General features: G+C 62.0%; 54 protein-coding genes. 36 read left to right on the forward strand and 18 right to left on the reverse strand.

Going from position 1 to position 47,660, the window contains the following annotated elements:
* Positions 1 to 546: 546 nt before the first annotated feature.
* The 9 genes from gyrA to ASH01S_RS17885 form a co-directional block, all read right to left on the reverse strand.
* A complete protein-coding gene (gene gyrA, locus ASH01S_RS07685) occupies positions 547 to 2,997 on the reverse strand; it encodes a DNA gyrase subunit A (protein ID WP_067926073.1) in 2,451 nt (816 codons plus the stop codon).
* Between the two features lie 30 nt (positions 2,998 to 3,027).
* Positions 3,028 to 4,929 carry a DNA topoisomerase (ATP-hydrolyzing) subunit B gene (gyrB, locus tag ASH01S_RS07690; RefSeq protein ID WP_067926076.1) on the reverse strand — a complete coding sequence of 634 codons (1,902 nt, stop codon included), beginning with the start codon at positions 4,927 to 4,929 and terminating at the stop codon, positions 3,028 to 3,030.
* A complete protein-coding gene (remB, locus tag ASH01S_RS07695) occupies positions 4,910 to 5,164 on the reverse strand; it encodes an extracellular matrix regulator RemB (RefSeq protein ID WP_067926079.1) in 255 nt (84 codons plus the stop codon). The genes gyrB and remB overlap by 20 nt, the downstream gene beginning before the upstream one ends.
* Positions 5,165 to 5,175: 11 nt before the next feature.
* On the reverse strand, positions 5,176 to 6,324 hold the full coding sequence (recF, locus tag ASH01S_RS07700) for a DNA replication/repair protein RecF (protein ID WP_245628978.1): 1,149 nt from the start codon (positions 6,322 to 6,324) through the stop codon (positions 5,176 to 5,178).
* Positions 6,296 to 6,523, reverse strand: coding sequence for a S4 domain-containing protein YaaA (gene yaaA / locus ASH01S_RS07705; protein ID WP_067926086.1), 228 nt, complete (start codon positions 6,521 to 6,523; stop codon positions 6,296 to 6,298). Before yaaA ends, recF begins: the two co-directional genes overlap by 29 nt.
* A gap of 5 nt (positions 6,524 to 6,528) precedes the next feature.
* On the reverse strand, positions 6,529 to 7,650 hold the full coding sequence (dnaN, locus tag ASH01S_RS07710; RefSeq protein ID WP_067926089.1) for a DNA polymerase III subunit beta: 1,122 nt from the start codon (positions 7,648 to 7,650) through the stop codon (positions 6,529 to 6,531).
* A gap of 272 nt (positions 7,651 to 7,922) precedes the next feature.
* Positions 7,923 to 9,302, reverse strand: a complete 1,380-nt coding sequence (dnaA, locus tag ASH01S_RS07715; RefSeq protein WP_067926092.1) for a chromosomal replication initiator protein DnaA — start codon at positions 9,300 to 9,302, stop codon at positions 7,923 to 7,925.
* Positions 9,303 to 9,751: 449 nt separating this feature from the next.
* On the reverse strand, positions 9,752 to 10,429 hold the full coding sequence (locus ASH01S_RS07720; protein WP_067926095.1) for an LrgB family protein: 678 nt from the start codon (positions 10,427 to 10,429) through the stop codon (positions 9,752 to 9,754).
* A complete protein-coding gene (locus ASH01S_RS17885) occupies positions 10,426 to 10,881 on the reverse strand; it encodes a CidA/LrgA family protein (RefSeq protein WP_245628979.1) in 456 nt (151 codons plus the stop codon). The genes ASH01S_RS07720 and ASH01S_RS17885 overlap by 4 nt, the downstream gene beginning before the upstream one ends.
* Before the next feature lie 51 nt (positions 10,882 to 10,932).
* On the opposite strand from ASH01S_RS17885, the gene ASH01S_RS07730 reads away from it, so the two are divergent.
* From ASH01S_RS07730 to ASH01S_RS07785, 13 genes are all read left to right on the forward strand, one after another.
* Positions 10,933 to 11,619, forward strand: coding sequence for a LysR substrate-binding domain-containing protein (locus ASH01S_RS07730; RefSeq protein ID WP_169794203.1), 687 nt, complete (start codon positions 10,933 to 10,935; stop codon positions 11,617 to 11,619).
* A 63-nt stretch (positions 11,620 to 11,682) separates the two neighbouring features.
* Entirely contained in the window at positions 11,683 to 11,817 is a 135-nt protein-coding gene (gene rpmH / locus ASH01S_RS07735; protein WP_026962695.1) for a 50S ribosomal protein L34, read from the forward strand.
* A 95-nt stretch (positions 11,818 to 11,912) separates the two neighbouring features.
* Complete coding sequence (rnpA, locus tag ASH01S_RS07740; protein WP_067926101.1) at positions 11,913 to 12,251, forward strand: ribonuclease P protein component; 339 nt, start codon at positions 11,913 to 11,915, stop codon at positions 12,249 to 12,251.
* Positions 12,252 to 12,282: 31 nt separating this feature from the next.
* Entirely contained in the window at positions 12,283 to 12,501 is a 219-nt protein-coding gene (gene yidD, locus ASH01S_RS17890; protein WP_083516927.1) for a membrane protein insertion efficiency factor YidD, read from the forward strand.
* Positions 12,502 to 12,513: 12 nt separating this feature from the next.
* Positions 12,514 to 13,443, forward strand: coding sequence for a YidC/Oxa1 family membrane protein insertase (locus tag ASH01S_RS07745; RefSeq protein ID WP_067926104.1), 930 nt, complete (start codon positions 12,514 to 12,516; stop codon positions 13,441 to 13,443).
* Between the two features lie 34 nt (positions 13,444 to 13,477).
* On the forward strand, positions 13,478 to 14,206 hold the full coding sequence (locus ASH01S_RS07750) for a Jag family protein (protein WP_067926107.1): 729 nt from the start codon (positions 13,478 to 13,480) through the stop codon (positions 14,204 to 14,206).
* Positions 14,207 to 14,326: 120 nt separating this feature from the next.
* Positions 14,327 to 15,700, forward strand: coding sequence for a tRNA uridine-5-carboxymethylaminomethyl(34) synthesis GTPase MnmE (gene mnmE / locus ASH01S_RS07755; RefSeq protein WP_067926110.1), 1,374 nt, complete (start codon positions 14,327 to 14,329; stop codon positions 15,698 to 15,700).
* A 23-nt stretch (positions 15,701 to 15,723) separates the two neighbouring features.
* The gene (mnmG, locus tag ASH01S_RS07760) at positions 15,724 to 17,613 is read left to right on the forward strand and encodes a tRNA uridine-5-carboxymethylaminomethyl(34) synthesis enzyme MnmG (protein ID WP_067926112.1); all 1,890 of its coding nucleotides are present in this window, start codon (positions 15,724 to 15,726) and stop codon (positions 17,611 to 17,613) included.
* Positions 17,606 to 18,316: a 16S rRNA (guanine(527)-N(7))-methyltransferase RsmG gene (rsmG, locus tag ASH01S_RS07765; RefSeq protein WP_067926115.1), complete on the forward strand. Its 711-nt coding sequence runs from the start codon at positions 17,606 to 17,608 to the stop codon at positions 18,314 to 18,316. The genes mnmG and rsmG overlap by 8 nt, the downstream gene beginning before the upstream one ends.
* 171 nt (positions 18,317 to 18,487) lie before the next feature.
* The gene (gene noc / locus ASH01S_RS07770; protein ID WP_067926118.1) at positions 18,488 to 19,345 is read left to right on the forward strand and encodes a nucleoid occlusion protein; all 858 of its coding nucleotides are present in this window, start codon (positions 18,488 to 18,490) and stop codon (positions 19,343 to 19,345) included.
* Between the two features lie 252 nt (positions 19,346 to 19,597).
* Positions 19,598 to 20,365, forward strand: a complete 768-nt coding sequence (locus ASH01S_RS07775; RefSeq protein WP_067926120.1) for a ParA family protein — start codon at positions 19,598 to 19,600, stop codon at positions 20,363 to 20,365.
* Positions 20,358 to 21,215 carry a ParB/RepB/Spo0J family partition protein gene (locus ASH01S_RS07780; RefSeq protein ID WP_067926123.1) on the forward strand — a complete coding sequence of 286 codons (858 nt, stop codon included), beginning with the start codon at positions 20,358 to 20,360 and terminating at the stop codon, positions 21,213 to 21,215. The genes ASH01S_RS07775 and ASH01S_RS07780 overlap by 8 nt, the downstream gene beginning before the upstream one ends.
* 153 nt (positions 21,216 to 21,368) lie before the next feature.
* Positions 21,369 to 21,869, forward strand: a complete 501-nt coding sequence (locus ASH01S_RS07785) for a DUF4446 family protein (RefSeq protein ID WP_067926126.1) — start codon at positions 21,369 to 21,371, stop codon at positions 21,867 to 21,869.
* Between the two features lie 42 nt (positions 21,870 to 21,911).
* On the opposite strand, the gene yyaC is transcribed toward ASH01S_RS07785, so the two are convergent.
* A complete protein-coding gene (gene yyaC, locus ASH01S_RS07790) occupies positions 21,912 to 22,547 on the reverse strand; it encodes a spore protease YyaC (protein ID WP_067926129.1) in 636 nt (211 codons plus the stop codon).
* A gap of 145 nt (positions 22,548 to 22,692) precedes the next feature.
* On the opposite strand from yyaC, the gene ASH01S_RS07795 reads away from it, so the two are divergent.
* The 12 genes from ASH01S_RS07795 to ASH01S_RS07850 all read left to right on the forward strand — a co-directional run bounded on the left by ASH01S_RS07795 (position 22,693) and on the right by ASH01S_RS07850 (position 31,028).
* Positions 22,693 to 23,283, forward strand: a complete 591-nt coding sequence (locus ASH01S_RS07795; protein WP_067926131.1) for a hypothetical protein — start codon at positions 22,693 to 22,695, stop codon at positions 23,281 to 23,283.
* An 86-nt stretch (positions 23,284 to 23,369) separates the two neighbouring features.
* Positions 23,370 to 24,278: a mechanosensitive ion channel family protein gene (locus ASH01S_RS07800; RefSeq protein WP_067926134.1), complete on the forward strand. Its 909-nt coding sequence runs from the start codon at positions 23,370 to 23,372 to the stop codon at positions 24,276 to 24,278.
* Positions 24,275 to 24,478, forward strand: a complete 204-nt coding sequence (locus ASH01S_RS07805) for a DUF951 domain-containing protein (protein WP_067926136.1) — start codon at positions 24,275 to 24,277, stop codon at positions 24,476 to 24,478. The genes ASH01S_RS07800 and ASH01S_RS07805 overlap by 4 nt, the downstream gene beginning before the upstream one ends.
* A 439-nt stretch (positions 24,479 to 24,917) precedes the next feature.
* Entirely contained in the window at positions 24,918 to 26,018 is a 1,101-nt protein-coding gene (gene ychF, locus ASH01S_RS07810) for a redox-regulated ATPase YchF (protein WP_067926138.1), read from the forward strand.
* A gap of 167 nt (positions 26,019 to 26,185) precedes the next feature.
* Positions 26,186 to 26,473, forward strand: a complete 288-nt coding sequence (gene rpsF, locus ASH01S_RS07815; RefSeq protein WP_067926141.1) for a 30S ribosomal protein S6 — start codon at positions 26,186 to 26,188, stop codon at positions 26,471 to 26,473.
* Positions 26,474 to 26,493: 20 nt separating this feature from the next.
* Positions 26,494 to 26,961: a single-stranded DNA-binding protein gene (ssb, locus tag ASH01S_RS07820; protein WP_083516930.1), complete on the forward strand. Its 468-nt coding sequence runs from the start codon at positions 26,494 to 26,496 to the stop codon at positions 26,959 to 26,961.
* Between the two features lie 61 nt (positions 26,962 to 27,022).
* The gene (gene rpsR, locus ASH01S_RS07825) at positions 27,023 to 27,253 is read left to right on the forward strand and encodes a 30S ribosomal protein S18 (RefSeq protein ID WP_067926144.1); all 231 of its coding nucleotides are present in this window, start codon (positions 27,023 to 27,025) and stop codon (positions 27,251 to 27,253) included.
* Positions 27,254 to 27,444: 191 nt separating this feature from the next.
* Positions 27,445 to 27,741 carry a MazG-like family protein gene (locus ASH01S_RS18840; protein ID WP_245628982.1) on the forward strand — a complete coding sequence of 99 codons (297 nt, stop codon included), beginning with the start codon at positions 27,445 to 27,447 and terminating at the stop codon, positions 27,739 to 27,741.
* A 4-nt stretch (positions 27,742 to 27,745) separates the two neighbouring features.
* Positions 27,746 to 28,651 (forward strand): DUF2232 domain-containing protein, encoded by a 906-nt coding sequence (locus ASH01S_RS07835; protein WP_067926148.1) that lies wholly within the window; start codon positions 27,746 to 27,748, stop codon positions 28,649 to 28,651.
* A gap of 68 nt (positions 28,652 to 28,719) precedes the next feature.
* Positions 28,720 to 29,166, forward strand: a complete 447-nt coding sequence (gene rplI / locus ASH01S_RS07840; RefSeq protein ID WP_067926151.1) for a 50S ribosomal protein L9 — start codon at positions 28,720 to 28,722, stop codon at positions 29,164 to 29,166.
* A gap of 24 nt (positions 29,167 to 29,190) precedes the next feature.
* Complete coding sequence (dnaB, locus tag ASH01S_RS07845; protein ID WP_067926154.1) at positions 29,191 to 30,576, forward strand: replicative DNA helicase; 1,386 nt, start codon at positions 29,191 to 29,193, stop codon at positions 30,574 to 30,576.
* 17 nt (positions 30,577 to 30,593) lie between these two features.
* Complete coding sequence (locus ASH01S_RS07850; RefSeq protein ID WP_157067050.1) at positions 30,594 to 31,028, forward strand: hypothetical protein; 435 nt, start codon at positions 30,594 to 30,596, stop codon at positions 31,026 to 31,028.
* Between the two features lie 16 nt (positions 31,029 to 31,044).
* Here ASH01S_RS07850 and ASH01S_RS07855 read toward each other — a convergent pair whose 3' ends face one another.
* The gene (locus tag ASH01S_RS07855) at positions 31,045 to 31,416 is read right to left on the reverse strand and encodes a hypothetical protein (RefSeq protein ID WP_067926160.1); all 372 of its coding nucleotides are present in this window, start codon (positions 31,414 to 31,416) and stop codon (positions 31,045 to 31,047) included.
* A 104-nt stretch (positions 31,417 to 31,520) separates the two neighbouring features.
* Between ASH01S_RS07855 and ASH01S_RS07860 the strand changes: the two genes are divergently transcribed.
* From ASH01S_RS07860 to ASH01S_RS07900, 9 genes are all read left to right on the forward strand, one after another.
* A complete protein-coding gene (locus ASH01S_RS07860) occupies positions 31,521 to 32,201 on the forward strand; it encodes a response regulator (RefSeq protein WP_067926162.1) in 681 nt (226 codons plus the stop codon).
* A 4-nt stretch (positions 32,202 to 32,205) separates the two neighbouring features.
* Positions 32,206 to 33,966 carry an ATP-binding protein gene (locus ASH01S_RS07865; RefSeq protein WP_067926165.1) on the forward strand — a complete coding sequence of 587 codons (1,761 nt, stop codon included), beginning with the start codon at positions 32,206 to 32,208 and terminating at the stop codon, positions 33,964 to 33,966.
* Positions 33,963 to 35,255, forward strand: coding sequence for a two-component system activity regulator YycH (locus ASH01S_RS07870; protein WP_067926168.1), 1,293 nt, complete (start codon positions 33,963 to 33,965; stop codon positions 35,253 to 35,255). Before ASH01S_RS07865 ends, ASH01S_RS07870 begins: the two co-directional genes overlap by 4 nt.
* Complete coding sequence (gene yycI / locus ASH01S_RS07875; protein ID WP_067926171.1) at positions 35,252 to 36,076, forward strand: two-component system regulatory protein YycI; 825 nt, start codon at positions 35,252 to 35,254, stop codon at positions 36,074 to 36,076. The genes ASH01S_RS07870 and yycI overlap by 4 nt, the downstream gene beginning before the upstream one ends.
* 36 nt (positions 36,077 to 36,112) lie before the next feature.
* Positions 36,113 to 36,991 (forward strand): MBL fold metallo-hydrolase, encoded by an 879-nt coding sequence (locus tag ASH01S_RS07880; protein WP_083516933.1) that lies wholly within the window; start codon positions 36,113 to 36,115, stop codon positions 36,989 to 36,991.
* Positions 36,992 to 37,052: 61 nt separating this feature from the next.
* Positions 37,053 to 38,357, forward strand: coding sequence for a S1C family serine protease (locus ASH01S_RS07885; RefSeq protein WP_245628980.1), 1,305 nt, complete (start codon positions 37,053 to 37,055; stop codon positions 38,355 to 38,357).
* Between the two features lie 15 nt (positions 38,358 to 38,372).
* Entirely contained in the window at positions 38,373 to 38,852 is a 480-nt protein-coding gene (rlmH, locus tag ASH01S_RS07890) for a 23S rRNA (pseudouridine(1915)-N(3))-methyltransferase RlmH (protein WP_067926174.1), read from the forward strand.
* Between the two features lie 399 nt (positions 38,853 to 39,251).
* A complete protein-coding gene (locus ASH01S_RS07895; protein ID WP_067926177.1) occupies positions 39,252 to 40,460 on the forward strand; it encodes a ParM/StbA family protein in 1,209 nt (402 codons plus the stop codon).
* Positions 40,457 to 41,044, forward strand: coding sequence for a hypothetical protein (locus ASH01S_RS07900; RefSeq protein ID WP_067926180.1), 588 nt, complete (start codon positions 40,457 to 40,459; stop codon positions 41,042 to 41,044). Before ASH01S_RS07895 ends, ASH01S_RS07900 begins: the two co-directional genes overlap by 4 nt.
* Positions 41,045 to 41,087: 43 nt before the next feature.
* Here the strand turns inward: ASH01S_RS07900 and ASH01S_RS07905 are convergent, their stop codons facing one another.
* The 4 genes from ASH01S_RS07905 to ASH01S_RS07920 all read right to left on the reverse strand — a co-directional run bounded on the left by ASH01S_RS07905 (position 41,088) and on the right by ASH01S_RS07920 (position 43,590).
* Entirely contained in the window at positions 41,088 to 41,945 is an 858-nt protein-coding gene (locus ASH01S_RS07905) for a hemerythrin domain-containing protein (protein WP_067926183.1), read from the reverse strand.
* A gap of 74 nt (positions 41,946 to 42,019) precedes the next feature.
* Positions 42,020 to 42,439, reverse strand: coding sequence for a universal stress protein (locus ASH01S_RS07910; RefSeq protein ID WP_067926186.1), 420 nt, complete (start codon positions 42,437 to 42,439; stop codon positions 42,020 to 42,022).
* Between the two features lie 86 nt (positions 42,440 to 42,525).
* Positions 42,526 to 42,951 (reverse strand): universal stress protein, encoded by a 426-nt coding sequence (locus ASH01S_RS07915; RefSeq protein WP_067926189.1) that lies wholly within the window; start codon positions 42,949 to 42,951, stop codon positions 42,526 to 42,528.
* An 81-nt stretch (positions 42,952 to 43,032) separates the two neighbouring features.
* Positions 43,033 to 43,590 (reverse strand): DoxX family membrane protein, encoded by a 558-nt coding sequence (locus ASH01S_RS07920; RefSeq protein ID WP_067926191.1) that lies wholly within the window; start codon positions 43,588 to 43,590, stop codon positions 43,033 to 43,035.
* A 357-nt stretch (positions 43,591 to 43,947) separates the two neighbouring features.
* On the opposite strand from ASH01S_RS07920, the gene ASH01S_RS07930 reads away from it, so the two are divergent.
* Entirely contained in the window at positions 43,948 to 44,244 is a 297-nt protein-coding gene (locus tag ASH01S_RS07930) for a HesB/YadR/YfhF family protein (RefSeq protein ID WP_157067051.1), read from the forward strand.
* Between the two features lie 30 nt (positions 44,245 to 44,274).
* Here ASH01S_RS07930 and ASH01S_RS07935 read toward each other — a convergent pair whose 3' ends face one another.
* On the reverse strand, positions 44,275 to 45,054 hold the full coding sequence (locus ASH01S_RS07935) for a response regulator (RefSeq protein ID WP_245628981.1): 780 nt from the start codon (positions 45,052 to 45,054) through the stop codon (positions 44,275 to 44,277).
* Positions 45,055 to 45,238: 184 nt separating this feature from the next.
* Here ASH01S_RS07935 and ASH01S_RS07940 point away from each other — a divergent pair, with 184 nt between their 5' ends.
* Positions 45,239 to 46,318, forward strand: a complete 1,080-nt coding sequence (locus ASH01S_RS07940; protein WP_067926200.1) for a two-component system sensor histidine kinase NtrB — start codon at positions 45,239 to 45,241, stop codon at positions 46,316 to 46,318.
* On the opposite strand, the gene ASH01S_RS07945 is transcribed toward ASH01S_RS07940, so the two are convergent.
* Together ASH01S_RS07945 and ASH01S_RS07950 are read right to left on the reverse strand one after the other, a co-directional pair.
* Positions 46,306 to 46,896: a GNAT family N-acetyltransferase gene (locus ASH01S_RS07945; protein WP_067926202.1), complete on the reverse strand. Its 591-nt coding sequence runs from the start codon at positions 46,894 to 46,896 to the stop codon at positions 46,306 to 46,308. The genes ASH01S_RS07940 and ASH01S_RS07945 overlap by 13 nt on opposite strands.
* Before the next feature lie 3 nt (positions 46,897 to 46,899).
* On the reverse strand, positions 46,900 to 47,660 hold a 761-nt coding region (locus ASH01S_RS07950; protein WP_281178206.1), incomplete at its 5' end, for an acetyl-CoA hydrolase/transferase C-terminal domain-containing protein.

Genomic DNA, 47,660 nt, shown 5'->3' on the forward strand with positions numbered 1-47,660 from the left:
TATATGTGCGTCATATGTGCGTCACCTCGATATTGATTTGCACTATCGGGCGCAGTCACACGGAATTTTTCAATTCGGAAAATATACGAATGGGCACGTGGAAACGTGAATTGGGGATATGTCTCCTTGAGCCCATTGGACGAAGCACAAAGCCCTTTGTTCGCTGTGCATAAGACAGGAAAAGTGGACATGGATATGTCTGCTGGGTAAAGTGCATGTTGGTCGCCAATGAAACCTCTTCATTTTAATCGACGCCCACGATTGAAGCTCAACTGCGGGAGAGAGCCCGCCGACAAACGGCAATATTGCCGATAGGGGTCCCAGCTTGCTCACTACAAGAACGACGCGCAGGAGAATATCTCCCGCGCGCCGACGTGACAGGTTGTGCGCAATCGAGCCAGCACACAGGATCAATCCCGCCGCAGCACCGCGTTGAACACCAAGAATGCGAGGCCGACCAGCACGAAAAAGCCGATGAACATGGCTCCTTGCTCGACGGCAAGGCGTTCCCATCCCGTCATGCTTGCTTCGCCCCTTTCCTGCGGCCTAATCCTCATCAGAACCAGCGGCGACTCGTGCGACCGTGGCGACCTCTTCACCCTCGGGCACATTGATGAGTTTCACACCCTGGGTGAGGCGTCCCAGGGTCGAGATGTCCGCCACATGGATGCGAATGGTGACCCCCGCGTTGGTGATGATCATCAGGTCGTCTTCATCCTGCACCATCTTCAGACCGATGACCACTCCATTCTTTTCGGTGCAGTTCACGGTGCGTATGCCCTTGCCGCCGCGCGTCTGCACGCGATAGTCGGACACGGGCGTCTTCTTCCCGTAGCCGCGCGTGGTCACGACCAACACATCCGCGTTTTCGTCCACCACATCCATGCCGACCACTTCGTCGCCATCGGCCAGCTGGATGCCCTTCACGCCTGTGGCGCTGCGTCCCATCGGACGCACGTCCGTCTCTGTGAAGCGGATGGACATACCCTTTTGCGTCGCCAGGATGATGTCCCGCTGCCCGTCTGTCAACCGAACGCCAATCACCTTGTCGTCGTCGCGCAGGTGAATGGCAATCAATCCGGACTTGCGGATGTTCTCGAACTCTCTCAGGCTTGTCTTCTTTACGATGCCCTGTTGGGTGGCAAAAAACAAGGACTTGCCGTCGGCCTCTTCCGTGTCGAGGCTGGGCATAGGAATGACCGTCGAAATCTGCTCCCCCGATTCCAGCTGCAGCAGGTTGATGATGGGAATGCCTTTCGCCTGCCGGCTGAACTCCGGAATCTCATAGGCCTTGAGACTGTACACCCGCCCCTTGTCGGTGAGAAACAGCAGCGAATCGTGGGAGGAGGTAATGAACATGTGTTCGACAAAGTCCTCTTCCCGCGTCCCCATCATCGTCATGCCTCGGCCGCCGCGGCGCTGCGTGTGATAGGTGGCGACCGGCAGGCGCTTCACGTAGCCCGCGTGCGTCAGCGTCACCGCCACGTCCTGAACGGGAATCAAATCTTCTTCGTTGATCTCCCCTTCGGCGGCCACGATGCGGGTCCTGCGCTCATCCCCGTACTTGTCGCGGATTTCCAGCAGCTCCTGGCGGATGACGCCCAGCAGCTTCTGCTCGTCCGCAAGAATGCCCTGTAGTTCCTCGATCAACGCCAGCAACTCCTGATACTCGTTCTCAATCTTTTCCCGCTCCAAACCGGTCAGCCGCTGCAGCCGCATGTCGAGGATGGCCTGCGCCTGCTCCTGGCTGAGTCCAAAGCGACTCATCAGGCCATCTCGCGCCTCTTCGGTGGTGCGGGAGCCGCGGATGAGAGCAATCACCTCATCCAGGTGATCGAGCGCCACTCGCAGGCCTTCCAGGATGTGCGCCCGCGCTTGGGCCTTGTGCAGATCAAACTCAATGCGCCGGCGGACCACGTCGCGCTGGTGATCAATGTATAGGCGAATCATGTCGGCCAAGCCGAGCACCTTCGGCTGACCGTCCACCAACGCCAGATTGATGATGCCGAAGTTGGTCTGCAGACCGGTGTGCTTGAACAGGTTGTTGAGCACCACCTGCGGCCGCACATCCCGGCGCAACTCAATCACAATGCGCATCCCGGTTCGATCCGATTCGTCACGCAAATCGGTGATGCCATCGACCTTCTTATCCCTGGCCAGCTCCGCAATCTTTTCAATCAACCGAGCCTTGTTCTGCTGATACGGGATCTCGTTGACCACAATGCGGGTTTTCCCGCCCGACATCTCCTCAAACTGCGTCGACGCGCGCACCGTGATGGATCCACGGCCCGTCAGGTACGCCTGGCGGATGCCGTCCCGCCCGAGGATGATGCCTCCCGTCGGAAAGTCAGGTCCCTTCACAGCCCGCATCAATTCCTCCAGCGTGACATCCGGCTTGTCAATCATCATCACAACGCCGTCAATCACTTCGCGCAGGTTGTGCGGCGGGATGTTGGTCGCCATGCCCACGGCAATCCCGGACGATCCGTTCACCAACAGGTTGGGAAACCGAGATGGCAGGACCAGCGGTTCTTGGTCACTCTCGTCGTAGTTTGGTCCAAAGTCGACCGTTTCCTTGTTGATATCGCGCAAAAGCTCCATCGCGATAGGCGACATGCGCGCTTCGGTGTAACGCATCGCCGCCGCCGCATCGCCGTCCACCGATCCGAAATTGCCATGCCCATCGACCAACGGATAGCGGGTCGAAAAATCCTGCGCCAGCCGCACCAGCGCGTCGTAGACGGCGACATCGCCGTGCGGATGGTACTTGGCCAGCACATCGCCGACCACGCGCGCCGACTTTTTGTGCGGCTTGTCCGGCGTCATGCCCACCTCGTACATCGCGTACAAGATGCGCCTGTGAACCGGCTTCAATCCGTCGCGCACATCCGGGATGGCCCGGCTGACAATCACGCTCATCGCATAATCGATGTACGAACTGCGGATTTCCTGGCTGATGTCAACCGGTAGGACCTTGCTCGCAAACTCCTCCGCCAAACTGTGTCACTCCTCGCCGCTTGTCCTGCCTTAGATGTCCAGGTTACGCACGTACTTGGCGTGTTCCTCGATGAACTCCCGCCGCGGTTCCACCTTGTCGCCCATCAAGGTGCTGAAAAGGACATCGGCTTCCATGGCGTCTTCCATCGTCACCTGGAGGAGCGTGCGAAATCCAGGATCCATCGTCGTCTCCCACAACTGTTCCGCGTCCATCTCGCCGAGACCTTTATAACGCTGAACAGCAATTCCGGTACGACCGATCTCCTGCAGCGTCGACTCCAATTCCCTGTCCGTGTACGCGTAGCGGATCGTCTTGCCCTTTTGAATCTTGTACAGAGGCGGCTGGGCGATGTAGACATACCCCGCGTCTATCAATTCGCGCATAAAGCGGTAAAACAGGGTCAGCAGCAGCACCCGGATGTGGCTGCCGTCCACATCCGCATCCGTCATGATGACAATTTTATGATAACGCGCCTTGGCAATGTCAAACTCGTCTCCGATGCCCGTGCCAATCGCGGTGATGATGGATCGAATTTCGGCGTTGGACAGGATTTTGTCCAGCCGCGCCTTTTCCACGTTGATGATCTTCCCCCGCAGCGGCAGGATGGCCTGAAAGTTTCGGTCCCGCCCTTGTTTCGCCGATCCGCCCGCTGAATCGCCCTCGACGATGTACAGCTCGCAGACGGAAGCGTCCTTGGATGAGCAATCGGCCAACTTGCCCGGCAAAGAGCTGACCTCGAGGGCGCTTTTCCGCCGCGTGACCTCGCGCGCCTTGCGGGCCGCCTCGCGCGCTCTGGCGGCCGTGATCGACTTGTCGACGATCTTGCGCGCAACCGACGGGTTTTGCTCCAAAAACGCGTAGAACTTGTCGGCGAACAGGCCGTCGACAATGCCGCGCACCTCGCTGTTGCCCAGCTTGGTCTTCGTCTGACCTTCGAACTGGGGATCAGGAACCTTGACGCTGACAATTGCCGTCAGCCCTTCCCGGACATCGTCTCCGGTCAGGTTGCTCTCGTTGTTCTTCAGCAGATTCATCTTGCGTGCGTAGTCGTTGATCACGCGGGTGAGCGCCGCCTTGAAGCCCGCCTCGTGGCTTCCGCCCTCGTGCGTGTGAATGTTGTTGGCAAACGAATACAGGACCGCCGCGTACCCGTCGTTGTACTGAAGCGCAATCTCCACCGACACGTCCTGGCGGACCCCTTTGACAAACACCGGGTCGTCGTGCAGCACGTCCTTGGACTTGTTGAGAAACCGGACAAACTCCGCGACTCCGCCCGAGTAGCAATATGTACGGGACTTGCCTTCACGCTCGTCGTTGTACACAATCTCCAAGCCGGCGTTGAGAAACGCCAACTCGCGCAAGCGCCCTTGGAGAATGTCCGACTGAAACTCTGTGGTCTCCGTGAAAATCTGCGGATCGGGCCGAAAAGACACAATCGTCCCCGTGTGATCCGTTGTGCCAACCACCTTCAAATCGTACAAAGGCACGCCTCGTTCATACTCCTGCACGTGAACCTTGCCATCTCGGTGCACCTCGACGCGCAGCCACTCCGACAGGGCGTTGACCACCGACGCGCCCACGCCGTGCAGACCGCCGCTCACTTTGTAGCCGCCGCCGCCGAACTTGCCGCCGGCGTGCAGCACGGTCAGGGCCGTCTCTACCGCTGGGCGGCCAGTTTGGGGGTGGATACCCACAGGAAACCCGGCACCGTTGTCTTCGACTGTAATCCCATTATCGGCGTGCACCGTCACGACGATACGCGTGCACCGACCCGCCAACGCTTCGTCCACGGAATTATCTACGATTTCCCAGACCAAATGGTGTAAACCCCGAGAACTGGTGGATCCGATATACATTCCGGGACGTTTGCGGACCGCCTCCAGTCCTTCCAGGACTTGAATTTGCGATTCGTCATACGTCTGTTCCGGCAAACGAGTCCCCTCCGTCCAACTGTCCTGCCCGCTTTTTTAAGGTCAAGGAGGATATCGGTGAAACATACACGGCATCTGCGGTGACGATGCAGGATTTCACTTCGCCGACCGCCTCATCCTCAGCCGCGGCGAGCGAGACCGGCAGACTCTCCACGAGGTTGGAGGTCTGTGCGTTGAAGATGCCAACCACGTCGCGCAGGCGCACCATGGTGTCGCTCCCTATGTGCAGGAACATGAAAAAAGCACCTACCCCTCCATCTGTATTATACCAGAACGAACATGAAACAAACGCGAACGTCCGGTGAGTTTATTGGCCAGTTGGTAGAGACCGGTGCTCGTGACCAAGGTTTGCACCTTGTCGCTCATGGAGAGCAGAAGATGCCGCTGCCGGTTGTCGTCAAGCTCCGAGAGCACGTCATCAAGCAACAACACCGGATACTCACCCACTTCCCGCCGAATCAGCTCAATCTCGGCCAAACGCAGCGACAGGGCGATGGTCCGCTGCTGGCCTTGGCTGGCGTGGACCTGCACCGGGCGGTCGTCCAGCAGCAGTACCAAGTCGTCCCGATGCGGGCCGACGCTCGTGTAACCGAGTTGGGCGTCACCGCGCACCCGGGCTGCCAACTGCTCGTGAAAGGCGCTGGCGATAGCGCCAGCATCCAGTGACTCTGCATGTTCGCCGCCGGGGTGCACATGTCCCTGCAGCGCCGGCTGATAGCGAATCTCCAACTGCTCTCGGCCGGCGGAGATGCTGGCGTAAATTTCCCGCGCAATGTCGCGCAGGAGGCTGACGAAGCGGTGGCGGCGGAGCACCACTTCCGTGCCGTGCTCGACGAGCGGATCGTCGAAAGCAAGGATGGAATCGATATCCAAATCCGACCGCTTGAGCAGGTGATTCCGCTGCTGCAGGGTACGGTGGTACAGGCTGAGGTGATGCAGGTAACGGGCGTGAGTCTGCCCCAGCTCCATGTCGATGAAGCGGCGGCGAACGGCCGGACCACCCTTGACCAGCTGCAGGTCTTCCGGTGCAAACAGGACGACCTGGAAGCGCCCGACAAAATCGCTCATTCGCGATTGCAACACGCCGTTGACCTGCGCCTTCTTGCCGTAGCGGCCAAACTCCAGACGCAGCTTCAAGGGCCTCTGCTGGTGGGCAATGACGGCGGCCAATTCGGTGCGCTCCGCGCCGTGGCGGATGAGGTCCGCGTCGCGGCTGGTACGGTGCGATTTACCGACGGCGAGAAGGTAGATGGCCTCGAGAACGTTGGTCTTGCCCTGCCCGTTTTCGCCCACCAGCACATTGATGCCCGCAGCAAACTCCAGTTGCTGCTGGGTGTAGTTGCGAAAGTCGGAGAGAGTCAGTTGCTCAATCACCATGATGTGCCGATTCCTCAATCACGTACACCTGGCCGGCCACCTGCACCCGGTCGCCGGGACGCAGTTTGCGGCCCCGCCGCTGCTCGCGCTCCCCGTTGACGAGCACCGGGACTTCCTGCAGGAAAACCTTCGCCTGGCCGCCGGTGGCGATGGCCTGGACGCGCTTGAGCAGTTGGCTCAGGGTGATGTAGTCCGTTTCGAGGCGGACGCGGGACATTTCTCTCACCTCGTCAGCATGGGCGAAATCAGCTGCAGACCATCATTCTGCCCCTGCCTGCGAATCACAAACGGCTGTTGGGCACCGTTGAACTGCACCTGTACCTCCGGGGTCTCGCAGACCCGGAGGGCGTCAAGGACATAGCGGGCGTTGAAAGCGATGGTGAGGTCCTCCCCCTGTTTGGCCACAATCGGGAGGCTCTCTGAGACGTTGCCGACCTCGGGCGAACTGGATGCGATGGTCAAGGCGTCGTCGCTGACGCTGAGGCGCACCATGTGGTTTTCGCGAACCGGCGCAATCAGGGCGGCACGATCCACCGCGTTCATCAAGAGCTCCGCATCGACGACCACCTGCGTGCGGTGATCGCTGGGAATAATGCGGCTGGTGTCAGGATACGCACCATCGATAAGCCGTGTGTAAAACAGAGTGGTGGCCTGCGCGAACAGGCAATGGCTACTCGTGAACTGGATGGTGACGGGCAGTTGCTCGTCGGGCAAGATTTTCAGCAACTCAAGCAAGGACTTGCCCGGAAGGACGGCATCCCATTCCGTCGCCTGGGCTGTCGCGTGCTTCACGCTGCGCGTGGCCAGGCGCAAGCCGTCGGTGGCGGTGAAGGTGAGGGTGTCGGCAACAGACTGGACGTGGATGCCCGTCAGCGTCGGCCTTACCTCCGTGTTGGCCGTGGCAAAGACGGTGGATTTGATGAGAGTGGCCAACAGATCGCTTGCAACCGTCAAAGAGGCAGCCCCCAGGAAGGCCGGCAGGCGAGGAAATTCGGCCGCGTCAATGCCATGCAGGTGAAACTCGACCTGATCCGAGCGAATGGCTGTCAAATAGTTGTGAGTGGTCTCGATGGTCACCGGACGTGCCGGTAATTTGCGAACCGCATCGAGAAAGTAGCGGGCCGGCAGCACAATGGCGCCTGGCTCGTCGATGTGAATTTCTGTCTCTTCGTTGGTCCAGTTCTGAATCCCCAGTTCCAGATCATAAGCTGTAGCGGTGAGTCGTTCGGCGGAAGCTTCCAAGAGAATCCCGGTCAAGACTTGCCGCGGGGAGCGGACCGCGACCGCCTTGGATACCGTGCTGAGCATGCGCAGAAGGTCCTGCTGCGAAATGGTGAGTTTCATCCGGTGCCCCAACTCCTTCTCTGTCCTGTTCCTCGCGTTTCCTGACGCGGCGTGACGCTACAGTAGATGATGTAGAGTGGATCAAGTAACTAGTAGTACTCGTAGTAGACCCGGTGAATATGTGGATAAGTGCGTATCATGCTTCTTCTGGCAAGAAAAATGCCTGTGTATAACATGTGGACAAATGACTGCGAAAAGGGAGGTTTTGTCCACATGTGGAAAGCCGCCCGTGCAGAGACCATCGACGGATTCGCCGGATTCGCTGGCGAGCGTCAGCACAGGGTGCGAATGGCCTCCGCCAACCGATTGACGGTGGTCTGGAGACTGGGATCATGCTGAAGACTTTGGCTGATCCGGTCGCAGGCGTGCAGTACCGTGGTGTGGTCGCGGCCGCCGAACTCCTCGCCGATGCGCGGTAGCGACAGTTCCGTCAGCTCGCGCGCCAAATACATGGCCAGCTGGCGCGGCAGCACAACATTCTTGGTGCGCCGCTTGGCCTTCAGCTCATCGACCTTGAGGCCAAAGTGATCACCAACCACCTTTTGGATCTGCGCGACAGTGATGGTGCGCTGCTTGTCCGGACGTATCATATCCTTGAGTGCTTGTTCTGCCAATTCGACGGTGATGTCCTGATTGACCAGCGACGAGTACGCGATGACTCGAATCAGCGCGCCTTCCAGCTCGCGGATGTTGGAGTCGAACTGGGTGGCGATGTAGTAGTACACGTCGCTCGAGATATGCAGGCCGTCGGCTTTCGCTTTGCGCTGCAGGATGGCGACGCGGGTCTCCAGGTCAGGTGTCTGGATGTCGGTCAACAGGCCCCACTCAAAACGCGAGCGCAACCGGTCTTCCAGGGTCTGAATCTCCTTAGGCGGCCGGTCGCTGGAGATGACAATCTGTTTGCCGTTTTCGTGCAGGGTGTTGAACGTGTGGAAAAATTCTTCTTGTATTCCTTCTTTTTTTGCGAGGAATTGAATATCGTCAATCAACAGGACGTCGATGGAGCGATAATGGTTGCGAAAGTCCCGGGTTGTGTTGTCGCGAATGGCGTGGATGAAGTCGTTGGTGAACCGCTCTGAGGTGATGTACAGCACCTTGGCCTGCGGGTGGTTCTGCTGCACGAAATGGCCAATGGCGTGCATCAGGTGGGTCTTTCCGAGACCTACGCCGCCGTAGATGAAGAGCGGATTGTAAGCGTTTGCGGGCGCTTCAGCGACGGCCAGGCAGGCGGCGTGTGCAAACCGGTTGCTGGCTCCGATGACAAACGTCTCAAAGGTGTAGCGGGGATTGAGACGAGTGGGCTCGGAGTTGGAAAACGTGGCTTCTTCTTCCTCTGCAGGTGGGATGGTTTGTCTCTGGCGAGCTTCCATGGTTGGCAGGTCCGGATTGGTGGTGAAGCGCAACATGAAGTCCTGGCCGGTGGCGGCCAGCAGCAGGTCGTGAATCTGAGTGGTGTAACGTTGCTCCAGCCAGCTGCGGGAAATTTCGGTTGGGCAGAGCACAGTGATAAGGTTCTTTTCCTCGTTGTAATCGATGATCTGCGTCTCGCCGAACCACGTGTCATAGCTGGGGCCGCTCATGGTGGACTGCATGTGCTCCAGAACGTGCTCCCAGGCGCGATTGAAAAAGTGGGCATCGTACTCGGAACTCATCGACGCGAGAAACCTCCCCTTGCGGATTCACCAAATAAGTATGCCGGTGGGAAAGAGAAAAGGTGAAGCATGCGGTTGTGGATTTCGGTGACCACTTGTCAACAGGTTGGATAGTGTGAACAAACTTATCCACAGGGTGTGAATAAGTTTGTGGATAAAGTTCAGTTATGCACAAGTCCGCTACGTGTGGCACCGCAGATTATAACAGAGCCTGTCGAGAAAAGGCAATCGTTGTCGAGAACTTATCCATAAGGTACACAGTGTGCAAGGAGTCCTCTGCACAGGGTGTGGGCATGTGGATAAGGTGTGGACAGGTTGTGGAGGAGAGAGAAAAGGCGAAAGGCAGAGGAGGGAGATGTGGACAATTCTGTGGATAAGGTGGATAAAACGGGAGGCCTGCGACAGGGGGGATTGCGAGCCCGCCGGGCGGGGCGGACCTAGACCTCGGATTAGGACCACAGGCGCAGAAGGAGAGGGGTGAGGAGAGCGCCAAGGAGAGCCGCGAGGATCATGGCGAGGGTGGAGGCGGTGCCCGCTTCCAGCCCGTAAGCGAACGCCCGGTTGGTGCCAATGCCGTGTGCGCCCATCCCCATCAGGATACCCTGGCCGATGGGGGAGCGAATGCGCAGGAGGCGAATCAGCCACGGGCCGACGGTGGCCCCGAGGATGCCGGTCCAGAGGACGAACACGGCGGTCAGAACCGGATTGCCGCCGATGGCGTTGGATATCTGCATGGCAATCGGAGTCGTGACAGATCTGGGCGTCAGACTGAGGGCCACCGTGCGCCCGAGGTGGACCGCTTGGGCGAGTCCAAAAGAGGAGCAGATTGCACTTACGCTGCCGACGGCGAGCGCGCACGCGATGGGTGCAGCGCAGCGCAGGAGCATCCGTCGGTGGCGATACAGCGGGATCGCGAAAGCGACGGTCGCGGGCTGAAGAAAGGCGGTCAACCAGTGGGCGCCCGCGATGTAACGGGTATAGGGCACCCCCGTCGTCACCAGGATGAGGATGAGTGCGGCTGGGCAGGTCAACATCGGCGACAGCACGGTCAGCGGCCAGCGCATATAGAGCCGTCGGCATAGGAAATACAGGGTAACGGTCAGTGTGAGATAAAGGATGGCGGTCATGGCTGCCTTCCTTCCTTTTCGCGCGGAGTCTGCGACGCGGTCCGCGTGGGCGGGGTGGACCGTTGCGGTACCACGGAGCGCGCCGCATCCAGGGTCGATCCGGTGGTAGACGCGGCAGCGGGCCATCCGGCCGGGTGGGGGATGTGCTCGGCGATGAGGCCGGAGAGGCCCATCACGAATAGCGTGCCGACGGCCATGACCGCCAACAAGCGCCAGCCATCCACCCAGACCAAGTGCCGGTACTGAATGACGCCGACAGCCGATGGAACGAAGAACAACAAGAGCTGGGCGAGCAGCCAATTGGCCCCCTGCTCGAACCAGGCCAGGCGGACCACGTGTAGCGACAGCAACAGAAACAACAGCAGGCAGCCGACCATGCTGCCGGGCAGAGGAATATGCACAGACGCGACAAGCAGGTTGGAGACTCCGTCGATGGCCCACAGTGCGGCCACCTGCAAACCTATCCGGCCGCGGGCCAGGTGATGTTGGAGGAGGCGCGCAAGGTGATTGCTGCGGCCCGGCATGCCTTGGAGTCGGCGCGGCGGGCCGGACGCGGCGAGATTGGCCGGTTGTCGGTGGGATTCGTCGGTTCGGCGACGTACGACATCCTGCCGGCGGTCCTGCGTGAATACAGCGCGCGGCACCCGGGTGTGGCGGTATCCCTATTCGAGTTGTCCACCCCCGACCAGGAACAGGCTCTAACACGCGGGGGGATTGACGTGGGGTTGGTGCGGCCGCCGCTTGGCTCCCGAGGGCTGGCGGTGGAGATAGTGCAGGAGTCCGATTGCGTGCTGGCGGTGCCCCGCCAGCATGCCTTGGCCCAGGCACCGCTCATCCGGCTGTCTGACCTAAAAGACGTCGCTTTGGTGGCCTTGGCCCGCAGCACCTGGGAAGGGTTGTACGACGCCGTGATTGGGCTGTGCCGCGACGCCGGCTTCAGCCCGGTCATCCGGCAGGAGGCCAAGGAGTTTCAGACGGTGATTGGTCTGGTGGCCGGGGGTCTCGGTGTGGCTTTTGTGCCCCGATCCGCCCACAACCTGCACGCGCGCGAGGTAATTTATCGGGAATTGTCCGGGCCCGCGCCGAGAGCGGCGATGGGGCTGGCGTGGCGGCAGGGAGACGAGTCGCCGAGTGTGCGCGCGTTTATCGAGGTGGCGCGGGCGGTGGGACGGACGGATGCCTTTGGTTGACAAAAGGAAAAGCAAATCGGTATAATTTTGCGCAGTGTGTCTTTGCCAAAGGGGGTGGCTTGGGTGAAGCCGACCTACAATCCCAATGTGCGCAAGCGCAAAAAGGTGCACGGGTTCCGCAAGCGGATGAGCACAAAAAACGGCCGCAAGGTGCTGGCGGCTCGGCGTCGCAAGGGAAGAAAGGTTTTGTCCGCATGAGGCCACCTCGGTGGCCTTTTTTGTTGACGAGATGAATTTCGGGCGGATGGTGCGGCAGAAAGGAGCGCCGGCGGCCCAAGCGAGGCGGATGTGGCGTGGATGCGGTGCATCGGTTAAAACAAAATCGCGACTTTCGCCGTGTGTTCAACCGTGGTCGTTCTGCCGCGGCGCGCCGCCTGGTGGTATACTGGTGTCCAAACCGGCTGGGCACGTTCCGGGTGGGTTTTTCGGTGAGCAAGAAGGTCGGCAAGGCGGTTGAGCGCAACCGGCTCAAGCGCCTCTTGCGCGAGTGTTTTCAGCGCCGTCAAGAGGAGTTGGCGGGGCGCGGCGTGGACTTTGTGGTGGTGTGCCGTCCTGCGGCTGCTGGCGCCAAGTTCCAAGAGCTGGACGAAGAGTTGACGAAGTTGCTCCGCAAGGGCAAGTTCATGGTATGATGAGGCTGAGTAGGCTGGGGGTTGCCAACCTGTGAAAACGTTGTTGGTTGCGCTGATTCGAGGTTACCAAGCCGTGATTTCCCCGTTGTTGCCGGCGCGCTGCCGTTTTTATCCAACGTGTTCCGAGTACTGCGCAGAATCAATAGCCCGATTTGGAGTGGTCCGAGGTGGCTGGTTGTGTGCCATTCGCCTGGCCAAGTGTGGACCGTGGCATCCTGGCGGGATAGATCCAGTTCCGACACGGAAATAGGAGGACGTGTGGTTGGCTCAAACGTCGCATTCGCATCGTAAATGGCTGTGGTTGACAAGCGGATTGCTCGTGCTGCTGGTCTCTGGCTGCGGCATGTACCCGAGCGCTCCGGGCAAGTGGCCGCAGGGGGCGTGGGGGGACATCCTGCAATTCGTCTCCCACCTTCTGGATGTCTTTGCCCAGTTTTTTGGCGGCGACTACGGTCTGGCGCTGCTGGTTCTCACGGTATTGGTGCGGCTCTTGATTATGCCGTTTTTCCTCAAGCAGCTTCGTTATTCCAAGGCGATGCAGCAGATGCAGCCGGAAATGGCAAAGATTCGGGACAAGTATCGGAATGACCCGCAGAAAATGCAGCAGGAGATGCAAAAGCTGTGGCAGCAGGCGGGGGTCAATCCGATGGCCGGGTGTTTGCCGATGGTCCTGCAACTGCCCGTGCTCTACGCACTGTTTGGGGCGATTGAAGGCAATGTGAACATGAGCCACAGCACGTTCCTCGGTATTTTTCAACTGGGGCAGCCGGACCACTACTTTATTCTGCCATTTGTCGCGGCGGTCACGACGTTTTTGTCGTCGCGGGTGATGATGATTGGGCAGGACACGCAGCAGAAGTGGATGCTGTTTGTGATGCCGGTGTTCATCTTCCTGATGGCCACTCGTTTTGCTTCCGGTCTGGCGCTATACTGGGTGTACACGAACCTGTTTACGGCGGCGCAGGCGTATTTTGTGCGGGTGAGGCCGCAGGCAAAGTCCCAGCCCGCGGCGGCGACGGCCGGCGGCTCGGGAGCGTTGGCGACAGAGACGAAGCAGCCCAAGGCCAAGCAGGCGAAAAAGAAGGCCGGGGATGCGGAGGCGCCGAATCCAAGCGGATTGACAACCGAGAAGAAACCGCAGACGCAGAAGAAGTCCGCAAAGTCGGGGAAGACCGGCAAAAACCGGAGATAGGATGGATATATTTTTGTGAGGGGATTTCCAGACGATGAAGCGGGTTATTGCGACGGGGCGGACGGTGGAGGACGCCATTGCCTCCGCGTTGGTGCGGTTGGGCGCCACCCGTGAACAGGCGCGGGTGAAGGTTCTCGCAGAGCCGGTAAGGGGTTTGTTTGGTTGGTTTGGCGCCCGCGATGCCGAAGTGGAGGTGACGGTGGCCTCGCCGCCGGAAGAAGAGGCGGTGGAGTTTCTCTCCGAAGTTCTGGAGAAGATGGGCGTATCGGGCAGCGCGCGCGTGCAGCGCGGCTGGGACCGGAAGCCCGGAGGCCATGGGGATTGGCGTGATCGGCCGGGGCGGGACGAGGTCATCGAGTTGGAGCTGGTCTGCGCAGAGAGGGACCTGCCCGTGGTGATTGGACGCCACGGCAGCACGTTGGACGCGCTGCAGGCCCTGGTCGACGCGGTTGTGAACCAGCGCAGCGAACGGCGGGTGAGGTTTGTCCTAGATGCGGGCGGCTACCGGCGTCGGCGTCAGGAACAGCTCTTGCAGGCGGCGGACAGGGCCGCGGCCAAGGCGCTGCGGACACGCCAGCCGGTGTCTTTGTGGCCGATGCCGGCGCCCGAGCGAAAGCTGGTGCACACGCGTCTGCAGCGGCGGGGCGACGTACGCACGGTCAGTGAAGGGGAGGATCCGCACCGGAAAGTGGTGGTCATTCCGCTCAAACCGCCGACGCGAGTGTGGCCGGCAGCGGATTCGACATCGGCGACCAAAGAGTGATGCGAGAGTGACGCGGCCGCAGGGGATGAGCGGCCGGCGTGTGGATAAATGGAAAGGCGGCCCTTCTCGTGCTGGGAGAAGGGTTTTGTTCGTAGATGGGTGACGAAGGGGGGCGTGGTTGTGGAGACGGACACGATTGCCGCAATTGCCACCGCTCCCGGCGAGGCGGCGGTTGGCATCGTGCGCGTGAGCGGGCCGGATACGCGGAGCATTGCCGATGGTGTGGTGCGGACGCCCAGTGGGCGCAAGGTTTTGTGGCGGGAGAAGGCCCTGATCTACGGGCGGGTGGTGCACCCGAAATCGGGGGAGACGGTGGACGAGGCCATCATCTTGTGGATGCCGGGACCGAAGAGTTACACGGCGGAAGACGTGTTGGAACTTCAGGTGCATGGTGGGATGCGCCTGGTGCAGAGTGTGCTGGGGTGCGTCCTCGACGCCGGAGCGCGCCTGGCCGAGCCTGGCGAGTTTACGCGCCGCGCGTTCGTGAACGGGCGGATTGACCTGTCGCAGGCGGAGGCAGTCATGGATCTCATCCGATCGAAGACGGAGCGCGCCTCCAGATCCGCTTTGCAGCAGGTGCGCGGCCGGTTGGGCGACAAAGTGCGCGACCTGCGGCAGCGGCTGCTGCGGCTGCAGGCGCAGGTGGAAGTGACGATTGATTACCCGGAGCACGACGTGGAGGATGTGGCGGCCCAACAGGTGTGGGAGACCGGGCAGCAGGTTCTGGCCGAGCTGGACGAGCTGTTGGCCGCATCCCGCTTGGGCCGGGTGCTGCGCGACGGGCTGTCGACTGCGATTGTGGGCCGGCCAAACGTCGGCAAATCGTCGTTGATGAACGCGCTCCTGCAACGGGAAAGAGCCATCGTCACGGACATTCCGGGCACCACGCGGGACGTGTTGGAGGACTACGTGAACGTGCGCGGGATCCCGTTTCGCCTCCTGGATACGGCCGGCATCCGCGAAACCGGGGACGTGGTGGAGCGCATCGGCGTGGAAAGGTCGCGGCAAAGCCTTAAGGAAGCCGAGTTGGTGCTGTTGGTGCTGGACGCCTCGGAGCCGTTGACGGAGGCGGACAGGCAGCTGCTGGCGGAGACGGACGGACTGCGCCGCATCGTGGTCTTGAACAAGGCCGACCTGCCACTGCGCGTGCAGCCTGAAGAGGTGGCTCAGGCGGTGGCCGGCGACCGTATGGTCAAGGTGTCGGCGCGTGAGTTGCAGGGGATGGCGGAGCTGGCGGACGCGATGGCGGAAGCGGCCGGTTGGGGCAGCGCCGAGGACTTGACCTACATGACCAACGAACGCCAGTCGCGGCTTTTGCAATCTGCCCGGGAGGAGCTGCAGGCGGCGGTGGACGCGGCACGCATGGGGGCGACGCTGGATATTGTGGCGGTGCAGCTGCAGGCGGCCTACGCACAGCTCGGGTTGGTGATTGGCGAAGAGGTCGGCGAGGAACTGCTGGACGAAATCTTCTCCCAGTTTTGCCTCGGCAAGTGAGGCCCAGTGGAAGGGGTGATTGAATGCGCTATTTCGCGGGTGAATACGAGGTGATTGTTGTCGGCGCCGGGCATGCCGGGTGCGAGGCGGCGTTGGCGGCGGCGCGGATGGGGTGCCGGACGCTGCTGTTGACCATCAACCTGGACACGATTGCGTACATGCCGTGCAATCCGTCCATCGGCGGCCCGGCTAAGGGCATCGTGGTGCGCGAAATCGACGCCTTGGGCGGGGAGATGGCGCGCAACATCGACCACACTTACATCCAGATGCGGATGCTCAACACCGGCAAAGGGCCGGCGGTGCAGGCGCTGCGGGCGCAAGCGGACAAGCGCCTGTATGGAGCGTTGATGAAACAAAAGCTGGAGAATCAAGCGAACCTTGACATGAAGCAGGGAATGGTCGAAGAACTGCTGACCAAAGGGGACCGGGTGTATGCGGTGGTGACCAAAACCGGCGCCGAGTACCGCGCCAAGGCGGTGGTGCTGACCACCGGCACTTACCTGCGGGGACGGGTGTTCATCGGCGAGGTCTCGTATGACAGCGGCCCGTATGGGCAGATGCCGGCGGTCAAGCTCACCGACAGCCTGCTGGACATTGGATTTGAGCTGGTCCGTTTCAAGACCGGCACGCCGCCGCGCATCAATCGCAATTCCATCCGTTTCGACGCCTTGGAGGAGCAGCCTGGGGACGAACATCCGGGTCACTTCTCCTTCGACGTGGATGTCCCGGAGCGACCCCAAGTGTCGTGTTGGTTGACGTACACCAACGAGAACTCCCATTCCATCATCCTTGAGAATCTGGACCGGGCGCCGATGTATTCTGGGGAAATCAAAGGCACAGGCCCGCGCTACTGCCCGTCGATTGAGGACAAGGTGGTGCGTTTTCGCGACCGTCCGAGCCACCAGATATTCCTCGAGCCGGAGGGGCCGGAGACTGCGGAGTGGTATGTACAGGGCCTGTCCACCAGTCTGCCGGAGGATGTGCAGCTGCAGGTGCTGCGCACGATTCCGGGCCTGGAGCAGGTGGAGATGCTGCGGCCCGGCTACGCGATTGAATACGATGTCATCGTCCCGACCCAACTGTGGCCGACCCTGGAATCCAAGTTGGTGGAGGGATTGTTCACCGCCGGCCAACTGAACGGCACGTCGGGCTACGAGGAGGCAGCCGGACAGGGAATTGTGGCGGGCATCAACGCGGCCCGCAAAGCGCAGGGCGAGGCGCCGATTGTGCTGGCGAGATCCGACGCGTACATCGGCGTGATGATTGACGACCTGGTGACCAAGGGTACCAAGGAACCGTATCGGCTGCTCACCTCGCGCGCCGAATACCGGCTGCTGCTGCGCCACGACAATGCCGACCTGCGCCTGATGGAAATTGGGCGGCGGGCTGGGCTCTTGGCGCCGGAGAAGTATGAGCGAATGATGGAGAAGAAGCAGGCGGTGGCGGCGGAGTTGGAGCGTTTGGCGAACACGCGGGTGCGGCCGGAGGTGGCCAACCCCGTTCTGGCCGCGGCCGGATCGCGACCGATTGCGGAAGCGGTGAGCCTGGAGCAGTTGCTGCGCCGTCCGGAGGTGGAATATGCCCACATTGAGCAGATGGAGGGTGAGGCGCAGGCGCAGCGGCTGTCGCAAGAGGTGCGGGAACAGGTCGAAATCCAGGTCAAATACAGCGGGTACATTCAAAAGCAACTGCAGGACATTGAGCGTCAGAAGCGGCTGGAAGAAAAGGAGATTCCGTCCTCACTGGATTACGAGGCAGTGCGCGGGTTGTCGTCAGAGGGCCGGGAGAAGTTGACGAAGGTACGGCCAATGACGGTCGGGCAGGCGGCGCGGATTCCCGGTGTGACGCCGGCCGACATTTCTATCCTGCTGGTGCATCTGCAGCAGGCGCGGGGCAAGGCTGTCAATGGCTGACGCGCGGATGCGCTTGGAGGCGCAGTGGTCACAGGCGCAGCGGGCGGCGTTTGCCCGCTATTTTGAGCTGCTGGCGGAGTGGAACCAAAGGATGAACCTGACGGCGGTGACGGAAGAGTCGGAGGTGTACGTCAAACACTTCTGGGACAGCCTTGTCGTGTTGGACGTGCCGGAATTTTCGGAGGCGCTCACGGGCGCGGGGAACATCGCCGACGTGGGTACCGGAGCGGGTTTCCCGGGGCTGCCGCTGGCGATTTGCCGGCCAGAGGCGCGGGTGGTTTTGATGGACGCGCTGCAGAAGCGGACGAAATTCTTGCAGGCGGTGGTGAACGAGCTGGGGTTGTCCAATGTCGAGGTGGTGCACGGGCGGGCTGAGGACTTGGCGCGTGCGCGTGCGTGGCGTCAGCGCTTTGACGTGGTGGTGTCGCGTGCGGTGGCTCGGTTGAACGTGCTATTGGAACTGACGGCGCCCCTGGCCCGCCCGGGTGGCCTGGTGGTGGCGTACAAAGGGCCGCAGGTGGACGAGGAGCTGGCCGATGGGCGGCGAGCGGCAGGAAAACTAGCGGCGAAGGTGGAGCGTGTGGTACGCGCCGAGCTGCCGGAAGGAGCAGGGGAACGGGCGCTGGTGCTGGTGCGCGTGTTGGGCCAGGTGGCGTCCTCCTATCCGCGCAAGGCGGGCACGCCTCAACGCAGGCCGCTGTAAGGCATCTCACTGCAGGGTCGCGAATTAGCTGTCGGATGCTGGCGCCTGGCGGCAACCTTTGTCGAGGGGCAGGAATTTGGCTGCGGCCGTGGAAATGGTGGTAAAGACAGTGGTGTGGGGCGACTCTGCAGCTGCGGCGGGGAACCGCCGTGACGGATAGAGGGGTTGCGCATGAGGGAAACATGGGGAAGATGGTTAGGCACAAAGGATGAATCAACCAACACTGCGGTGGTGCAGATAGGTGTCGATGAGATTGTCTCCAATCCGTTCCAGCCGCGCACTATGTTTGATGAGGAGAGCATCTCCGAGCTGGCCCGCACCATCCAAACCCACGGGTTGATTCAGCCGCTGGTGGTGCGGCGGCACAACGGCCGCTACGAGTTGATCGCCGGCGAACGGCGGTTGCGGGCCGCGCGGATGTTGGGTTGGACGACTGTCCCGGCCATCGTCAAAGAGATGAACGACGCCCAGACCGCGTCGGCGGCGTTGATTGAGAACCTGCAGCGGGAAGGGTTGACTCCGATTGAGGAGGCCGTCGCCTACCAACAGCTGCTTGAGCTGCATGGATTGACGCAGGAGAGTTTGGCGCAACGGCTGGGCAAGGGCCAGTCCACCATCGCCAACAAGCTGCGCCTGCTTCACCTGCCGGAGGTGGTGCAGGAGGCGCTGCGGCGGCGCCAGATCACCGAGCGGCACGCGCGGGCGTTGCTGGCCCTGCCTTCGGAGGAGTGGCAGGTCAAGCTGTTTGAGGAGTGCGTGGAACGGGGTTGGAACGTCAAACAGATGGAGGAGCGGGTGCGGCAGACGCTGGCCCGTCTTGAGCACACTCCGGTGCGGCGCCCGCGGCGGCGCGGTCTGTCGAAGGATGTGCGGTTGGCGGTCAACACCATTCGCCAGTCCCTGAGCATGATCGAGAAGTCGGGGCTGTCGGTGGTATGCGAGGAGCAGGACGACACGGACTTCTATCAGTTCATCATCAAGGTGCCGAAGGGAACATCGGCAAACAAGCCGTCCTCGTCCGACGAATAGGTTTACCGTGGCTGGATGGATGCACGGGGATTCCAGGATACGTGCGGGCAAGGGTGACCAGCCTGCTTTTTTTTTGTTTCTTCCGGAGCTGTGGCGGGCAGGTTTACGTCCCCCATTTTTCTGTGGGAGCTGCACCTAGAAAGATAGGTGCAACGAGAGATTGCTAGATTCGGCGATCAAGCAGGTAGGATTTGAAGTAGAATGAATGGTAGCAGCGATGTCGTCGGGAATCGCGAATGAGGAGGGCGCTTTGTGGCCAGCGGGCGGATCATTGCAGTTGCGAATCAAAAAGGCGGGGTCGGCAAAACGACGACCGCGGTGAATCTAACGGCTTGCATGGCTGATTTGGGGAAGCGGGTGTTGTTGGTCGACATTGATCCACAGGGCAATTCGACCTCCGGCATCGGTGTGAATAAAGCGGACGTTCATTATTGTGTGTATGATGTCATCATCAACGATGTGCCCGTGGAGCGGGCCATCTTGCGCAGCGACGTGCCGAATCTGTCTGTGCTGCCGGCCACCATTCAGTTGGCGGGCGCCGAAATCGAATTGGTGCCCACCATATCCCGGGAGGTGCGGCTGCGGCGGGCAGTGCAGCCGTTGCGTAAAGAGTACGACTACATCATCATTGATTGTCCGCCGTCGCTGGGGCTGTTGACCGTCAATGCGCTGACGGCGGCGGACTCGGTGCTCATCCCCATCCAGTGCGAGTATTACGCGCTGGAGGGACTGAGTCAGCTGTTGAACACCATTCGGCTCGTGCAGAAACACCTGAACACGTCACTGGAAGTGGAAGGGGTGTTGCTCACCATGCTTGATGCACGCACCAATCTGGGGATCCAGGTGATTGAGGACGTCAAAAAGTACTTTCGCGACAAGGTTTATCATACGGTCATCCCGCGCAACGTCCGTTTGAGCGAAGCTCCGAGCCACGGCCGTCCCATCATTCACTACGACGCCAAGTCCCGTGGGGCGGAGACGTACATGGACCTGGCCAGGGAAGTGATTGGCCTTGACTAAGCAGCAGAAGGGTTTGGGGAAGGGATTGGGGGCGCTGCTCCCGGAGCTGAACATCTCGGAGCAGGACCAGGTGTCAACGGTCGCGATTCGAGACCTGAGGCCAAACCCATACCAGCCGCGCAGGGTGTTCGACGAGGATAAACTGGGTGAGTTGGCCCAGTCCATTCGCGAGCACGGGATCATTCAGCCGTTGATTGTCCGCCGCAGCCGCATCCGCGGCTACGATATTGTGGCTGGGGAGCGGCGGTTCCGGGCCGCCCAGATGGCCGGGCTGACGGACGTGCCGGCGGTGGTGCGTGAGTTTACCGATGTGCAGCTGATGGAGATAGCGGTCATTGAGAACCTGCAGCGGGAGGATCTGAACGCGATTGAGATCTCGGAGGCGTACGCCAACCTGATTGAGAAGTGTCATCTGACGCAGGAACAGTTGGCCAAACGGGTCGGTCAGAGCCGTTCCCACGTCGCCAACATGCTGCGCCTGTTGCAGCTTCCCGAGGAGGTGCGAGAGTTGGTTTCACGTGGAACATTGTCCATGGGACACGCCCGGGCGCTGTTGGCTGTACCCGATTCGAATCGGCAGGTGGAACTGGCTCGCCGGGTGGCCGCGGAGGATCTGAGCGTGCGGACTTTGGAAACGCTCGTGTACCGTCCCACTGTTTCACGTGAAACAAGAAATAAAAAGCCGCTGCCAAGCCATTATAAGCGGTACGAAGAACAGTTCCGCGTTCGGCTGGGTACCTCTGTGCGCATACGGCCGGGCAAGAAGCGGGGGAAAATCGAGATCGACTACTTCTCGGACGAAGACCTCGAACGAATTCTCAGCCTGGTCGGAGCGGAAGGTGAATCCTGAAGCGAGACGGCGACGGTCCATGCGGGCGCGGCAACGGTTGCCCATCTTCGTTCCCCGTCTTGTTTTCATCTGACCACATAGGTTTTCTAGCGACTTTCAAATCGATCGTTGTATACTGTAGATTCATCCGGTGGGAGAGAGGAGAAGACGGGTTTGTTGAACGGGCTCACATTGACAGAAGCCGAGCTCTATGCAGGTGCGGTCGGCGTGCTGGCGATTGCGGCCATCATTGTCTCCATCGTCGCGTTAGTCCGCCTGTCCGGTCTGCGGCGAAGGTTTCAAAAGTGGAAGTCGATTCACTCCAGCGCAGACCTGGACGCCGTCTATGAACAGACCCTCGAGGCGGTAAAACGTATGCGGCAGGAGGTGGACCGCCTATCGGAGGAAAACCGGGCTCTGCGGCAGGCTTTGGCCAGCAAGCTGTCGACCGCGCGGCTGGTTCGTTTCAACGCCTTTGCGGATGTAGGAAGCAATTTGAGTTTTTCGCTGGCGTTGCTCGACGATGACCGCAACGGGGTCGTGCTGTCGTCCATCTATGGACGCGACGAGTCTCGGGTTTATGCCAAGCCGGTGCAGTCGGGGACTTCCACGTATCCGCTCACTGAGGAGGAGCAAATGGCCATAGAAGGCCGTGAGTTGAGCGTGCACCGTTAAATGCGTCGGGCCCGCCGCAGGACAGCCGGCGGGCGCTTGAACTCATTGCACCATGTTCGTCTCGCTGTAGGTGTGTCGCATCCAGATGGTGATCTGGCGCCTTGACGCCAAGCGAGCGAGACTTCTCCGCACAGCTTCAACGACCACATCGCACATCCGCATGACAATCCCCAACCGCGTGTTCTGCAGAACAAAATACTCCATAAAACCGGAGACGTTGACCACCCCTGTGAGGGTGTAGGCACCGAATTCGGGCAGCGTCTTTTTCACGCCTGCGCCTGGCCGGAGCGGACCGCGCTCCAGGATGATGTGGCCCACATGCTCGAACTTACCCAGGCACGCGTCGATGGCGATGATCAACGGATCGTTCAGATGGTGGCGGTGAATTCGGTTCAACACATCGCTCAGGTTGACGGCATGGACCGGCTCGTCCAGCGTGCCGTAGATGGTCACATTCGGCATGTTGACACACGCCTGCAACTGTGAACCCACAATCGGCCCGAACGCATCCCCTGTGGAGCGGTCTGTGCCCACGCAGACGAGGACAATGGGGCGATCCTCTGCGGTGGCGAACACCTTGTCCAATACGCAGCAGAGTCGCTCCGCTGCCTGCTCATCGTCGTACGCCACCCGAAACAACTGGCCAAAGCCAGGATCGGGATTCGAGTTGTGGTCCACATCAAATCCCCCTCGGCTGGAATAATCCCAGTATACGTCGACGTAATCTCAACTATACCTAGCAAGGCATGGACCTCACCGCCTAGCCTGGCGAGGGTAGTCAATCACGATTCTCCACAGCCGACGAAGGGGATGCAGAAGACACGTGGTGGATCTCGTCTTGTTCCTGGAAATTGCGTGGTGCAGCGTCTTTTTCGGTTGCCGCGGGCGCACGCGGGTGTTTTTGTGTGCCGGCGGGATGGTGGTGGCCGGGTACGTGGCGGCACAAGTCGACGACTGGTTGGCTGGGGTTCTGGTGCCGCCCAACAGTCGTGTCTTTGCCTGGATGGTTCAGCAGGTGGCGGCGCCGCCCAACTCCATGGCCGTGCTGTCCGCGTTTCTGCCGGCCCGCGCGGTGGCCGTGTACAATCCGCCGGGGCAATGGCTGGCAATCTCGCTGTTGCGTGAGTTGCTATCGACAGCCATCACCCTGGCTGTGTTTCTGATGTTTGTCATCATATCCTACCTACTGGACGTGTACCGGCGTGTCCCGGACACCAAGGGTCGGTTTCATGGTTGGTCGCTGGCGACCTTGTTGATTGGCGCCGGGTGCGGTATGTATTGCGCGTTTCTCAGCGCCGTGACGCTGGCCGACTTGAGCTTCCTGAGGCCCTTCTCGTTTCTCGCCGCGCATGCCTCCGGATCGCTTGGTGTGCATACGGCGGCCGCTGTCTGTGAAGTGCTGCGTCGCGACTGAATGTATCGGGATGTGCTATAGTAGACAGGGAATCTGTACAGGAAATCTGTCGGTGTGAGAACGGCCGGAATTTGGAGGTTGGACTGGTGGCAGGCGAGTCCTCGGCCTTGGAAACCCGAGTCAGTGCGTATCTTCAGCAGCATGGTGGGGAATTCTTCAAGCCGCCTCTGAACATCGTCACCCACATCATCGAGGTCGTCATCCTGTTCTTCGTGATGAAGCTGGCTAACCGCATCCTCTCGCGAGTGCTGAACCGGGTGCTCGATTCTCGTGCGGTACGAATGGACGAGCGTCGGAAGGGCACGATGCACTCGTTGATGCAGAACATCCTCCGCTACACTCTGTATTTCGTCTGGATATTGTGCGCCCTCGAGACGTTCAATTTTCATGTTGGAGCCCTGTTGGCGGGGGCCGGCATCGCGGGCCTGGCCGTCGGATTTGGCGCGCAGAGCCTGATCAAGGACATCCTGACGGGCTTTTTCATCCTGTTTGAGGATCAGTACGCGGTGGGGGATTATGTGACCATCAATGGGATCACCGGAGAGGTGGTCCAGATGGGTCTGCGGCTGACGCAGGTCCGGGTGTGGACGGGAGAACTGGAAATCATCCCGAACGGTCTCATCCAGCAGGTGACGAATCACTCGCGTCACAACAGCATCGCCGTTGTGGACATCGGGATTTCCCGCATGGCGGACGTCGACCGCGCACTGGCCGTGTTGGAGGATGTGATGCGGCGGGTGGCGGATGAAAGCCAGGATGTGGTGGGCCCGGTGCAGGTTGCTGGGGTGCAGAGCCTTGACGCGCAACAGATCCTCCTCCGTGCCACGGCCGAATGTGCGCCGTACACCCACTTTGGCGTGCAGAGATTGGCCCTGCAGAGGGCGGCGCAGGCTCTTGCTGAGGCTGGAATTGACATGCCCGCTCAGAGATCCGTGATCACACTGCAAGGCGACGAGCAGCGTCAGGGTGTGCTCGGGAGGGAAGGATACCCATGAGCGCAGAGTACGGGTTGGAGGACATTGTGCAACTGAAAAAGCCGCACGCGTGCGGTGAGAACCGCTGGCGCATCATTCGCATGGGCATGGACATTCGCGTAAAGTGTGAGAAGTGCGGGCACAGCGTGTTGATTCCCAGGGCGCGGTTTGACCGCGTGTTCCGCCGCGTGCTGGCGGCCAAAGACGAGCAGGCAGAATAAAAGGAGCCCTTGCTCCCGGGCTCCACATGACATGAGACCAGTAAACCGAATGACAGAACTGCGCGCCACCCTGGGGCGCTTCGCGTTCGCCCGCAGGTTCAGGCGCAAGCCGTGAATTCGCGCTTCGAGGTCGGCTGACGCATTTCTGCGGCCAATCCTCGTACAACCAATCGGCGGCCTTTCAATCTGCGCATGAGCCGCTTCAACATACCGACACCTCCTCATGCACGAACGTCTAGTCTCCATCATAGCCAAAATCAATGCCGCTGGCTATCGGCATCAACAGGTTTGACGAGCGGTCTCATGGGACTGAATCCGTCCATCTCCGATCCGCTTGCACGTTCGCACCATAGCAACGGGATTTATACTCGGCGTTATTGTGTCCCATGGCTGCATTTCCTATAATGAGCCAAGCGGACTGATGGAAAGAGGTGTGGAGATGCCACTTCGCGCGGGGATTGTAGGTCTGCCGAACGTAGGCAAATCAACGCTGTTCAACGCGATTACCAATGCGGGCGCGGATGCGGCCAACTACCCGTTTTGCACCATCGATCCGAACGTCGGCGTGGTCGAAGTGCCGGATTCCCGGCTGCAGCGGCTGGCGGACGTGGTTCATCCACGCCGGATTGTGCCCACGACGTTCGAGTTTGTGGATATCGCCGGACTTGTGGCCGGGGCCAGCCGCGGGGAAGGCTTGGGAAACAAGTTTCTCGGCCACATCCGCGAGGTGGATGCGATTGTGCACGTGGTGCGCTGTTTCGAAAACGGGGAGATCACGCACGTCAGCGGCAAGGTGGACCCGGCGCGGGACATGGACGTGATCAACCTGGAACTGATTCTGGCCGACCTGGAGACAGTCAACCGGCGCCTGGAGCGGGCGCGCAAGAACCAAAAGAGCGGCGACAAGCGGTATGTGCTGGAGGCGGCGGCCCTGGAGCGGCTGGGGCAGCACCTGGAGGCCGGCCAGCCTGCCCGGACTTGCTCTTTTTCCGAAGAAGAGGCGCCGCTCTTGCGAGACCTGCATCTGCTGACTGAAAAGCCGGTCCTGTACGTGGCCAACCTGAGTGAGGACGAGTTGGCGGACGCTGACATCCACCCCCACGTGCGGACGGTTCAGGAGCGGGCGGCGGCGGAAGGAGCCCAGGTGGTTCCCGTGTGCGCTCAGTTGGAGGCCGAAATCGCCGAGCTGGAGGGGGAGGACCGACGCGCCTTCCTGGCCGACCTGGGGCTTGCGGAAGCGGGCTTGGATCGGCTCATCCGCGCGTCCTATCACCTGTTGGGGTTGATCACATATTTTACGGCTGGGGAGCCGGAGGTGCGCGCCTGGACCATCCGACAGGGTACGCGGGCGCCGCAGGCGGCCGGCGTGATTCACTCCGACTTTGAAAAAGGGTTCATTCGTGCGGAGGTCGTCGCCTATGCGGACCTGGTGCAGGCCGGCTCCTTCGCGGCGGCGCGCGACGCGGGAAAGGTGCGCCTGGAAGGCAAGGATTATGTCGTGCAGGACGGAGACGTAATGCATTTTCGCTTCAACGTCTGATGGTGCCTTCTGGTTGAAGATGTAAACTTGTGGGGTCTGAATGGGTTTTATATTGTGTTCCAAGCGCGGCCGTAGTAGAATAAACCCTTGGCACGTCCACATGAATGACGGCCTATCCTTGCTCTGCACGCGGATGCAGGGCCGATGTCCAGAAGGAGGTGACTCGCATGCGCCAGTATGAGACCATGTACGTGCTGACCCCCGACCTTGAGCCGGAGCGGACGTCGGAGCTGGTATCCAAATACCAGGCCCTTGTCAGCGAACGCGGCGGCCAGATTGACGAACTGCAGGAAATCGGCAAGCGCCGCCTGGCGTACGAGATCAAGAAGTACCGCGAGGGTTACTACGTGCTCATGCGCTACACAGCGGACACGGATGTCTCCAAGGAGCTGGAGCGCGTGCTGAGAATCGAGGACGCTGTGCTTCGATACCTCACCGTGCGCTTGGGCGAATAGATCCAAGTGGAGGGGTAGGTATGCTGAATCGGGTGATTCTGATTGGTCGGCTGACGGCGGATCCCGAACTGCGCTACACCAACAACGGCACCGCAGTGGCTTCCTTCACACTGGCTGTGGACAGGATGCGCAACAACCAGAACGGGGAGCGCGAGACGGATTTCATCAACATCGTCGTGTGGCAGAAGCAGGCAGAGATCTGCGCGCAGTACCTGCACAAGGGCAGGTTGGCGGCGGTGGATGGCCGTCTGCAGATCCGCAGCTACGAGAACCGGGAAGGGCAGCGTGTGCGCGTGGCCGAAGTGGTGGCGGAGAGCGTGCGCTTTTTGGATCGCGGAGCGGATACGGCGGGTGCGCCCAGCCGGCCGGCGGCCGCAGCGACCATGGGGAATCGTCCAGCAGCTCAGCGTACACCCAGCTTTGACGACGATCCGTTTGCCGATGACAGTCAGATGATAGACATCTCGGATGATGACCTGCCGTTTTAAGGCGGAAATCTGACCAGCCGACCCGAAGCCGGGCCGTGGTCGCGGACGGGGGTGAAGACGAATGCCGCGTAGAGGTCGTGGTGGCAAGCGGCGCAAGGTGTGTCAGTTTTGTGTGGACAAAATTGACCAGGCGGACTATAAGGATATCGCGCGTCTACAGAAGTTCTTGACGGAGCGCGGAAAGATCCTGCCGCGGCGGATAACCGGCAACTGTGCACGCCATCAGCGCCAGGTGACGGTCGTGATTAAGCGGGCGCGCCAGGTGGCGTTGCTGCCGTATACAACCGAATGAAACCAGCTGCCGGCGAAACGAAGCGGCAGACAACGATACAAGGGGAACGTAGACCGTTCCCCTTTTTCTATGCCAACCGCCGTCGGAATCGCGGCGCTTGTCTGGCAGGATTTCCTCCGCATCGGGTGGAAGTAAAACACAGACTGCAGCCGTTAAGGTACAGAGCCGGAAGGAGGGTGCGCGTGGCGAGAATGGAACCCCATATGCACATCGCCCGTCGAATTCGCTCCATCGAATCCGCGAAGATAGAGGTGCTACGTCGCGTCACCGATTTATTCGAAGGACTTCAGACAGGGGACGAGCGCACGTTCTCCCAGGCGCTGGCCGGCCTGGTTGGCACGGCGTATCTGATTGGCCAGCAGGTAGGCATCCCTCCGGATAAAATGGATCAAGAGGTCGTCCGCCAACTCCCGCGCACCGCGACGGGCAGCACGTCCGAATTGGCGGAGCTAGACGTGGTGCGCCGCCACTTTGACGTGAAGAGGTGAGGGCATGAACCGGCGCGACAGCACGACCCGCGAGTACGTCTGGGCGGGAGTCTGGTTTGTCGGGTTGGTTGCCCTGAGCCTCACCCGAGTGGGTGCCGCTTGGAGCGGGTGGCTGTTCCCTATCCCGATAACGATGGTGTACTGCCTCGCTTCGCCTGGACCGGCCGTCGTGGTGGCGGTTTTGGCAGGGCTGGCTTTGCTGGTATCCGGTTTGCGAGGGTTGGCGGTTCTGTTTGTCGCTTGGATGATCTCACTGGCATGCATCCTGGGGGAGGCTCTGGGCCGGCGGGACAATGTCTACAAGGCTTGGGTCAACGCGACGCTGAGCACGCTCATGCTGGAACTCGCCATTCTGGCATCGCTCGGCGGGCGCTCCGCGGACCTATTCGAGTCGCTGCGCGAACTGTGGATGCGCTGGCTGGGGAGTGGCCATGGGGCCGGCATTCCTGGCGCGGGCGGCGGTGCGCTCGTCGATACGGCCATCGCCTGGTTGCAGGTGATGCTGCCTGGGGTCCTCGTGGTGCTGGCCTTTTTGTTGGTGGTCGTCTATTGGGGTTGCACGCGTTACCTGCTCAGGCGGCAGCGGCCGGCGGGCGGGGCGTTTGCCGGCTGGCGGCTGCCGCGCTCGGTCGTCACCGTCTACCTGTTGGCGTTGGCCTGCGTGCTGCTTCGTGTCTTTTCATCCCTGCCACTGATGGGGCAGTTCGCGCGCAACGTGGTGTTCTTGGCCGGCTTTTTCATCGGCGTGCAGGGGTTGGTCTGCCTGTCCCGGGGAATGGCGGGCAGCCGCCTGCGGGCGCTCTGGCTGAGTCTGCTGGTGCTGTTGGCCTCCGTACGGTTGGTATCGGACTTCTACGTGCTGGTGGGCATCCTCGACGTCCTGAGATCGCCGCGCAGCCCCAAGGTGTAACCTCTGCCATCGTGTTTTGCGGCTGTGGACGGTAGAATGGAAGGTGGATGTGAAGGGGGTTTGCTGTTGTGAAGGTGATATTGCTGCAGGACGTGAAAGCTCAGGGGAAAAAGGGTCAAGTGATTGAAGTCTCGCCGGGCTATGCACGGAATTTCCTGTTTCCGAAGAAGCTCGCGGTCGAGGCGACAGAGGCTGAATTGCAGGCGTTGGCGGCGCGCAAGCAGGCGGAGGAGAAACGACTGGCCCAGGAATTGGAGGCGGCGAAGCGGCTGCAGGCGGATTTGAATGAGCGGAAGGTGGTCGTGCGGACACAGGCGGGAGAAGGCGGGCGCCTGTTTGGGGCGGTGACATCGAAGCACATTGCGGAGGCGTTGGCGTCCATGGGATACAAGGTCGACAAGCGAAAGATTCACCTCCCGGAGCCGATTAAGCACCTGGGTGCGCAGCGGGTTGAGGTGAAACTGCATCCGGAAGTCGCGGCCACTGTCGTGGTCCACGTCGAGGCCGAGGCGTAAGCCGCGCGTGTGAGGGGAACGATCATGCCGGATGTAGGAGCATCTGTATCTGTACAGAGTGGCAGGTCGGAGGACGGTCTGCTGCGTCTGCCGCCGCAGCACATTGAGGCCGAGCAGGCCGTGCTCGGCGCCATGTTGATCTCCGCCGACGCGGTGGCGGAAGCGGCCGAGTGGCTGCAAGCGGACGACTTTTACCGGCGCTCTCATCAGTTGATCTTCGAGGCCATGCAACAACTGTATGAACAAGGGCAGCCGGTGGACGTGGTGACTACCACAGCCGCCCTGCAGGCGCAGGAAGGCCGACTGGAAAGCGTGGGCGGCGTCGAGTACCTGGCCGAGTTGGCCGGCGCCATGCCGACCGTGTTGCACGTCGGCCACTATGCTAACATCGTGCGTGAGAAGGCGCTGCTGCGGCGCATCATCGCGGCCGCGCAGGAGATCGCCGAAGCCAGCTACCGGGCCGAGGAGGATGCCGGCAGCGTCTTGGCGGACGCCGAGCGGCGCATCCTCGAGTTGTCGCAGGACCGGCGCGTGCGCGACTTCACCCACATCAGCGACGTCCTTGAGGCGACGTTTGAGCGCATTGAACAGTTGTACGCCAGCGAAGGCAAGCTCACTGGCGTGCCCACCGGGTACAGCGAGCTGGACCGGATGACGAGCGGATTGCAAAAGTCGGATCTGATTATCGTGGCGGCCCGCCCCTCGGTCGGAAAGACCGCCTTTGCGCTCAACGTGTCCCAGAATGTGGCGGTGCGGGCAGGGTTGCCGGTGGCGATTTTCAGCCTTGAAATGTCCAAGGAGCAGCTGGTGCAGCGGATGTTGTGCGCAGAGGCGTACATCGACGGTCACAAGCTGCGCAACGGTACGCTGGAGGACGACGATTGGCCGAAACTGTCGATGGGCGTCAGCGCGCTGGCGGGATCGCCCATTTACATCGACGACACGCCGGGCATCACCGTGCCGGAGATGCGCAGCAAATTGCGGCGGCTGAAGTCGCAGGTTGGGCTGGGACTAGTGACCGTGGACTATCTGCAGCTGATTCGCGGCCGGCGCACGAACAGCGACAACCGGCAGCAGGAGATCTCCGAGATCTCCCGTTCGCTCAAGCAGCTGGCGCGGGAGCTGGAGGTGCCGGTAATGGCGCTCGCCCAGCTGAGCCGATCCGTTGAGCAGCGGCAGGACAAGCGGCCGATGCTCTCGGACATCCGGGAATCGGGAAGCATCGAGCAAGACGCCGACATCGTCGCCTTTCTCTACCGGGACGATTATTATGATCCGGAGTCCGAGCGGAAAAACATCGTCGAGGTGCTGATAGCCAAGCAGCGCAATGGCCCCACAGGCAAGGTCGAACTGGTGTTTCTGAAAAACTATAATAAATTTGTCAACCTGGAGAAAGTACACACGGACTGATGGACGAATCATTGCCTTTGTTGACCCGCAGGGAGCGCCAGGAGCAGCTGCGGCGCAAACGGCGGCGCCAACGCCGGCGCAGACGCCGCCGACGCTGGCGGGTTCGTTGGCTGCGAGCGCTGCGGACCACCCGCTTCTGGACGAACGCGCTGTTTGTCTGCCTGGTGCTCTTGACGCTGACGTTCTGGGCGCGGTTTGCGTACGTGTACCACGTACCGCCGGAGCTCAGGACGGGGCCGCTCAGCCGCGTCACGGCCTACGTGACGCTCAAACCGTGGTGGTTTGGGCCGCCCACCTTCGATTTGGACGATTATCTGAAGGAGCCCAATGCGGTCGACACCGTTTCCAACACGCAGCTCTTGCTTTCCAATCTGGGCCCGTTTCGGGCCATTGTCGAGCATCCCGACCTGGTGTGGGCGTGGTACACGGACGGATCGAACGGGCCCGTGTGAGCGGTGGGCTGCGGCGTCAGGTTTGGCCGCCGCACTGCTTGATCACCTGGACGACGGCTTCCACTTTCTCCTCTGGGCAGACGACGGTCAACAAGAAGTTGCGCTCCCCGGTGACGCTCGGACCTTCCGCGGTGTCGGCCATGCCGCTCGCCGAAGGATCAGCCGAGAGCAGAATACCGGCGTCGCGGGAGGCGTTGGCCTGCAGGGTGAGGGACGCCAGGCTCTCTATCTTGCCGGCGATGGGGACGGGGCGTTCCCCAGACGGGAAGCCGCCGCTGTGCAATCGGGCGATTTGAGTGGTTTCGACGCCCAGCTTGTGAATGGCTGCGGCTGCGCGTTGTGCGTCGCTTTCGCTGAAAAAGGAAGCCAGGACCGTACGTTCCTGCATGTTGTCACCTCCGCTGCCTAGTCTCCGCCGGCGGCTCGGCAATCATGCCTCGCGGCGGTGCGGAGCCGGAGCGAGTCGATGTTTGGGAAAGGAGGCTCATCCGCGTGGCGCTCGTCCTGGTCGTGGAAGACGAAGAGCCGATTGCGAACATCCTCAAGTTCTCACTGGAACGCGAGGGCCATGAGGTGATGGTCAGCTACGATGGTGTGGACGCCGTGGAGAAGGCGAGGCTTCACAACCCGGACCTGATGTTGCTGGACCTGATGCTGCCGGAGAAGGACGGCTTTGAGGTCTGCAAGGAGGTGCGCCAGTTCAGCATGGTGCCCATCATCATGCTCACGGCACGGGACTCGGAGCTGGACAAGGTGGTGGGCCTGGAAATCGGGGCTGACGACTACGTGACCAAGCCGTTCAGCACGCGGGAACTCTTGGCGCGCGTGAAGGCGAACCTGCGCCGACACTGGCACCAGGGTGCGCAGGCGGGGGAACAGCTGTCGCTGGGCGACGTCCTCATCGATTTGGAGCAGTACCAGGTGCGCCGCGGGGAAGAGCTGATTCCGTTGACACACCGCGAGTTTGAGCTGTTGGCTGTGCTGGCCGCCCGGCCGGGCGTGGTCTTCACGCGCGACCAGTTGCTCTCCGAGGTGTGGGGATCCGACTACGCGGGGGACGAGCGCACGGTGGACGTGACAGTGCGCCGGCTGCGCGAGAAACTGGAGCAGGACCCAAGCCACCCCGAGTACGTGTTGACCCGTCGGGGCGTCGGCTATTACGCGCGGAGGTAAGTGCATGTGGCGGAGCATACGCCTGAAATTCGTCGTCATCTATTTGCTCCTAATGCTGTTCACCCTGCAGCTGATAGGCGCCTACTTTGTGCGCACCTTGAACGCCTCCCTGGTGCGCGACGAGGTGCGCGGCGTGCAGAAGCAGGTGTCTCTGCTCGCCGCCATCGTCAAGCCTGAACTGACTTCGGGCGGGGACAGGTCCGGGGACAAGCCGGGTGATGCCTCTTTACTGTCTGTCTTTCCCCAGCCGCAGGGCGGTGCCATTTACCTCCTCAACAGCAAGGGCGTGGTCGAAGACACATCCGCCGGCAGCGCGCTCATCGGCCAGAAGCGAATCGACTCGGTGGCCACCCAGGCGCTGGTCGGGCACCAATCGGTTTCCGCCGTCCGCTACGATCCGTCCGCGGACCAACACCTGCTGGCGGTGGCGATGCCGCTGTTTCAAGGCGACCGCTTCATCGGCATTCTCGAAGATGTCGTATCCATCCAAACCACGTACTCCACGATGCGTCAGGTGACCACCATCTTCTACACCGGGAGCGCACTGGTGTTGGCCTTTACGGCGCTGCTCGGGATTGGTCTGTCGCGCACGATTTCACGCCCGATTTTGGATGTGACCCGGCAGGCGGCGCGCATGGCCCAGGGGGATTTCAGCCGCCGCGTGCAGGTGGTGAGCGACGACGAGCTCGGCCAGTTGGGCCACGCGGTCAACGATCTGGCGGACAAGCTGCAGACGGCCCTGTCGGAAAACCTGCGCGAGCGGGAGCGGTTGCGCGCCATCATCACCTATATGGGCGACGGTGTGCTCACCTTTGACCGGGATCTGCGTCCGGTTTACGCCAACGAGGCGGCGTTGCGCTGCTTGCCGCGGGGGGCGGACGATTTCGCCCGTGCCGGCAGGCTGCTGGGTGTGCGCAGGGAGTCGCTGACACCCACGCAAGAGGAGTGGAACTGGGTGCGGGAACTGGACGGGGCGCTGCTGCACGTGCACCTGACGGCAATCCAGCGGGAAGCGGACACGGATGGGTACGTGGCGGTCATCCGCGACGTGACGGAACAGGAGCGACTGTATCAAAAGCAACGGGAGTTCGTGGCGAATGTGTCGCACGAGTTGCGGACGCCGCTGACGACCATCAAGTCGTACCTGGAGGCGCTGGGGGAGAGCGGGGACCTGGATGAGCAGACCCGCCACACCTTCCTTGACGTGTGCAGGCAGGAGGCGGACCGGATGGTGCGCATCACGCAGGACCTGCTGCAGCTCTCTGGACTGGAGACGCAGGGCATCCGCTACGTGGAGGGCTGGGTGGACGCGCAGGAGTGGCTGACCGCCGCGTGTCAGCGGTTGGAGATGCAGGCGAAACGGCAAGGGGTGGCGCTGGACCTGCGACCGGTGCCCAAGCTGCAGTTTCGTGGCGACAGGGACCTGCTCGACCGAGTGCTCGACAACATCATCGGCAATGCGCTCAAGTACACGGCCGCCGGTGGCCAGGTGCGCGTGCGTGCGGAGCGTGAGGAGGATAAGCTGCGCGTGTGCGTGGAAGACACCGGGATTGGCATCCCCGAAAGTGATCTGCCGCACGTGTTCGAGCGCTTCTACCGGGTGGACAAGGCGAGGTCCCGGCGCAGCGGCGGCACCGGCCTCGGTCTCACGCTGGCGCGGGAGATCATCGATTTGCACGGAGGCCGCATCGGCATCGAGAGCCAGCTGGGCCGGGGGACGAAGGTGTGGTTGCTGCTGCCGCTTACAGAGGGGGAACCGGCATGACGGCGAAACGTTTGCAAACGCTGGTGCTGAGCGTACTGGTGCTGATCAGCCTGGTTCTCAGCTATTTGCTGTGGCGCGGGGCCTGGTTGAGCAGCCCGGAGCCTGGATTGACAGCGCCGGCGGTGCGGAACCTGTCTCCGTACCCGCAGGCGGACCAGGTAACGGGTCCGGTGGAGGTCGACGTCCAGCGCTTGAAGCCAGCAGGGGCCGCTTTGATTCCCATAGGATCGGCCGTGTATCGGCAGTGGGTGGATGTGTTGCATTCGTTGAAGGTCGAGCGCCTACGCCGCGAGTCGGCGCCGCCCGCGCATGCGACGGTGAACATCGTGTTCCACTTTGGCCTGGAACTGAGGCGCTCGGACATCTCCCGCTGGCTGCCGGCCCTACGTCTGTCGCCGCTGGCTGTGTCCGGGGACACGATGGAATTGTACCAAGCGGCGGCGGGTGGGCCGGTCCTGCTGATGGTAACGGGCGCATCGGACGGGTATACGGCGGAGACGGATGTGGACCGGAAGCGGTTTGCGCAGCTGGTGGCCGGCTCGGTGCAGCGCTACCCGGCCGTCGTCTGGCAGGACGGGCAAGGCAACACGTCCTACCTGCCAGCGCAGGGCATGGAGATGGAACGTCTGTCTGCCAGCGTGGACAAGCCGCCGCTCCTGCCGTTGGTGCATTCCTTCTTTGTGAACCCGGGAGCTCTGACGCGCATCCAGGAGAGCCGGCGCAAGGTCATATGGACCGACGGGACGCGGGCCGTGCAGTGGGATCCAGAGGCCAACGTGCTGACCTTTGACGATCCGAACACCTCCGCGTCAACCACGGAGCGCACGGAACTGCAGGCGATAACTTCGTACATCCGCAGCCACGGTGGCGCCGCGAGCGGGGGTGTAATGTTCAACGGCGACGACAACGCGCTGCCGGGGATACACACCTACCAGCTGAGGCCCCAATTTGCCGGCTATGTGGTGTTCGGCAACCAGTGGACACAGGAGGTAGAGGTGAACAGCGGCCATGTGGTGCATTACCAGCGGCCGCTGGGCAACCTGACGGCTGGCGCGGAGAGGCAAAGGGTGACGGTCATGGGGGCGAGCGAGCTGCGCCAGGTGCTGCGCGACGTGGTGCCGAAGGCGCGGGTGAGTGCGTATACGGCGCACCTGGGTTACTGGGTTGTGCCGGACGGGGACGGCCATATGGAGCTGGAACCGGCCTTTGCGGTGCTGCGCGACGGGGTATCCGTGGGCGTCATCGACGCGGTCTCGGGTCAGGTGCTGGAGGGGATGAAGCGGCCATGAACTGGGAGACGGCGAAGACCTGGCTGATTGGCATGTTTCTCATTCTGGACGTGCTGCTCGGCTGGCAGTACGCCAGCGCACGAGCGGAGATGCGCGGGTACAGCGAATCATACAGCGACTTGTTGGCGAACACGCGCACGCTGCTGGCCCAGCACAATTTCAGTCTGGCAGCTTCCGTGCCGACCAAGCATGCGGATATGGCGTCGTTTTCGGCGCGGTTGGCTGGGGCGAGTCTCACCCAAGCGGCGAAGACGGCCTTTGCCGGCAAGCCAGCGGGAGAGCGTGGAAGGGGGCGAGTGGCGGGGCCGGACGGATCGGTGAAAGGGCTGGGGCAGGGGACCTGGACGGTGGCATACAGACGGCCGGTGCCGTTTGACGGCAGGCATCCGGAGCAGCTTCTGGAGCGCGTGGTGAACGGAAGCGCATACGGACTGGACAGGGGCGCCGGGGAGGCGGACGTGTTGGTGTTCGACCAGCTGTATGGGGGAAAGTACCCGATTTTCGACGCGAGCGTGCTAGTCGATACGACGAAACAGGGAATGACCGGCTACCAGCAGACGCTGCTGACCAGGATTCGCGCGACGAGCAGCCCGAAGCCGATTATCTCGGCGTTAGATGCGCTGAACAGCTTGGCCAATGCGGTGGACAAATCCAGCCAGGAAAAGGATAATACGATTGTCGGAATCGATCTCGGGTACCTGGGGAGTCCCTCCGGTTCCGCGGCGGGGGGCGGAAAACGATACTGGTTCCCGGTGTGGCGGATTGTCACGGACGCGGGGGTCTATTATGTCAATGCATTTACGGGAGAGCTAAACCTGTGACGAGGTCTGGGAGCGGCCGCAAAAGGGGGATACATAGTGCTCGAATTTACGGTGCTAGCGAGCGGCAGCTCTGGCAACGCGATATACATACGAACGAACCGGGTGCAGGTGCTGCTGGATGCGGGCATCAGCGGCAGGCAGCTGCAGCAGCGAATGCAGGCGGTGGCCGGCGCTGAGTGGGCGGGTTTGGACGCGGTGTTGCTGACGCATGAGCATGTTGATCATGTGCGGGGACTGCGGCAGGTACTGCGGGCGTGCACGGCGCCTGTGTACGCGACGGAAGGCACGTGGCACCAGGTGGCAGCATTGGGGCCAACAGCAGTGGAGACGGCCGCCGCGGAGGAGAGTGGGCGTGTGCGCAGGGTGCGTGCGGGTGAGGGGTTTTCCATCGAGGACCTGCGCGTGACCCCGTTTGCGGTGTCGCACGACGCCGAGGAGCCGGTGGCGTACCGGTTTGACACCGATGGGGCGAGTCTGGCGGTGGTGACCGACTTGGGGTACATGAGCGACAGTATCAAGTCGGTCATTCAAGGCTGTGACGCTTACGTGCTGGAGGCCAACCACGATGTAGAGATGCTGCGCGCGGGGCGCTACCCGTGGAGTGTGAAACGGCGCATCCTCGGCGACAAAGGCCACCTCTCCAATGACGACGCGGCGTTCGCGCTGTTGGACGTGCTGGAGGACAGGCGGACGGATGTGTACCTGGCCCACCTGAGCGAGGAGAACAATCTGCCGGAATTGGCGGAGCTGACGGTGTCGAGCGCGCTCGGGGAGATGGGTGTGGATTGCCGGGAGCGGGTTCGCCTGCACCGGACCAGCCGCCGAGAGGCGACACGGTTGCACCGTCTGGGCTGCGGGGACATGGAATATGACGGAAAGGACCATAATAAGGAGAGTGAACATGCCGGGACCTGAACGGATGGGACATCATCCGACGCTTGAGTGAACGGTCCACGGTCGTCGGTAGTGCGGGCAGATGGAGGAAAGGCAGGCGACGGAGATGGGCTTTTACAAGGACAGCGGAGATTTCCACATGGGTCGGGCGGACAGGTCCGCAGGGGCGTGGCGCTGGGTGGCCGCCATCGTGGTATCGGCGCTGGTGGGATCCGTTGCCACGCTGGCCGCGTATCCTGCGTTGCGGGGTGAGGAAGCGGTGACCACCACCGCGGATGCGGCGACTGCGACGAGAAGTCCGGCCCCTTCCCTGCCTGCGTCGGTGAACGTGTCGGTCAACGACGGCATCGTGCAGGCGGTCAAGCGAGCGAAGCCGGCGGTGGTGGGCGTGGTCAACTACAAAGAGGTGGAAGACTTTTTCAGTCAGCAGTCGAAGCTGAAAGCGAACGACGTGGGCACAGGTCTGTTGTTCCATAAGGACAGCAAATACGGCTACATCGTGACCAACAACCATGTGGTCGACGGGGGCGCGAAGGTGGAGGTCGTGTTTTCCAAGGGCAAGCATGTCACCGCCCAGGTGGTTGGGACAGACGAGTTCACGGACCTGGCGGTGCTGCGGTTGCCGGAGAAGTATGTGCGGGGTATCCAGCCCGCACAGTTCGCGAATTCGGACAAGATTGAGGTCGGTGAGCCGGCGATTGCCATCGGATCGCCCATGGGGCTGGACTTTGCCGATTCGGTGACGGCCGGGATTGTCAGCGCGAAGCGGCGCATCATGCCGGTGCAGACGCCGGACGGTGAGCAGGTGCTGGATTACCAGGCGGTGATTCAGACGGACGCGGCCATCAACCCGGGCAACAGCGGTGGGCCGCTGCTGAACATTAACGGTCAGGTGATTGGCATCAACAGCAGCAAGGTCGTGGATCCGACGGTCGAAGGCATGGGCTTTGCGATCCCGTCCAACGAAGTGAGGGCGATTGCGTCGGAGATCCTCGCGACCGGCCACGCTGACCACCCGGCGCTCGGCATTGCGGGCTACTCGCTGCGGGCGGTGCCGGAACAGTGGTGGCCGGACGTGCCGGTGGATTACGGGATTTTGGTGCAGGAGGTGCAGTCCTCCTCGGCCAAGCGGTCGGGGCTGAAGCCGGGCGATGTCATCGTGGCCATCAACGGCAGGACGGTGCAGACGATGCCGGACCTGCGGACATACCTGTTCCAGGCGAAACCAGGGCAGGTGGTGACCTTGACGGTGTATCGCGGGCATAAGAAGCTGGAGTTCAAGGTGACGCTCGGGAAGATGGAGACCCCGAACACGACCGCGGGCGCTCAGGGTTCCGGAAGTGGTGCGGACAATCCGTTCTCGGTGCCGAGCGAGTGTTTCAACTGAGGGAGCGCGGAGCCCGTGCAGGTTGTGGTGGTTGCGGTGGGTAAGTTGAAGGAACGGTATCTGCGGGAGGCGCAGGCGGAGTACGCCAAGCGCCTTTCTGGTTATGTGCAGCTGCGGATTGAGGAAGTGGCGGATGAGCCGGCCCCTGAGGGTTCGGGGGAGGGCGAGCGGCTGCGTGTCCTGCGCGTGGAAGGAGAGCGGATGGTACGGCGGCTGCGCGACCGGGACGCGGTGGTGGCGTTGGACAGGCAGGGCGAGGCGTTGTCATCGGAGGCGTGGAGCCGTGCCTACCAGCGCCTGGCCGGAGGCGGGTACGGGAGGATAGTGTTTCTGATTGGCGGGTCGCATGGCTTGGATGCGTCCCTGCTGCAGCGCGCCCAGCTGTGTTGGAGTTTTGGTCCGCTGACCTTGCCGCATCCATTGGCACGCATTGTACTGTTGGAGCAACTCTATCGGGGCATTCGCATTGCGCGCGGGGAGCCCTATCATAAGTAGATTTCGGAGACGGGGAAACTCAGTAAGCTGGCGGGTTTGACCAGTGGCCTCCACGTCCTTGCTGCTTGGCCACCGGATGTACGCACGACACCGACCTGGGCGCGGCTGTGTTGGCTGTCCCAGGTTGGGTTATGGTTTGAAGGCTTCGAGTAGAATGAAGGGTCGCACTCGCTGGTTTATTCCGTGTCCCGACGAGTGTCAAGAGTTAAAGTTTAAGACTTACACTCTAAACTGTAGAGTTTAACGTTTGAACTGTAAAGTTTAAAGTTTAACCTAGTAGGATTCTGAGATTTAAAGTTTGAATTCTAACTTTCAAAGCTTTTATTTGTACGTTGGCGTGTGGACGAGAATCTCCTATACTGTGAAAGTAAGAACAGTGGGTTGGAGAGGGGAGCGCACTTGGCCAAATCGGAAGCAGTGAGTACGACGATTGCATTGTCCGTGGACAATGGCAGCAGCCACATCAAAGGCATCTACGACACACTCGAGAACGCCTTCATCTTCCCGAATGTGGTCTCTCAGCCCGTTGGGGAGCGGTTTCTCCTCACCGAACAGGGGAACCCGCTGGACTTTCTCGACGTTCGCATCACGTCTCCCGCCATCACCAGTGAGCAGTACCGTCACGTCTACGTGGGCAACTTGGCCATCGGGGACGAAGGGGTCGTCCACGAGATTGTCGGGGACAAGGCGGCCCAGAAGAAGGCGCAGCGGCCGGAGACGATGGTCACGCTGCTGACGGGGGCGGCCTACGCGGTCGCCCACAAGCACGAGGCGGACATTCGCGCCGGAGTGAAGCGCATCAAGGCGCACGTGTATCTCGGTACCGGTCTGCCGATCAGCGAGATCGCCAAGTTCCGGGCCGAGTTTGCCGCCAAGATCACCAGCGGGGTGCACTCCGTCACGTTCGTGACGACGCCGGTCTACAAGGGTGTGACCGTGGAATTGGAATTCTCGCTCCCCGTCGACATCGGGATCGACGACGTCTCCGGCGTCTACGACATCGAAGCGACGTCAAACTCGCCGCTGTCGCACAAGGGGTTTGGCATCGCCGACGTGGGCGGCGTGGATATGGATATCGCTTTCTTCCGCCCCGGCCTGGAATTGGACCAGAGACACTCTGTGGGGACCAAAATCCACCTGAACGACGCGCTGGAAAGCATCCGCAACGAAGTGAACGCCGAAGGAGAAGAGCTCATCGCGAGCACAGCGGAACTGACCGACATGCTGGTGCATAAGGAATACGAGATCTACGCCGAAGGCAAAGTCGTGTTCGACATGACCAACCTGGTGAACCGGCACATGCGCATCCTGGCGGAAAAGGTGCTCAAGTCGGCGCGCAACGCGTGGAAGCACGTGCGCTACGCCAACGAGTTCTGGTTCATCGGTGGCGGGGCCATCGTGCTCCAGCCATGGATAGAAAAGTTGAACGCGGAACTGGGCCTACCGATTCGCTTCGACGCGGCGGAATACAGTCAGTTCCGCAACGCGCGCGGCACCTTTCTTCTGCTCTCGCACGCCCTGGAAACCCTGCCGCAGGCCGCGGCCGCCGCAGAGCCGGAGGTAGAGCCAGTGGCCGCTGAGACCAAGGACGGGAAGGATGCGGATTGAAAAAGCGCCGCTCCACCGTCTACGTGCGTCCTGGCAAGGACATCACGCTCTATGTCCCGGCCGAAACGCCACCCGAGGTCATTGACTACCTGAACCGGCTCAAGGATGAGGGCAACTTCAGCCAGGGTGTCGTCGACATCATCACGGAATACGTGACCACTCACCTGGGGCGCCAGCAGCTGAACGCCGCGGCGCCCAGCCCGCAGGCGCCGTCGGCCCAGGCTCATTCGTACCCGGCGACCGCCGCTCCGGCGGTGAACGCAAACGCCGCGGCCACGGCTGACAACGACGAGACGGCCACCAACGACGTCGGCGAATCCGAGTCCGGCGCGCCGCATTCTGCCACAGCCGAAACAGCCAGGACTGCCGCATCTGCGGATGAGGATGGCCGGGGTGAGCCGGCCGCCTCCGCCGCCCGGCTGGACGCGCCTGGATCTGCTGCGGAGTCTGCGCCCCCCACTTCAGCTTCAGCTGGGCCGGCGACGGAAGCCCCGGCATCACCGGCCCCGGAACGAAAAAAGCTGAGCCTGGCGCAGATTTTCCGCCAGGCCCAGCGCAACGCCGGCCGATTGACCGACGGGTAGAGTCGCATTGGCTTCGCGTTGCGGCCGTAGCTCTGCCCGCGGCTCAATGTCGTTCGGCCAGGTAATGGAGTTCCTCCGCAATCGCCTGTTTCTCGTCCGCGGACAGGATGCGGCTGGCCATCGGGAACAGGTGGCTGTCCTCCTTGCCCAGGTGATTGAGCAGCGCCAGGGACAGCTCCTCGACCTTGCTCTCCAGCAGGGACTGCAGGTGGGCATCGGGCTCTTGCTGCAACGCGTTCAGCAGATTCTCCGCTTCCCCGTGCAGACGGCGAATGTGCGCGTGTTCTTCCATCAGCCCCGCCACCGGCCCCACGTCGGCCCCTCCTACATGGCTGGCCACGCGCGGGAACACGACCTCCTCCTCGGCGGGGAAGTGGCGGCAGAGTTCCCCCGCGACGGCCTGCAGGGCGCGGCGAATGTCTGCCACTGACGGTTTTTCGCCCAGTCCAAGCAGGACTTTGCATAGGCTGATGTGGTCCTCCACCAGAGACCGCAGCTCCGGGGCAATCTGCTGGATCCATTCCGGATGCTGATAGGCGTTGTCTTGCTCCAATTCACGGTCAAATACCCGTCCACGGTCAGCTACCCGCGCGCTGGTGTCGGCGTCTGCGCCGGCTTCGGGGGAGAGCACCAGCAAGACGACGCTGGTCGTCAACGCCTCGACGGCGTGTTCCACGCCGGCGCCCACCGTGAGCAGGCACGGGGCTACCAAGGTCCGTTCTTCCTCTTCCATCGTGAAACGGATTTCGCCGGACACGACAATGACCGTCAACGCGAAGGGTGTCCGGTGTTGAATCAGTTCTTCTCCCGGCCGCAACGACAGTTGGACAAACTTCGCCTGTCCGTGCTGCAGCAGGCTCTCTACCTGCTTGTCCCGGAAGGCAAGGGATACCCTTTGCATCTGGCGAACCTCCTCGTGCTGTCGATCGTCTCCTTTGGTGTCCGCGTCCCATCCAGGCGAGGGCTTGACCCCTCTCAGCGAACCACCAGCACCGGCCGCGCGGCGCGGTTCAACACGCCGTGGCTGACGCTGCCCAGAATCACGCGGTCGATGGCGGATCGTCCATGGGAACCCATGACGATGAGGTCCGCGTGTTCCTGCTCCGCCAGGCTGCAGATGACCTGGACCGGATGCCCGGTGAGCGTGCGGAACGTGGCCCGCTCCTCCAGCCCGTCCAGGACTTTGCGCGTGCGCTCCCAAAGCTTCTGCGCCTCCTGGTCCAGGATTTCAAACACGCTGGGCGGCACCGGCCCCCCGCCCGCGAAGGCGGCCGGATGGACGGCGTAGACGACGATCAACCGCGCCTCCGGGTAATGCTTCAGCAGGTCTGCGGCCGACGCGGCCGCTTTCTCTGACGGCTTCGATCCGTCCACTGCAAGAATTACCGTGTTCATCGTGGATTCCTCCCGTATGCTGCAGTCTGTCTTTGCAACGCCGGCGCCCCACAGGCTCCGGACTGGGCCCGCGCATGCCCTGCACCCTAGCGGACCAAGAGCACGTCGACGTCCAGGTGCTGGAGCACCGCCCGCGCCACTCTCCCGACGGGCACCCGTTCCGCCAGCGCCCGACCGTGCCGACCGAGGATGACCAGATCCACCGCTTCCTCGCGCGCTGCCTTCACAATGACTTGGCTCGGTACCCCCATTTCGTGACGAAACCGAACCCGTCCCGGCCAATGGGAGAAGTGTTGATGCACCAGCCTTTGCAGCGCTTCGACGATTTCTCGCTCCGGCTCCGACAGGTGCAGCGTGCTGCCCAGGTTGGAGCGCTGGTAAAACGACGCGTGTCCCTGGCTCACATGCAGGATGATGAGTTCCGTATCTGGTGACGTCCGCAACATGTTCTCCACGGTGCGAACAGCCTGGGCACTCAAATCTCTGCCGGAAACGGCCCACATGACCCGCATATTTTCACCTCTCCGCTGACCCGCTTGGCGCGATGGGGCGGCCGAATCGGGCCGCCCTTGTCCTCCTAAAACCCCCGTACCTCAGGCTGTCTTGCCCTTCTGCCGCGGTTTCGCGCCCCAACGGCCGCTGCCATGACGGGTCCATTGGGCTGCTACTCGCCGCAGGTACGGGATCAGCCAGTGGTCCAGCCCCACCGCCGCCGCGTTAAACCCGGCCACCAGGAGCAGCACCTGCCAGACCAGCATGTTGGGGTTGGTGCTGGTGGTGCCTGCCAGCAGGTAGGCCAGGTTCATCACCGCGCCGAAGAAGGCCGCGGTGGTGGTCAAGCAGCCGAGGACGAGACCAATGCCCACCAAGAGTTCGCCGTAGCTGACCAGATAGCTGAAAGCGGTCGCGTGCGGGAGCGCGAAACCGCGCAGGAACGAGGCGTACCAGCCCTGCACCGCTGGATGCTCACCCTGGCTGAGTTTGACCGCGTTGCCCAGGAAACCGGAGATGGCTGTTCCCGCTTTCGCCCCTGTCCATGCGGGCGATCCGATTTTCTCCATGGCCGCGCGTATCCACTCGACACCAATCCACACCCGCAACACCGTCAGCAGCCAACGAGCGTACACATGATTGCGAAGCCAAGTGACCATCACTGTTCGCCTCCTCGGGGAAGGTTGTTGATGCGGGGCCTCTTGCGCACCCTCATCATGCCGCAGACGGGGCCGGCGGCACAGACTCGAGCAGACCAAATGCGAGCGCCCGACAAGACTAGTCCAGCAGGGGCTCCGGCCCGGTTCGGACGTGCCTTGGGGCGTGTCCGGGCCTTGGCGTACAGTATAGGCAACGTCTCCAGGACGCCTGGTCAGCTGTTCTATTATAGGCTTGCGCTGTTATAATCTAAGGAAGACTCCATAGCCTCAGCCGCCGCAGAGAGGGATGGCTGCCGGCCTTGCTCCGGCGGCTCCGCGCGGCCCGGCAAGGGTGCAGAGAGCGGGAGGTTAACCATGATGAAACTGATGGTCACACCGGAAGCGGCGCAGTGGTTCCGGCGCGAGTTCGGTCTGCAGGACGGGGATGCGGTGCGCATATTTGTGCGGTACGGGGGCGGATCGGTCGTGGACCCGGGCTTTGCCCTGGGCGTGTGCGTGGAAACGCCGAAATCGGTCGCCGCGATGGTGGAGCAGGAGGGCACACGCTACTTTGTGCGCAGCGGGGACGCCGCCTTTCTGGAAGGGCGCGAGGTGCGCGTGGTGTACAACGAACAGGACGACGAGGTTGAGTTCATCGTTAACCCGGTGTCCTGACATGGAATGAGGGCGGTCGAATCGCCGCCCTCACTTGTCCGCCTGGTCCAGCACATACCCTTCGCGCACCGCGTAGGCGGCCGCCTGCACGCGGTTGGCCAGATGCAGCTTCTCCAGGATGCTGCGAATGTGATTGCGAACCGTGTTTTCACTGATGTACAGCGCTTGTGCGATGTCCCGGTTGCTGGCGCCGGTGCTCAGATGCCGCAGCACGTCCATCTCCCGCTCGGTCAACCGGTCCACGCCGTTGGGTCCGCCTGCGGCGCGCTCGTTGCTGCGGGCATCGGCCGTCGTGCTCGGCGTGGACATCTCGGCGATGATGCGCATCGCCAGGTTGGCGGGCACCACCGGCTCCCCACGGCTGACGCGCTGGAGCGCATCCATCAGCGTGGCCGGACTGGCGGTCTTCAGGACGTATCCGTCGGCGCCCGCCTTGATGGCGTCGAACAGCATCGACTCGGCCTCGCTGACGGTCAAGATGAGGATGCGGACGCCCGGCCACAGGGCTTTGATCTTTCGCGTCGCCTCCAGCCCGTCGCACACCGGCATGTTGATGTCCATCAGCACCACGTCGGGGGCGTCCTCCTGCACCCGTTCGATGGCCTGCTGTCCGTTCTCCGCTTCCACGACCGCCGCCACGCCCTCCATGTGGCTGACGATTGACTGCACGCCTTTGCGAAACAGGGCGTGGTCGTCCACCAGCAGCACCCGCAATCCGGGGCTTTTCTCTTGGTCCGCCACTTTGTTCATCTCCTCCCGGCCTGCCGCCGCCCGGGTGACACCGGGGCGGAGCGCCGCCGCTTCTTGCACCATCGTACCTCACGCAGAACCTGCCGCGCAGGCAGGAAACAGCCATTTTTCATGGTAACGTGCAACTAGTCCGACCGGACTATGGCGGCGGATTTTCACAGATTTTCCGTCTCCCATACGGTATAATCAAGCCGGACGGAGGCAGAGGGCCTGCCGCACCGGCTGACAGGGGGGCGAGGGAGACGTGCTGCAAGACGCTCTCAACAATCTCCAAAGCGCGTTGGACGCGCTGCTCACCATCAACCGCGCACTGGACGAGACGCTGATTGTCGCCATCACAGACAAACAGGGGCGCATCACGTTCGCGAACAAGAAGTTTTGTGATATTTCCAAGTATACTACAGACGAACTGATTGGACAGACGCACCGCATCATCAACTCGGGATATCATCCGAAGGAATTTTTCCGGCAGATGTGGCGCACCATCGGGCGCGGCCAGATCTGGCGCGGGGACATCCGCAACCAGGCCAAGGACGGATCATACTACTGGGTGGACACCACAATTGTCCCCGTGCTGGACGAGCGCGGGAAACCGTATCAATACGTGTCGTTTCGCGTGGACATCACGGAGCGCAAGCGGGCGGAGGAGCACCTGCGGCGCTTGGACAGGATGGACGCGGTGGGGCAGTTGGCCTCCAGCATCGCCCATGAGATTCGCAACCCGCTGGTGGCCATCAAGATGGCGGTGCAGGGGCTGCAATTGGACACGGAGCCGGCCCAGGCGGACGTGCTCAACATGGTAGTGGCGGAACTGGACCGGATTGACAAGATTGTGGACCAGTTCATGTACCTATCGCGCACGCCGGAAACGCATTTTCAGGTCCTCGACATCCGGCCGGTTATTGACCTGGCTGTCAGGCTGATGAGCCTGCCCGCGCGCAAGCAGGGCGTCAGCATCGACTGGTCAAGTTCCCATCCGGTCGGTCTGGTGCGGGCCGACGCCCATCAACTGCAGCAGGTGTTCATCAATCTGCTGAAGAACGCCATCGAGGCGATGCCTGGCGGCGGCAAGATTGTCGTGCAGCTGCTCGCCCAGGAGGGGCAGGTGTGTGTGCGCATCCAGGACCAGGGCTGCGGCATCCCGCCGCAGGCGCTGGCCCGCATCGGGGAGCCGTTTTTGACCACGAAACCCAACGGCACCGGGCTTGGCCTGACCGTCTCGCACAAGATCATTCAGGAGCACGGGGGCTCCCTCCATTTCGACAGCCAGCCGGGTCAGGGCACGACGGTCGACATTCGCCTGCCGCTGGTTCAGCCGGCGTAGCGGCCCGTCAGCGGACGCTGCGGCTCCCGACGCCCGGACGGCCGCGTGCATCCCCTGGCTTCGGTCTGGAGCGGGGCTGTGAGCACCGCCTCCCCTGCCCACAAATCGGCGGCGGAAGACTGGCGCCGGAACTGGTGTTTGGTCAGCAGCCGCAGACTTCTCCGGTTATCCCACAGGACATGCACAACCGCGCGGCGATAGCCGTTTGCCGCAGCGGATTGCATAAGTTCACTCAACAGCAAACTGCCGATGCCACGGCCCTGTTCGGCGTCCGCCACGAGCGCGGCCAGTTCCACCGTCTGCGCGTCGACGGCCTGATAGGAGCCGATGCCGACCATGCGCCCGTCCTGCAGGCACACGAGCGTCAGCGAGGCGTGGCTGGGCAGCGGCAGGAGGCTGTCGATCAGCCGCTCGTCCGGTGCACGGACGCATCGGAAAAAGCGCAGGTACAGGCTCTCCGGCGATTCGCGCTGCAGCAGTTCCCAGAGGCGCCGTCGCTCGGCGGGAGTGCGGCGGGCGGGGCGAATCTCCACCAGGCGTCCGTCGGCCAGTGTGTAGCGGCGAACGGGTGCGGACATGGCTCACACCTCCTGCGGCGTCGGGGCCAGCATGGTGCCGGCGCTGCGGTAGCGGACGTGCCAGGACAGCGCCTGTTCAATCAGGTGCGGTGTCTGGCCGCCGCGCCGGCACGCGGCCGCGAAGTAATCGGCCAGCGCGTCTCTGTAAGCCGGATGGGCGCAGCGCTCTATCAATACCTGGGCCCGCTCGCGGGGCGCCAATCCGCGCAGGTCCGCCAGCCCCTGTTCAGTCACGACAATGTCCACATCGTGCTCGGTGTGGTCCACATGGGCGACCATCGGCACGATGGACGAGACCCGTCCCCCCTTGGCCGTGGACTTGGTCAGGAACACAGACAGCAGGGCGTTGCGCGCGAAGTCGCCGGAGCCGCCGATGCCGTTGACAATCTCGGTGCCGCCGACATGGGTTGAGTTCACGTTGCCGTAGATGTCCACCTCCAGGGCCGTGTTCATGGCAATCACGCCCAGGCGGCGGATGACCTCCGGGTGGTTGGAGATCTCCTGCGGACGCAAGATCAGATGCCGGCGGTAGTCGGGCAGGTTGTTCATCACCGTCTTGGCGCGCTCTGGCGTCAGGGTGATGGAGCAGCTGGAGGCGAAGCGCAGCTTGCCGGCGTCAAACAGGTCAAACGCGCCGTCCTGCAGGACTTCCGAGTACATCTCCAGGTCCTCCAGCGGGAACGCCGCGAGACCGGACAACACCGCGTTGGCCACCGCGCCGACGCCCGATTGCAGGGGATACAGCGTCTTCGGCAGGCGCCCCC

Origin of the sequence: Alicyclobacillus shizuokensis NBRC 103103, from assembly GCF_001552255.1 — a bacterium.
Taxonomy (GTDB): Bacteria; Bacillota; Bacilli; order Alicyclobacillales; family Alicyclobacillaceae; genus Alicyclobacillus_G; species Alicyclobacillus_G shizuokensis.

Excerpts from the sequence above, each read along its gene's own strand:
- dnaN (WP_067926089.1), bottom strand. The coding sequence starts at position 7,650 with ATGAAACTCACCATTTCGCAGCAGGACCTTCTGCGCATGCTCAGCACG.
- remB (WP_067926079.1), bottom strand. The coding sequence starts at position 5,164 with ATGTTCCTGCACATAGGGAGCGACACCATGGTGCGCCTGCGCGACGTG.
- ychF (WP_067926138.1), top strand. The coding sequence starts at position 24,918 with ATGCCACTTCGCGCGGGGATTGTAGGTCTGCCGAACGTAGGCAAATCA.
- yycI (WP_067926171.1), top strand. The coding sequence starts at position 35,252 with ATGAACTGGGAGACGGCGAAGACCTGGCTGATTGGCATGTTTCTCATT.
- ssb (WP_083516930.1), top strand. The coding sequence starts at position 26,494 with ATGCTGAATCGGGTGATTCTGATTGGTCGGCTGACGGCGGATCCCGAA.
- mnmG (WP_067926112.1), top strand. The coding sequence starts at position 15,724 with ATGCGCTATTTCGCGGGTGAATACGAGGTGATTGTTGTCGGCGCCGGG.
- ASH01S_RS07835 (WP_067926148.1), top strand. The coding sequence starts at position 27,746 with ATGAACCGGCGCGACAGCACGACCCGCGAGTACGTCTGGGCGGGAGTC.
- noc (WP_067926118.1), top strand. The coding sequence starts at position 18,488 with ATGAGGGAAACATGGGGAAGATGGTTAGGCACAAAGGATGAATCAACC.
- dnaB (WP_067926154.1), top strand. The coding sequence starts at position 29,191 with ATGCCGGATGTAGGAGCATCTGTATCTGTACAGAGTGGCAGGTCGGAG.
- ASH01S_RS07920 (WP_067926191.1), bottom strand. The coding sequence starts at position 43,590 with ATGGTCACTTGGCTTCGCAATCATGTGTACGCTCGTTGGCTGCTGACG.
- ASH01S_RS07945 (WP_067926202.1), bottom strand. The coding sequence starts at position 46,896 with ATGTCCGCACCCGTTCGCCGCTACACACTGGCCGACGGACGCCTGGTG.
- ASH01S_RS07915 (WP_067926189.1), bottom strand. The coding sequence starts at position 42,951 with ATGCGGGTCATGTGGGCCGTTTCCGGCAGAGATTTGAGTGCCCAGGCT.
- ASH01S_RS18840 (WP_245628982.1), top strand. The coding sequence starts at position 27,445 with ATGGAACCCCATATGCACATCGCCCGTCGAATTCGCTCCATCGAATCC.
- ASH01S_RS07930 (WP_157067051.1), top strand. The coding sequence starts at position 43,948 with ATGAAACTGATGGTCACACCGGAAGCGGCGCAGTGGTTCCGGCGCGAG.
- ASH01S_RS07720 (WP_067926095.1), bottom strand. The coding sequence starts at position 10,429 with ATGACCGCCATCCTTTATCTCACACTGACCGTTACCCTGTATTTCCTA.
- ASH01S_RS07870 (WP_067926168.1), top strand. The coding sequence starts at position 33,963 with ATGACGGCGAAACGTTTGCAAACGCTGGTGCTGAGCGTACTGGTGCTG.
- ASH01S_RS07855 (WP_067926160.1), bottom strand. The coding sequence starts at position 31,416 with ATGCAGGAACGTACGGTCCTGGCTTCCTTTTTCAGCGAAAGCGACGCA.
- dnaA (WP_067926092.1), bottom strand. The coding sequence starts at position 9,302 with ATGAGTTCCGAGTACGATGCCCACTTTTTCAATCGCGCCTGGGAGCAC.
- yaaA (WP_067926086.1), bottom strand. The coding sequence starts at position 6,523 with ATGTCCCGCGTCCGCCTCGAAACGGACTACATCACCCTGAGCCAACTG.
- ASH01S_RS07805 (WP_067926136.1), top strand. The coding sequence starts at position 24,275 with ATGAGCGCAGAGTACGGGTTGGAGGACATTGTGCAACTGAAAAAGCCG.
- rsmG (WP_067926115.1), top strand. The coding sequence starts at position 17,606 with ATGGCTGACGCGCGGATGCGCTTGGAGGCGCAGTGGTCACAGGCGCAG.
- ASH01S_RS07865 (WP_067926165.1), top strand. The coding sequence starts at position 32,206 with ATGTGGCGGAGCATACGCCTGAAATTCGTCGTCATCTATTTGCTCCTA.
- ASH01S_RS07750 (WP_067926107.1), top strand. The coding sequence starts at position 13,478 with ATGAAGCGGGTTATTGCGACGGGGCGGACGGTGGAGGACGCCATTGCC.
- rpsR (WP_067926144.1), top strand. The coding sequence starts at position 27,023 with ATGCCGCGTAGAGGTCGTGGTGGCAAGCGGCGCAAGGTGTGTCAGTTT.
- rpsF (WP_067926141.1), top strand. The coding sequence starts at position 26,186 with ATGCGCCAGTATGAGACCATGTACGTGCTGACCCCCGACCTTGAGCCG.
- ASH01S_RS07910 (WP_067926186.1), bottom strand. The coding sequence starts at position 42,439 with ATGAACACGGTAATTCTTGCAGTGGACGGATCGAAGCCGTCAGAGAAA.
- ASH01S_RS07905 (WP_067926183.1), bottom strand. The coding sequence starts at position 41,945 with ATGCAAAGGGTATCCCTTGCCTTCCGGGACAAGCAGGTAGAGAGCCTG.
- ASH01S_RS07885 (WP_245628980.1), top strand. The coding sequence starts at position 37,053 with ATGGAGGAAAGGCAGGCGACGGAGATGGGCTTTTACAAGGACAGCGGA.